This is a genomic window from Pirellulales bacterium (assembly GCA_035546535.1).
Lineage (GTDB): Bacteria > Planctomycetota > Planctomycetia > Pirellulales > JACPPG01 > JACPPG01.
Map to the genome: position 1 here is coordinate 1 of DASZWQ010000052.1, position 44,951 is coordinate 44,951.

Genomic DNA, 44,951 nt, shown 5'->3' on the forward strand with positions numbered 1-44,951 from the left:
ACGCGTCGCAGGCCCTTACGCATGCCCTGCCGGTGACTACCCAAAGGGAGTGTTTGAACGGTTTTCGAGCGATGAGAGCATTGCGTCCTCAAGGAGGTCGCGTGCCGCGCGTTTGCGCCGCTCGCGCGAGGACGCCCACTTGTTTTGACGCATGCGGGAGACAATACTTGGACTCGACGAAAGTCAACCTCGCTTGCACCCACCTTTAGCTCTTTAGTCGATCGCCATAAGGAAACGCTAAACAAAGCTTCCTGATTCTCCGCGGCGGTCCTTGCTCCCCGTTCTCCCCGTGCGCCGTTATTTGACCGCGCATGCCCCGCGTTTCCCATTGTCTTTGTCCCTCGCTTCTTGACGTACAACTTGGATTTCTACTGACAGAAATTGGAGTCGCAAATGCAGCGTTTGATTCAAACCGTGGCCCTGGCGGCGGGCATTGTCACTGCTTCGAGTAGCCCGAGTCTCGCGGCGCAATTCACATATTCGAGTTTGCCGGTGCCGACGCCTGAGACGCGCGCCGACGACATTACCGCGGCAAACACGGCGGAGAACTCGTTCCTCGCCACGTTGGGCTCTTCGGGAACCGAGACCTTCGACGAAATGACCGGCAATCAGATAGGGGCCACCGCGTCACAGGCACTGACGTTCGGATCCTCCGGCATAACGGGCGTCGCCACGTACTCGGGCGTGTTCGGCATTTTCTTTTTGGCGTACACCCCGAACAATGCGCTGGTCGAACAACCGGCCGCCGCGGGACAGCCGCCGTACCAAAATGACATCACGCTGAGCACGCCTGTCACCGCGTTCGGAGCGTACTTCATTCAAGCGGGTGACGGGGACGCGGATACGATCACCCTCCAGCTCGACAACACGATCACCGGCACGAGCAAGGACGTGGTCGTCGGAACGGCAGGACCGGGCGCGATATTCAACACGCTGTTCTATTTTGGCGTGACGGACACCGACCCGTTCAATCGAGTGACGCTGCTTCTCTCCAACGGGAACGACGGTGTCCTGCTTGACAATGTCACGGTGGGTAACGTGGCCGCGCCCGAGCCGGCCAGTCTGCTGTTGCTGGCGTTGGCAGCGCCCTGCCTGTGGCGGATGGCCCGGCGTGCCAGGGTTCGACAATAGGGATAGAATGGCGTGATTCTTCACGGACCGATTCGGCGACCCGCCTCCAGCGCGCGACGCGCATTGGCGGGCCGCCGCGTCAGCCATCCGTACACCGGAGATTCAACTGGGTAACGAACATGCGACGGCGCGCCATGACATTGGTGGAACTGCTCGTCGTGATCGCGATCATCGGGATGTTGATCGCGCTGTTGCTGCCGGCGGTGCAAATGGCGCGCGAGGCCGCGCGGCGCACGCAATGCGCCAACAATCTCAAGCAAATCGGCCTGGCGCTGGCGAACCACGAAGCGGCACTCAAACGATTGCCCGCCGGGCAGGTTTCGCAGCAATATCCTCCCGACCCGACGCATCCTTACACGTTCTATCGCTGGTCGGCGCTTGCGCAGCTATTGCCTTACATGGAACAGGCCAACGTGCGCGACTTGCTCGATACCTCGCTTCCCTTGTACATGCCGGGCGCGGGGTATCCTTTCGCCGCCGCGAATCTGAACGGTATCGGACAGATGCTACCGATGTTTCTCTGCCCGAGCGACATCGCCGAGCAGGTAAAGAGCCAGATGGGTCCGACCAACTACGCGATGTGCGCGGGCTCAGGCGCGGGCGGAGGGACGCCGTTTGCAACCGACGGCATTTTCTACGTCAACTCGACAACCACTTACGCCGACATCACCGACGGTACTTCGCACACGATCGCCGCCGCCGAGAGCTTGTTGGGCGCCGATACGCTGCGCGACAGCGCGGGCGCATACATCGGGGTATCGCCGGAACGCACGTACCGATTCGTGCTGGGATTCACAGCCACGCCCGACCTGACCGACACGAAGTGCGCCGCGGCGACACTCTTTAATTCGAGCGCCGGCAACGGCAACGACCCGCGCGGATTTGCCTGGTGCAGCGGCGAATACCGCTGCGCGTTGTACAACCATTACTACCCACCGAACTCGTCGACGTGCGATTGCATCACGTCGGTCACCGTCGACCCGACGCCGCCGCCGGCGAAACCGGTTCTCTATTCGGCCTACGGCTGGCGCGCGGCGCGCAGCCTGCATCCTGGCGGCGTGAACGTCTTGATGGCCGACGGTTCGATCCAGTTCAGCGCGGCGAACGTCGACCTGACGGTGTGGCGCGCCCTTTCAACCCGGGGGCAGGCGGAAGTCGTGGGCGGTCCATAAGCCGCGCCGGGTAACCCTCGCGTTTTTCACCCGAAGCAAACAGCACGATGTCGAGATCCATTGATTCTTGTGTACGGTTCGCACTGCTGCTAACAGTTGCGTGCGTCAGCCAGGCTGCGTCGAAAATCGAGGCGTCGGAACTCCTGATCGTGGACCGGCTCTCGAACGCGGTCGACCGTTACAGCAGCACGGGCCAGTTTCTGGGCACCCTGATCAGCGACAGTACGAACCTGAACCAGCCCGACGGCATCGCGCTGTCGCCCGATCACACGAAGTTGTTCGTGGCGAGTTCCCAGAACAATGAAGTGGTGGAGTACAACTACGACGCTGCGACGGGAACGGCCGGTGACCCGACTGTCTTCGCGACAGCTGCTCAGGGGCTCGCGTTTCCGAACTCGATGGTCTTCAGTCCGGACGGCACGAAGCTTTACGTCGCCAATCTCGGCGGAACGGGGGTTACGCAACTTAATCTGGACGGTACTTCCGCCGGACCGAATATCACGGGTGGCAGCAGCTCGGAGTTCAGTGGACTCGCTTTTACTTCCAGCGGCGAGCTTCTCGCCGGCGGCTTCGACGGGGGAACGGTCGCGATCTCGAACCCTGCGGTCAGTTCGTTCTCGGATCTGGTTACCCCGACCTCGTCCCTGCAGGGGCTGGCCGGCGTGCTCGTGAACGGCAACGACCTGTACGTGACGGGCCTGTTTTCGGGCACGTTCGAGAAATTCAACCTTGCCACGGGCAACGTCGACCCGACGTTTACGCAGGCGACCGGCCTCGGTTTTCCGCAAGGCGTGTTCCTGGCGCCCGACGGCAACAGCCTGCTCGTGGAGGTTCTGGGGTTTGCCAACGGCGCGGGCAACATCTCGGAATACAGCTTCAATGGTGCCTTCCTGGGAACCTTCGCGACCCCGGCAACCAGCGCGTCTCAAGGATTCATCGAAGCAACGACCATGATTGTCGTGCCGGGGCCGACGGGATCCGTGTTGACAGGCGACGTGAATCACGACGGCATCGTCAACAGCCAGGATCTCGCGCTGGTGTCCAGCCAATGGTTGCAATCGGGCCCATCGCTTCAAGGGGACGTCAACGGCGACGGCATCGTCAATTCGCAAGACCTGGCCTTGATCTCGTCGAATTGGCTCCATTCATCGAGCGCAAGCGCAACAGCCGTGCCCGAGCCGTCGACCCTTGTGCTGGGCCTGGCGGGATGCGCGCTGCTGATCGCTCGCTGCGCGTATCGCCGGCGTGGATAGAATCGCGCTGGCCACTCTCTTTCGATCCCAAGGTCAGGCCGATCGCGCGCCAGTCGTTCAGCAGCCCGACTGATGGCCCTCACTGTGCCACCTGTTTCTTGACGTCGTCGTATTCGATGAGGTGAAAATCCTCTTCGCGCGGCACATCGTGCAGCTTGTCGAGCATTTTGTAGAGCGTGACCAGCGCCTCGTCGCGCAGTTTCTCGCCGGAGCCGGGTGCTACATAAGTAGCCGTCTTGCCGCCGTAGCCGCCGGCGGCCGCGTCACGAATCGTGGGAAAGTACGCGTGATAGCCGTTGGTGTAGCCGACCAAGAGCGTGGTCGGGACGGGCGAGTGCTCCTTCAGATCGGTCTGGAACTGCACGAAGAACTCGCCCGGCATGCCGCACAGCGCGATCTCCTTGCCGATCAACAGCGTCGTCAGGATGGGCCGCACGCGCCCCTCTTGCAGCATGGGAGCCAGGTACCGATCGAACCGCGCGCCGTACATCTTGCTCAAGACGGCCGCCACGTCCGGATCCTTCACATCCCACCGCAAGCGCACGCTCACCGGATGCGCGTCAAACTTGATCGCATCTGGCTGAGTAGCCATGGGCTCAATCTCTTTTGCCGTTTCAACGACCGCGGCGGCCAACGTCTGGCCCATCTTTCGCATGAGCTCGACGCCACCGTCGCTGCGCGGCGTTTTGTCGACATACGGGTTGATGTTACCGCAGCCTCCTTGCAGGTACAGGCACGGCGCGCCGACCTGCGCTTCGACCCCGCGGCAGGCCTCGCCCACGAAGTCCGCGCTGTATTCCAGATTGTCCGGCCCCAGCACGACCGGGTGGCAGGCGTAGTGCAGAAGCACGGCCAACGGCTTGCCGTCCGCGCGATCGAGCCGTACGACGACGTACTCTTTGTCGACCGGCGAGGTCGGCTCGTGCTCGGCGTTGCGCCACTGCATGGCCACGCGTCCGTCGGGCAAGAAATGCCGGCGATTGTGCGCCAGATCCACCGTTCCGCGGCCGACGCCGATCGTGACCGGCACCAGGTTATCGGCCGCCTGGTCGATCGCGCGATCCAACGCGTCGATCACCGTGGGACCGTAGCTGTTTGGCTTGCCGTCGAGCGATTCGAGCGACGGCGCCGCGTGTGTATGACTCGCGGTGACGAACAGATCGCCGATCCGGTGCTTCGAGAGGGTCCGCTCGCGCAGCTCGGCCAATAGCAGATCCTCGGGCGTGCGTCCCAGGTCGAGTGTGACCAAGGCCACGCGCGTCGGCCCACAAGCCAGCACGACCACTCGGCCCATCAGCGGATCGAGCTTGCCGGTGGCCGGCTGCGGACGGTTCGCGTAGCCCCACATGGTTTGACCCGGCGGCGGCGTAATGTCGACCACGGCGACGCCGGCCTGTAGCGCCGGTTCATTGGCCGCCGCCAGATTGACATGGCAAAGCGCGAGCACGAAGAATAGGAGCACGCGACGTTGCATAGGACACCTCCGTGAGAGACCATCGAACGCGCCCTGGCGCGCAGTGGCGATCCGCAGAGAACAGTTTTAGAATTGCTGCTCCGAATTGCAACTACTACGGTTCCTGAAGCGGCGAATGCCGCAAACACAGCACGATAAGGAAAGACATCCATGGGCGATTGGCTCGAAGAAGGCAAGGCCGCACCCGATTTCACACTCGCGGCCGACGACGGCAAGAAAGTCAATCTCAAGGCGCTTCGCGGCCAGCCCGTCGTGCTCTATTTCTACCCGCGCGACGATACACCGGGCTGCACCAAGGAAGCGTGCGCATTTCGCGATCGCAAGAAGGAACTGACCAGGCTCGGCGCGCACGTGCTGGGCGTCAGCACCGACGACGTCACCAGCCACGAGAAGTTTCGCGACAAGTACGAGCTGAATTTTCCGCTGCTGGCCGACGTCGACCACAAAATCGCCGAGAAATACGGCGCCTGGCGCGAAAAGAATATGTACGGCAAGAAATCGATGGGCATCCAGCGCTCGACCTATCTGATCGATGCCGAGGGCAAGATTCAAAAGATCTGGAAAAAAGTCTCGGTCGACGGGCACGACGACCAGGTACTCGACGAGCTAAAGAAGCTGGCCGGCAAGTAGCTTAGCGGGAGGGTACCCATCGCGCGGTTACGCGTACGTCATTCCGTGCGATCGGCCGCCAAGAGTCTGACGCGATTGGGAATTCATTGGTCCCCGCCTTGATTCGTGAAGAACTCTGCACGGAATCGATCTGATTATCCGTACATCGCAGCGAAGAAATCGCGGGGCTCGCGTTTGGAGAGGTGTTTGATCTCGATTAGCCCCTCCCGCCGGGTATCATGGGGAGATGAAACGTTATGTCCCGCCTCGGCGCTGGCCGGTATTCTCGCTCAGCTCATTGCTCATCTGGATCACAATGATTGCCGTGGGCATCGGCAGTATTCCATTGCTCAAGCGGGCGGTGGTGATTCGACGCTACATGGAGATCCACTACTCCATAAGGAAGGGCGACGTGACCGAGGACTACGTGAAAGACGCCCTTGGCGACGAATATGTGGAGTATCGACGATTCGTGGACTCGCTGTCAGACTGAGGAGCGGCCAATCGCAAACTGACCCATCCCCCTTGTTCCAGCAAATTTGAATTTCCGCCCCCGCCGTGTTATCTCTAAGGGCGGGTTCCCACCCCGCGCCGCCCGACCCGCAGCCGAAAGCCCCGCAACCGGCGCGACCACCCGCCAACCCTTTTTCGTGCAGGCGCGATGTTTACGTTCGCCGACAGCACGGGCCGCCTCGGTCGCCGCGGGTTTCTCCGCGCCGGCGCCCTGTCGCTGGGCGGACTCTCGCTGCCGGGATTGCTAACGGCCGCTGCCGAATCGAAACGGCTGCTCTCGGGCCGGTCGGTCATTTTCCTCTTCTTGCACGGCGGGCCGAGCCAGTTCGAAACGTTCGACCCCAAGATGTCGGCCCCGGCGGAAATTCGCTCGACAACCGGCGAGATTCCCACCGCCATTCCCGGCATTACTTTTGGTCCGCACTTTCCGAAGCTGGCCGGCCTGGCAAATCGGCTCACGATCGTGCGCTCGTTTACGACCGGTAACGGCAACCACGACATCAAGCCGGTCGTCAGCCGCCACACCGAGGGAGCGAGCCTCGGCTCGCTGTACGCGCGCATCGCCGGCGCGACCGATCCTGCGACTGGTATGCCGCGGAACGCACTGTTGTTCCCGCGCGCCGTCGACCCCAGCACGGGCCCCGAGCAAACGCAGTTCGGCCGCTTCAACGCGACCGGGGCGCTCGGTTCGGGCTGTGCGCCGTTCGTACCGGGCGCTGGCGGCGACTTGCAGCAAGATATGCAGCTCAACCTGCCGATCGACCGGCTCGACGATCGCCGGGCTTTGCTGGGTGAGCTCGACCGCGTCCGCTGGCTATTGGATTCAACAGGCCAGTCGGGCACGCTCGACAAGTTGCGCGAGCAGGCGTTTACGAGTGTCACGAACGGTATTGCCCAGGCGTTCGACCTGTCGCGCGAAGATCCGCGCCTCGTCGAGCGCTACGACACGGCGCCCCTGGTGCGGCCCGATCAGATCGACCGCAAGTGGAAGAACTACGAGCACTACGTCGACAATGCGAAGTCGCTCGGCAAGCTGTTGCTGTTGGCGCGACGGCTGTGCGAGGCCGGCGCCGGCTTCGTCACGGTGACGACAAACTTCGTGTGGGACATGCACGCCGACGTCAACAATGCGCACTGCGCCGAAGGCATGCGCTATATGGGGCCACCGCTGGACCACGCCGTGTCGGCCTTGATCGAGGATCTGCACGCCCGTGGGCTGGACGAGCGCATTCTGCTGGTCTGCTGCGGCGAAATGGGGCGCACCCCGCGCGTGAATGCCCATGGTGGCCGCGATCACTGGGGCAATCTCGCCCCCTTGCTACTGGCCGGTGGCGGCCTGCGGATGGGACAAGTCATCGGCCAATCGACGCGCGACGGCGGCCAGCCCCAGAGCGAACCGATCGGCATCCCGCATCTGGTGGCGACGGTCTTGCAACGGCTGGTCGATCCGGCCGAGCTACGCCTGGTGCGCGGCATGCCGAACCCCGTCGTGCAGGCAGCCACGGCCGAGCCGATCCCGGGGCTGGCGTAGCAAAGTCACAGCACGAAGCTGTTTCGCACAACGTGTCGCGCAGGACGGACGCCGCTTGTAGACAATTCGGAGCGGCCCAGGGGTTCGGTTCACGGCTTTTTCAGCGGTTCCTTTCGTTCCAAGATCGGCGGGCAGTGCCGAGACATCTCGGCGTTCAGTGCGATGAACTCCTTTTGATCATCGGGCACATTCTCCTCATAGAAGATCGCTTCGACCGGACATTCGGGTACGCAAGCGTCGCAATCGATGCACTCTTGCGGATCGATGTATAGCATCTGTTCACCTTCCCGAAAGCACTCGCAGGGGCACACGACGACGCAATCGGTGTACTTGCAACCAAAACATGGCTGCGTAACGACATAAGCCATCGGTTCGCCTTTCAGCTAAAATAATGTGGGATTTGCCCTCCAATCAGTACATGCAAATTGGCGCGCAACAGCGGACAGCTTTTCGGCGGAATTTTCCCGTGGGAGGGTTTAGTGGTGCCCGACGACCCATTATCTGAAAGCCAGGAGTCGCCGTCTTGGCTGCTAAAGTGCGTGGCAAATGGAGACGAGCGCGCGACTACCGCGGTCTTTCAACGGTATGCAACACGCCTGACCGCTTTGGCACGAAGTCGGCTGTCAAAAAAACTATCAGCGCGAATTGACGCCGACGATATCGTTATGTCCGCCTATCGGAGCTTCTTCATAAGGGCACGGCAGGGTGCCTTTACTTTGGAGCGAGGCGGAGACCTCTGGCGGCTCCTTGTCGAAATTACATTGCACAAGCTGTATCGACAGCACACGTTTCATACCGCGCAACGACGCTCGGTACGCATGGAATCAGACGAGCCGGAGAAAGCAATTCGGGATGCGTCCGCGCCAATTCCGTCACCCGACGTTGCGTTAGCAACTGCGGAAGAGCTTGAGTTGATTATGGCCGCGTTGCCGCCCGAGGTTCGGAAGGTACTCGAACTGCGCCTGCAAGGACACGAACTTCTGGAAATTGCCAAAGCCCTCAAGCGATCCGAGCGCACGATCCGACGGTGGCTGGATCAGTGTCGACAAGCCATGCGGCGCAGATTCCCCTCTGTGTCTACGCGGAGTGCCACCCGCTCAGCCCCCATCGAGCGAAAGCCTGTGGCGCGAAGAACCAATAGGCGGCGACCGTCGACGACGATCAATGCGGTTCTTGCGTTCGACGACTTTACTTTGATGCGTCAAATTGGCGCGGGAGCGACAGGTAAGGTTTATCTGGCTCTGGACAAGCGAGCAAACGCGACTGTCGCGGTGAAGTTTTTGAAGAAGCGGTATCTGAACAATCCAGAGGTCGTTTCGCGGTTCGCCTACGAGGCGCATCTGTTGCAGCAGTTAGAGCACCCCGGTATCGTTCGCATATTCGGGCTCGGCAGGACGCCGAACGAGGGCTTATTCATCGCAATGAGCTTCGTGCCTGGCGGCGACCTTGGAGCCCGGTTGGTCGCGGGTCCGGTCCAGCAAGACGCGGCGGCACGTTGGGTTAGCGAAACCGCCGTTGCGCTCGAATACGCTCATCAGAGAAACATCATCCACTGTGATCTCAAGCCGAGAAACATTCTGCTCAGCAACGACGATCGCGTCGTTGTCACGGATTTTGGCTTGGCACGCACTTCAAACTCAGAGCTTTTTGGCGACGAGTATATAGCGGGAACACCCGCGTTCATGGCACCGGAACAGGTCGAACCCAGCTGGGGCCCTTTGGCAGCGAGGACCGACGTCTACGGATTGGGAGCAGTGCTCTATAGCCTTTTAACCGGTCGGCCGCCGCATGAAGGAGCAGCCGTAGAAGTATTGGCTGCGATTGCGTCCGGCCAAACGCCGACCTTCCCGGCCCACTCACGACCTGAACTGGTTGAAATCTGCCGGCGCTGCCTAGCAGCGGATCCTGCTGACCGTTATCCAACAGCGCTCAGCGTTGCAGAAGCACTTTCGGGAGTCGAACGCCACGATCCGGTGAACCCCCGCGGAGTTCTAAGCTGAATATCTTGAAAGTCGAATCTGGTTACCACGTCGCCGGGTGGTCCATTCGACAGCCGCCGTCGCCAACGCTGTCTCCCGCTCACTTATTTCGCGTCTGCCCGGCAATACGGCAGCACCAACAGGGCGTAGCCCGTCACCAGGTTCGGGTCACCTTCCATCCAGCGGGCGTTCTTGTTCACCCACGATCCGTCCGGCTGTTGCCGGCTGAGCAACGACTGGAGCAGCTCTTCGCGCCAGTTGTGCGACTTGCCACTCTCATCGACCAGGGTCGGTTGATTGATGGCCGCCAGCGCCTTGGCGAACATGTGGTAGTAGTAGTACAAGCCGGCGTCGGCCATGCCCGGGTTTTCGTCCAGCGTGTAGTACTTCTTGGCCCAGGCGACGGCCGCCTTCACGCGCGGATCGTCGGGCGTAACGCCGCAATAGATCATGCTCTTCAGCCCCGCGTAGGTCATCGAACCGTAGCTGCGCAGGCCACCGTTGTCGGTCTTGCCGGCCATGCTGACGCCGCCGGCGGCGGGCGTGTAATAGAACCCGCCATCCGGGTTCTTGGCCGGAAACTCGGTCGTGTTGTATTCGCTTTCCAGGTTCTGGCAACGCGACACGAAAACCAAGGCCCGCTTGAACGCCTCGTCGTTCGCATCTTCGCCGGCCGACTTCAAGGCATCGAGCAGGAAGCTGGTGTTCGAGAGGTCGGGCCGTTCGGCCTGGCCGTAGCCCGCGCCGCCGTAGGTGATATTTGCCGGCTGTACGTTTTCCGATTCATCCCACTGGCCGGCGGTAAGGAACTTCTCGGCGTTCTTCACGATCGCATTAAAGCGACCGTCTTTGTTGGCCGCGGCAAAGCACATCAGCCCCACGCACGTTTCGTAGTTGCGATGGCGCGATCCCGGGTTATAGATGCCACCGTCGGGCTGCACGAAACCTTGCAGGTACTTGAGCGCCTTGGCCACGACCGGATCCTGCGCGGTGCGACCGTTCTGCAGCACGCCCGTCGTCACCAGGGCCGTGACCGCGGGGCCGGCCGCCGAGCTGAACGAACCATCCTCGGCTTGCCCTTTGGTGCGCAAGAACTCAATCGCCCGGGCGACGGCCTGCTCATAGGCCTTTTCGTCGGCCGCGGCGGCTGGAATTGCTGTCGCACCGAATGTGACCACGGCCAAAGCAAACGCAGAGAACGACAAACAAAATCGCGACATGAGAAGAATCCTTGCAGGACGTTAATTTCGATGCACTATCGACGAGCTGCGCCGGGCGACCACCATACGCGGGCGTGTGCCGCCCCTCCTGACATTCTAGCGTTTTATGGCGGCGCTCATGGAGCGCGCCCATCGAGACGCTGACTGGGACGAAACCTTACGCACATGGCGTTCCGCGGGGCCGGGGAGCCTTAAATCTTTCCAAGCGGCCCTCTTCCGCACAGCCGCGATGGCGTCGGCCGCCAAAGTTTCGCCACCGGTGGCGAATTCTTCGCCGGGCGTCCCTTGGCGCGCCCTTACTTGGTAGCGGCCGACGATTCGTTGGCTGCGATTTCCGGGACGGGCCGCCCCAGCGCCCAGAAAACGCCGTTGACGAGCAGTTGCCGAAACTGCGGAAGCGCAAAATCCTCGGGTCCGCCCAGCGACGTGTAAAAGACCTTGCCCCCGCGCCGCGTGGTGTTGGTCCAGGCGACCGGTTCTTCGAGCTTTTCGCCGGCCACGCGCCCCATCATCAGCGGCGTCGCCGACTGGGCCAGCGGGCTCGTCTTGTAGAGCGACGACTGCGAAACGAACTCGCCCGCCGGCACGCCGCGCAGGATCGGGCTTTCCTTGGCCGTCGGCAGCGTCCAGATCGTCGGCCCCAGCTCGTTCGCATGGTGGCCCGTATAGTGACCCCCCAAAACCTCGGCGTCGAACTCGGGCCAGGCGGCGTAGCCGGCCGGCGGCTGGTTGTCGCGCAGCGAAAAAGCATGGCTCGCCGTGCGAATGCCGACGACGGGCTTGCCCTCAGCCACGAAATCGCGAATCAACTGCAATTGCTCGGTCTTCGGCGTGCGGCGGCGAACTCCGACCAACAGCGCATCGGCCGAGGCCAGGGCCTCGAGCCCGGGGAAATCGTTCTTGTCGCCGGCGCTCGCGTGAAGGATCGTCGTGCGGACGCCGCGCGGCGACAATTCGCGATCGGCAAACTCCGGCAGCGTGCGGGCCATGTCGTATTCGTCTTCACCGATCACGATCGCCAGGTGCGGCCGATGATCCTCGCGGAAGTTAAAGGCCACTCCCCCGAGAAAGTCGCGGCTCGTGATCGTCGGGCACCAGTATTTCTCGATGTGTTCGATCACCAGGTCCGTGGCACGAAAATGATCGAGCCCTACCGGCTCGGAAAGCGAGTCGTGCATCGAGTCGGTCAGGTCGCGCACCAGCACCACGTTCTGCCCCTGGGCACACATGCGGCGGATCGAGAACGGCCGCCCCAGCACGCACATGTTGGTATGCACGCCCAAAACGACCACGTTGTCGATGCCGCGCTCGCGCATCAGGTAAAAGGCTTCGTCGTTGTCGGTGATGGCGTCGCCGTCGACGATCTCGAGCGTGTCGATCTGTCGCCGCCAGGGGTTGCCGTGCGGGCATTGCGGCGTGCAGTCGCAACGATCCTTCGCGTTGTCGAACGGCAGCTTCGGCTCGTGCCCCGTGGCCAGCGGACACCAATCGGCCGGCAAGGGTTTCATCGCCACCTTCGGCGCCTGCTGCGCTAGCTTCCGGCCTGGCGTGTCGGCGTAGAACTTCATCGTGTCGCTCGGGCAATGGATGACGAGCATGCCCAGGCGGCGAGCGGCCTTCAGCACTTCGTTCATGCGCGGCGCCATCTCGGCCACGCGGGCCGTTGCCCCCTGGCACCAGTGTTGATTCCACATGTCGCACACGATCACGGCCGTGCGGTGCGGATCCCATTGGACCTGCCGCTCTTGAAGGGCAAATTCGCCACTGGCTTTGTCCTGGGTACGGACGCGCTCGTGCAAAGTCCACGTGCCGCTGGCCGACGGCGCGGCCGCCGTGGCGGGCGATAATAAACCGGCAAGAATCAGTGTCCCCAGACAAAACGCTCGATTCATCGGCATGCTCGGTTTTCCCGTAGAGCTGTGGACAACATGTCGCGAGGCGCAGGCCCGGGGATAATTCTGCGGTCACGGCGCCGTGCGAGCAAGGAAGCCTGCTAAACGCGTACCGGTCCGTGGGCCGCAGGCGGGACGCCGGCACCACAAAAGGGACCGGGGCCGAAACGTCAAAGCCAAATCGTTTGAGCAACCCTCCTATTATTGTGGAGCAGCCGTCTCGGCTGCCTATTACGGCTGCACGGGCGTGGCTTGAATGCCGGCGCACCGCATGTTCTTATAGGGGCAAGCGATTCCGGCCCTGGGCGTCCCTCAGGTTCGCCCCGGCGGTTGTGGCAGAGAATCGCGTGACGCGCACCGGCTGCGGGCCCTGGCTGAGGAGCCTATTGGCATGCGTTCGGCCGGGCGCCCCGCCGGAAATGTTTCCTTCCTGGCCGGGCTGCTGCTTTGAAAGCCGACTTCCAGCAGCAAACCCGCAACCTAACGTCGCCGCCCCGCGCTCCACACGCTTGAATCGAAAGGTAGATATGCTCGCAGCTCGCATCTGGCTTGGCATGTTGGTCGTCGCAGGTTCGCTTCTGACTGCCCAGGGCACGGCGGCTGACGCACCACCGCTCAAGCTTGCCAAGGGGGACCGCATCGTCATCGTCGGCAACACCTTGGCCGAGCGCATGCAGCAGTACGGCAATCTGGAAGGGTTGCTCTACAGCCGCTTTCCCGATCTGGACCTGGTGATCCGCGACCTGGGCTGGTCGGCCGACGAGCTGACGGTGAAGATGCGCTCGCAGGATTTCCAGGATCACGGTCACAACCTGACCGATCACAAGCCCTCGGTCCTCGTGGCTTGCTATGGGTTCAATGAATCGTTCGGCGGGAAGGCGGGCCTGGCGAAGTTCGAGCAGGACCTGGAGAAGTTCATCACCGAATCGACCACCACGAAGTACGACGGCGTCGCCCCGCCGCGGCTGGTGCTGGTCTCGCCCATCGCGCACGAAAACCTGCGCAAGCGCGTTCTGCCCGACGGCACCAGGAACAACGAGAACATCAAGCTGTACGCCGACGCCATGGCCCGACTGGCGGCGAAGCACAGCGTGATCTACGTCGACCTGTTCACGCCCACGCTCAGCCTGATGCAGGGCTCGAAGGAGCCGTGGACGATCAACGGCATCCACCTGAACGCTCACGGCGATGCCGAGGTGGCCAAATTGATCGACGCTTCCTTGTTTGGCGCGCGGCCGGCCACGAACAACATCGACATGGCCCGGCTGGATCGCGAAATCGACGAGAAGAACCTGCAATTCTGGCGCGATTACCGGGCAGTCAACGGCTTCTACATCTATGGCGGTCGCAAGAAGCCGTTCGGCGTCGTCAACTTTCCCCCCGAGTTCGCCAAGCTGCGAAAGATGATCGCCAACCGCGACGCGCGCATCTGGGCCGTGGCCAAGGGAGAGAACGTTCCGGAAACGATCGACGACAGCGGGACGGGCGAGTTCGCCAAGATCGAGACGAACTATACACAGCCGATTCATCTCACGAATCCCGACGAGGAAAAATCGCAATTCAAGCTGCCGGACGGCTACGAGGTGAACCTGTTCGCGTCGGAAATCGACTTCCCCGATTTGCAAAAGCCGGTGCAGTTCGAGTTCGATAGCCGCGGCCGGCTGTGGGTGGCCACGATGCCCAGCTACCCGATGTACCTGCCCGGCACGCCGGTCAACGACAAGCTGTTGATTTACGAGGACACCGACGGCGACGGAAAAGCCGACAAGCAGACGGTGTACGCCGACAACTTGTACATACCGACGGGTCTGGAACTCGGCGACGGCGGAGCGTACGTCGCGCAGCAGCCGAACCTGATGTTTCTCAAGGACACCGACGGCGACGATCATGCCGACACGCGCGAGATCGTGCTGCACGGCTTCGATACCGCCGATTCGCACCACGCCATCAACGCCTTCACGTGGGGGCCGGACGGCGCGCTGTACTCGATGGAAGGAACCTTCCATCAAACCGGTGTCGAAACACCCTACGGCCCACGGCGCGTGCAGAATGCCGCCGTGTTCCGTTACGAGCCGCTGACCGCGAAGCTCGATATTTTCATCTCCTACGGATTCGCCAACCCCTGGGGCGAAGTCTTCGATCACTGGGGACAGAACTTCGTGGCCGACGCGTCGGGCGGCGCCAACTATTTCGGCACGGCCTTCTCGGGCCAGGTCGACCATCCGCACAAGCACGGCGGCATGCAGCAGTTTCTGAAAATGCAGTGGCGCCCCACGTCGGGCTGCGAAATCGTGGCCAGCCGCCACTTTCCCGACGACGTGCAAGGCAATTACCTGCTGAACAACTGCATCGGTTTCCACGGCACGCTGAATTACAAGATGCGCGAAGAGGGATCGGGCTTCTTTGCCGAGCCGGTCGAGCCATTGCTGCAATCGAAGGATCAAAACTTCCGCCCGGTCGATCTGAAATTCGGCCCCGACGGCGCGCTGTACGTGATCGACTGGTTCAATCCGCTGATCGGCCATATGCAGCATTCGATCCGCGACCCGAATCGTGACAAAACGCACGGCCGCATCTGGCGGATCACGTACAAGAATCGTCCGCTGGCCAAACCGCCGCAGATCGCGGGAGCCACGATTCCGGCGCTCTTGGACCTGTTGAAGTCGTATGAAGACCGCACGCTGTACCGCGTGCGCCGCGAGCTGCGCACCCGCGACAGCGACCAGGTAATGGCCGAACTCGACAAATGGATCGCGGCGCTCGATCCCAAGGATCCGGAGTTGCAGCATCACTTGCTCGAGGCGCTGTGGGTCCATCAGCAGCATGATGTGATCGATCAAGCGCTTTTGAAGCGTGTCTTGCGTTCGCCGGAGCCAAAGGCCCGGGCTGCCGCCACGCGCGTGCTGTGCTACTGGCGCGACCGCGTGGACGAGCCGCTGGAGCTGTTGCGCGTACAGGCCAACGACGAGCATCCACGTGTCCGGCTCGAGGCGGTGCGTGCGGCCAGTTTCTTCCACGATCCCAAAGCGCAGGAAGTGGCGCTCGAAACGCTTGCCCATCCGCAGGACAGTTACCTGGAATACACGCTCAAGGAAACGCTCGACACGCTCGATCGTCGCGCGAAAGAGGCTGCGTCGTCCGGCAATACGCAGGCGGGACGGTGAGCGGGATGGGACGTTTACCTCGCCCACGCTCCGTGGTGTGCCTGATCGCGCTGTTTCTGGTTCCTGCCGCGGCGCGGGCGCAAGACGCCGGCGCCATGATCCGCTTGTTGAAAAGTGGCCGGCTGCCACCGGAACGGATCGGCGCCGTACTGAAGCTGGCGTGCGAGCGCGGCAACGAACAGGACCTGGCTTATATCTACGAGCAGGCCACGAAACCCGACGCCCTGCCTGCCGACCTGCGCCGGCAAGCGATCGAAGGGCTGGCCACCGCGGCACAAACGCGCAAGGTTCGGCCGCAAGTACCGCCCGACGGATTGCTCGCGCTCTTGGACGATCGCGATCCCACGACAGCCCGCGCGGCGGTGCACTTGGCCGCGGCGTGGCAGTTGCCGTCGCTCGCCCCGCCGTTGGCCGAACGCGTGCTGGCGACCAATACCAGCGATGAATCGCGCCGCCTGGCGCTCGAAGCTTTGCTGGCGATCGGCGGGGAGCCGGCCCAGGATGTCGTCAGAAAGTTGCTGGGCTCGAAAAACCCGCGGCTGCAAGCGTATGGCGTGGCGGCCCTTACTCGTGACGATTTGCCGGCAGCCGCCGCGTGTGCCGCGGCGGCTCTGCACGAGCCGACGGGGGGCGCCAACGTCGACGTCCTGCTGGACGCGTTTTTGGACCGGCAGGGGGGAAGCGAAAAGCTCGCCGCTGCGCTCGCCAATAGTTCAGTGCCGGTCGATAACGCCAAACTGGCGCTGCGGCACATGTACCTGGCGGGGCGAAGTGACGCACAACTAGCCGATATTCTCAGCAAGGCCGCGGGTCTCGACGTCGACCGGCCGCCTCCCACGCTAGAAGAATTGAAGGTCATGTCGGCCGAGGTATTGGCAAAAGGCGATCCCGTGCGCGGCGAGGCCGTTTTTCGCCGTGCCGACCTGGGCTGCATGAAATGCCATTCCGTGAGCGGCGCCGGCGGCGACGTCGGGCCCGATCTCAGTCCGGTCGGCGCGACTTCGCCGGTGGATTACGTGATCACGTCGATCCTGCACCCGGACCTGAGCATCAAGGAAAGCTTTCTCACGCGCAACTTCATCACCTCCGACGGCATGATCCATCAGGGGATCGTGGTGGATCGCGACGACAACCGCGTGATCATCAAGGACGCCACCGGCCGGAGAATTACGATCCCGGTGGCCGACATCGACGAGGAATCCGAAGGACGCTCGCTGATGCCCAAGGGTCTGGCCAGCTTTCTCACGCAGCCAGAGTTTTTCGACCTGGTGCGTTTCGTCGGCGAGTTGGGTAAGCCTGGCCCTTACGCCGTGCGCTCGCGGCCCACGATCCAGCGTTGGCGGTATCTGAAGGAAACACCCGCGGCGATCGCGGCACAAGTTCCCGATGACAAGACACTCGTTGCGCAAGTCGCCGCAGTGGCCGCCGATGCCTGGGCGCCTGCCTATGCACGCGTCGACGGCACGTTGCCTTTGGCGGAGTTCGCGGGCACAAACAAGGTGCTGCTATTAAGCGCCTCGATCGACGTCACCGAGCCCGGCCCGGTCGAAATCAAGCTCGATCACGGCGCGGGCGTCACGGTCTGGGTCGATGGGACGCTCGTGGCAGAGGATTCCCCGTCGGCCACTCTCGCGCGCGGGCAGCACACGTTGTATCTACGCGTGGATCGCGATAAGTACGGTCGCGATGAACTGCGAACAATCGTCGACAAACCCGCCGGCTCGACCGTGTCATACACCGTCGTCGGCGGTCCGTAAAAGTCCCTTTGCCGTCGACAGGTTGCACGTTCGCCTTGCGTGGCGCGACTCGATCGGCATGATGATGCTTTGAGCAGGGGCGGCACTTCAGGGCCGGAGAATCAACCATGGTCCCCGTGGGTAAGCTCGCGATCGTCATCGGGATTATGTTCGTGGCGGTAGCGAACTGCGTCGCCAACGAAGTGGCGGGGATTGGCGCCGCGCTGGCTAAGGATCGCGACGGGATTTACATCCGTGCGTTACTGCCCGACACGCCTGCATCGGCTTCGGGTGCGCTGCACGTCGGCGATCGAGTTCTCGCAGTGGCCGAAGCGACAAAAGCCGCGGTCGAAACGAAAGACCTGAAGCTGGAAGAATGCGTGAGCCTGATTCGCGGGGGCGCCGGCACCACCGTGCGTTTGACCGTCGTCACGGCCGGTAAGGACGAGTCGCAGGCGCGCGTCGTCAGCGTCGTTCGCGGCGACATCAAGGAACTTAGCCGCTGGGGCGATGGCCAGCGGATTGCCGCCGGCGCCGCTGCACCGGACGCGCCTTTCGTTCGATTGGATGATGGCAAGCCGGAACGAATCAACGATCGTCGCGGCCAGGTCGTCGTGATCACGTTCTGGGCAACGTGGTGCGGACCATGTCAGAAGCACATGGCACATTTGCAAGCCCTGGCGACGTCGAATCGGCAATGGAAGGATCGCGTGACGATCATCGCCGCGAGTGCCGACGACGATGAGAAAACCGCTCGCGACCACGCCGAGCAGGCGGGCTGGGATCAGACACGCAACGTGTGGGCCGCGCCCGAGGCGATCAAGGCGTGGCATGTCGCGTCGCTTCCCACGACGTACATCATCACGCCGCAGGGAAAGATTGCCGATCTCGACGAAGCGGCCGATCTGGCCGACGCCGTGAATCGCCTGCTTGCAGAATAATCGATCTGCCCTGCGAACGAATGCGCTATTGCGCCCCCGTCGTGCGCACCGCGGGCGTGGCCGGGCCGAAAGCGTAGTTCGGGTTTGTCGGATCGAAATCCTGGTCCGTCAACCCGCGATTCAACTCGATGTTGCGATAGTTGAACTCTTCAGCCAGCGGCGTGGGCTGTCCGGCGGCGGCTGGCCAGCCGTACGCTTCGAAGCGCACCGGCAGCTTCAGGTCGGCGTCGATGTAGAGCCGCGTCTTCTGATAATGCAACTGCGGCCGCTGTGTCGCGTGCGACACCTCGATGCACGTCGCCATCCGCTGGTCGACTTCCACTTGCGGATAGTACTTCACCACCGCGTCACCCAGCTGCAATTCCGACTGGTACATGGTCAGCCACCGCTCGAGGTGACTCTTGATGCCCACCTCGTTGAAGGCTTCGCCCGTGGAACCGACGAGTTCCGGACTGTTGGGGCGCAACTGCAGGGTCACGCCCGAGCGACCGCGTGGGGCGACCGTGTGCACAAGCACGTTGCCGTCGGCGCGCTTGGCGGTGTAAATCGCCTCTTGCCCCTTATGCGTCTTGGGACCAAGGAAGAAGGCATAAATGCTCAACGGATCGTGCCGCACCTTGAGGTGCAGATTTTCGTACTTGTCGGCCTGGCCGGTAGCCTGCACGCGATGACTCACCAGGCAGGTGTAGTCGGGCGTGTGCGCCAGGCGATCGAGCATGTCGCGCGTCACGGCCACCACGGTCGCCATCGGCTGGTCGGCCGGCGCTTTCTTGGCCGCGTCACCCAGCTCGGCCGGCGGTTGCGCAACCGGCTTGATGTCAGCGATATCGACTTCCGGCTCGCCGAAATCCGGCGGGAAATAGTAGTCGGGGTTGTTGTAGTCGAAATCGCGATCCGTGAAGTGCTGGTCGAACTGGAAATCAAGATACGTGTATTCCTCGATCAAGGGCGGCTGGGCCTTCGGATCGTCGGGCCAGGTGTACGCTTCGTAGCGCACCGGCACGTTCAATTCGTTGTCGATGAAGATCCGCGCCATGTGGAACGTAAATTCCGGCCGGCGATTCTGATGCGTTGCGCGAATGTACAGGCAGGGCCGCCCTTCGATCTTGGCGTCCTTGTAGATCTTCACTTCGCAATCGTCGAATTTCGAATCGTTCTCAGCGTGTTCGACCAGTCGCTTGATCAGGTTCAGGATGCCGACTTCGGTCAGTGGGTAACGATTGTCGCGCATGGCCCGGTCCGAATCGGGAAACAGCGATACGGTGCCCATCAGGCGAAATTCGTCGGAGTGGACGAACATCTTGCCGGCGTCGCGGCCCTCGACGAAAACGACCTCTTGCCAAGGACGGTCTTGCTTGTTGGTGAACGCGGCGTACACGCTGAACGGATGCTGTCGCATCTTGACCGACATGCCCTGGTAGTTGGTGAGCTTGCCCGCGACGCGTTCCCGCTTGACCAGGCGGCAGGAGTAGGAGTCGACTTTTTCGAGCGCCGCGATGCCCGCTTTACCCCAGCGAATGATGGGGGCCAGCGGGTGTTCTCCCGGCTGCGCCGTGAGGTCGCCCGGCGGCGGCCCGATGGGCGTGGCGCCAAAGGCATTCGCATGGATGGAGGCAACGAACAGCCCAATAAGCGCGATTTGCCTGAACATGACCGAGGGCAGCTCCTGGTGTGTGCCGAATCTTTCGAAGGCCGGTATCCGCGCGTTTCCGCGGGTGAGTAAGCCTAGGTCGCGAAATGTGCCGGGAATGCGGTCGAGTACGCCGGCAGCATGCCAACAATCGCGGTTTGCGTAGACGGCACTATAGTCCCAATTCCGCGAAACCTCCGATACCAGTATTTCGCCCTGAAACAGCGATGCTGTCATGCAAAAAACAGGGGCGATTCCCACGGTCGGGCGCACCAGGGGGCCGGGCGTCATCGAGGCCGCCGGTGCAGGAAACCGGCTTTAGCGGAGAGTTTCGCGCGGGGTGCTGTCGGCATGATCGACCCACAAGCCGGCGGCGGCCGTGGCGAGGGCCGCGCGGAATTCCGACGGTAGCGGGGTCTTGGTCAGCGTCGTCGCGTCGACCAGGACATAGATCGTCTCGGCCGTGGCGATGATCGCATCCTCGCCGGCAACGCGGAATTCCACGGCCAGGGAAAACGACGTGTTCCCCAAGTGCAGCGGCCGCACCGCGATCTCGAGCACCTGATCGAAGCGCGCCGACGACTTCCACTCTTTGGTTTGCTTCACCAGCTGATAGTCGAGCGGCCCGTTGACCAGCAGCTTTTCGAAGCCGAGGGCGCGCAAGAACTCGAGTGTGGCCAGATCGACGTAGTGGCCGTAATGAACGTTGAACACCACCTTCTGCGCGTCGCACTCGGCGTAGCGCACCCGCAGGTAGTAGCGAAAGGGCTGGGCCATCCTTCGTGAGTTCTCGCAGACGCTGTTTGGAAAGAGTGATGGGGTGCCACTGGTGGCTCGCCCACCGGTGCGGAATCCTCGATAAGCACTGGTAGACAAGCTTCTTGGTCTTAGTGACCCAAAAGCGCGTCGACGGCCGCGCCAACATCGGGACTGGCCATCAACGATTCTCCGACCAGGATCGCATCGATGCCGGCCGCCTGCAAACGCTCGACGTCCGCGCGGCTGCGAATGCCGCTTTCCGCGACCAGCACGCACTCATCGGGGATGCGCTCGCGCATACGCAGCGTGTGATCCAAATCCGTCTTGAAGGTGCGCAAGTCCCGATTGTTGATACCGATCAGCGTTGCCCCGGCGTCGAACACGCGCGGCAGGTTCTCCGGTTCGTACAGCTCCACGAGGGGCGACATGCCCAGCTGTACCGCCTCGTTGTGCAGCGACCGCAGGTGGCAATCGTCCAGGCATTCGGCGATCAACAGCACGGCATCGGCGCCGGCGGCCCGCGCTTCGAGCAGTTGATAACGATCGAGAATGAAATCTTTGCGCAGCACCGGCAGGCGAACCTGCTGTTTGATCGCCCGCAAGTAGTCAAGGCTTCCCTGAAAAAAGTGTTCGTCGGTCAGCACGCTCAGGCAACTCGCGCCATGGGCCGCATACGTCTGGGCGATGGCCAGCGGCTCAAAATCCTCGCGGATCACACCTTTCGAGGGACTGGCCTTTTTCACTTCGGCGATCAGGCGGATCGGCCCCGGCGCGGATAGCGCGCCAAAGAAATCGCGCGGCGCAGGCATTTCGGCAAGCCGCTTTTCAAGCTCGGCAGCCGGCACGGCCGCTTGCGCTGCGGCAATCTCGTGCCGTTTGCGGGCGACGATTTCGTCGAGGATCGTGCTCATGGTCAATCTTGAAAAATCGTCGCGCTGTCAGTGCTTGAAATGCCGCCGGCCTGTCAGAAGCATCGAGATTCCATGCCGATTGCAGGCGGCCGTCACTTCTTCGTCATTGCGAGACCCGCCCGGCTGTACCACGGCCTTTACGCCGGCGGCGGCGGCCAGGTCGATCGAATCGGGGAACGGAAAAAACGCGTCGGACCCCAATACCGAACCGGCCGCCTTCGGACCCGCTTTCTCGATCGCGATGCGTACGCTATCGACCCGGCTCATCTGCCCGGCGCCGGTGCCCAACAGCGTCTGGTCCTTGGCCAGCACAATGGCGTTGCTCTTCACATGCCGGACGATGGCCCAAGCAAATTCCAGGTCGGCCCGCACCGCGTCGCTGGGCGCCGCCGTCGTGGCCACGGTCCAACTTTCGATAGGGTCCGGTAGCACATCGGCCTCTTGTCGCAACAGACCACCGTCGACTTGCCGATATTCGAACCGTGGCCGCGCCGGTCCCCAAGCACCGACCGCCAAGAGGCGCACGTTCGCTTTCCACTTCGGCCGGGTGGTCAGTGCAACGAGCGCATCCGGCGCGAAATCTGGAGCCACTATGGCCTCAACGAAAAGTCCCGGTTCGCACAGCACTTCGGCCGTGGCTAGATCGACCATTCGATTGAACCCCAGGACAGAACCGAAGGCGCTCACCGGATCACCAGCCATCGCGCGCCCCGCGGCGACGCTCAATTGCTCGGCGGCCGCGGCGCCGCAGGGATTGTTGTGCTTGATGACCACAGCGGCCGGCCGGGCCAGCCCGCGCACGATCGCCAAGGCGCTATCCAGATCGAGCAGGTTGTTGTACGACAGCTCTTTACCATTGAGCTGCCGGGCACCAACCAGGTTCGGCGTCGATAAGCGCTCGGCGTAGAGCGCCGCCCGCTGGTGGGGATTCTCGCCGTAGCGCAACACTTCTTTGAGATCGACCGACAGGTCGAGTCGGGCGGGAAAATCCTCGGCCGGCTCCGGGCCGGTCGCGGCGAACCAGCGGGCAATGCCGGCGTCGTACCGCGCCGTGTGGGCGTAGGCTTCGGCCGCCAATTGCCGCCGCAGCCCGTAGCTGATGCCGCCTTTTGCGGAGAGCTCGGCAAGAATCCGCGAATACTGGTCGGGGCTGGTGGCGATCGTTACGAAGGCATGATTCTTGGCCGCCGCGCGCACCAAGGACGGCCCGCCGATATCGATCTGCTCGATCGTCTCCTCGTCGCTCGCGCCGCGCGCCACGGTTTGCTCGAAGGGATAAAGGTTGACGACCACCAGGTCGAACGATTCGATGCCATGGGCCGCGAGCGAGTGCTTGTCTTCGGGATTATCCCGCCGCCAGAGGATGCCGCCGAAAACCTTTGGATGAAGCGTCTTGACCCGACCGTCCATCATTTCCGGAAAGCCGGTGTAATCGGCGATATCGCGGACCGAGAGCCCCTGCTCGACGAGGAAGCGCCGCGTGCCGCCGGTGCTGTAAATCTCCACGCCGGCGGCGGCCAGGCCGTGGGCGAACTCGGCCAGCCCGGTCTTGTCGCTGACGCTAATGATGGCGCGGCCGACTTTGACCGCTTGATCCGTCGTTTGAGTCACGATCCGTCACCTCCGGAAGACGCAAGCCCGTGCGAAACGGCGCGGCGGTTGATCGCCGTTCTGGGGGCTCGCGGAACGAAGTAATCCGCGCTTGCTCGTAGAAGATACCGCGCAAGCCTCGCGGCCAACAGGAGCCCGATTCTGCGTGAGAGAGGCGATCGCTTCGCGGTCCTCAAACGGCCGGCACGGTGATGATTACGGCTGCGCTGCGGCGCCAAATGGATCATCGTCCGCGGCCGCATCAGCCGGGGCATCGGCCTCCATTTCACGATCGGCGGCAGCTCCAGGAGCAGCCGCGGCGGCTGCCGCCGGCGCCCGGCGTCCTCCGGCCGGAGTCGCTTCCGGATCGGGGGGCAATTCGTGCACGAGCGGTTTTACCTGGTCGATTTCGTGCAGGCATTGCAGCAATCCGGTATCGGTCGCCAGATACACGCGGTCGGTCTGGGTGTTTTCGACTTTGATCGGCAAGAGCTCGGTGGCCATGCGGCCCAGGTGCGCGCCGCTGCGACGATCCACGATCACCAACCGATCTTGCTCATCGGCCGTGTATAAACGTGTCCTACTGGCCGCGATGAACTTGGCAACGTCTGCACTGAACCATCGCTCGTTCCCGCTATCGGCGGCCAGACAATGCATGCCTGACAGCTCGGCAATCGCGTAGACGTTGCCGTCGAGCGGTACGGGCATCTGTCGTGCCGGATAACCGGTCGAGAACTGCCAGCGACGCTTGCCCGACTTTTCGTCAATCGCGTAGATGTAACCATCGGCCGACGCGGCGTAGACCAGCGGAGGCCAGTAACCAAGCCCAGCGGTGATCGGGCCGCGCGTCATGAAACGATAGTTGGCGTTCAGATCGTCCTTGTTGGCCGAGTACACTCCTCCGGCATGCGTTCCCCACACCAGGTAATCACCGGCCAGCACCGGCGATTCATCGATCGACCCCTTGGTGCGATAGGTGGTAGGGGTCAGCTTCGGCTTTTCCGGTTTGATTTCGTAGCTCTCGACCGCGCCGGCGAAGGTCGGGACGTAAACCCGCGTGTCGCTCACGGTCGGCGCCGCCGAAGGCGTTCCCTGCAATTTTCGGGTGAAGAGCAGGCTGCCGTCGCGCCGCGACAGCACGTACAAGGTCGAACCATTGCACACGCACACGTACGAGGCGCTCGCGCCGACGGGCGTGTTGGGAAAGGACCGTTGCCCGACCAACGTCGTCCACAGCGTGCGCCCGGTTTCGGCATCGAAGGCTTGCACCATCGATTCATCGGTCACGCTGATCAGCGCCCCTTGGTGCAGCGTGATTTCGTGAACTCGATTGCGGCTCGAATCCATCTTGATGCGCGTGGCCCAAGCTCGCGTCAGGCCGAAGCGACGGGCCTGTTGCTCGGTGATGAGCGTGGTACGCCCCCCTTGAGCCCAGGTCGTGCTTGCGCCGACGAGGCTCACGACACCACAAGCCGCCCAGAGGATACCGATTCGTGCGCTAGCGTGCATTTTGCGTCAGGTGCCTGGTGCCAGGGGGGTCGGTGAGCCGCGCCACGATCGACACGCGGCGCATCCTTTCATGATAATTGCCCAAGCGCAAACGTGGGGAGCAAAACAGCCACCGCAAGGCCTCAGGCGCCGATGGTCGTACGGGGTCGGACACCACCGGTGGCGGGTTGTGCCTCGGGCCCGACAATTCTAGGATGACACGGCCCGCTAGAGTCTTGCGCTATCGGGGCCAGCAGGACTCGCGTCCCCGCCCAAGACCTGCCAAGGCGGGTTGCCGCCGGTCCGTCGGCAGGTGCCCAGTCAGCCAGGTTTTGCCACCTGCGTGGGGGGCACCGCATCCGCCCCGCCCACCGCCTATCTCCATCCCGGCGCCGCCATGAACCATGCCGCCCTACGAAAGGTGTTGGGATATCTCAACCTGTCGTCGGGCACCTTTGACGCTCAATTCTACGCCAGCGTTAACGACGCGTTTGCCGCCGCCGCGGCCGACAGCAGGGCCGGGCAGCCGGCCTGGCGCACGCTACGCGAGCAGCTTGATGCCGAACTGACGGCGGTGGCGGGGCAGATCGCCGGATTTGAATCGACCGACCAGGCGGCGGCCCTGGTACGGTTGGTCTTCGATTCGATCCTGCCCGAGTACAAGAAGTTCCACAAGGATTTGTTGGCCCATCAGAACGAAGAAGCGCTGTACCAGCCCTTTTTCATCGCCAAGGCGTGCGCGCTGGCACTGGCGCAGGAGGGCCCCTGGACCGAGACGCCGCGCATCGTCCGCGGTGCCGTTGCGCGGTTGAACGATTTCATCGGCCATCGCCCTGTGGTGGTGTTGCGGACGGCGCAGAAGATCGAACCTTATCGGCATGAGTGGGTTTGCCCGATCCCGCTCTTTGTTGCCGGGGCTGGCGTCGCGGCCGGACGCTATCACGATATGATCGCGGCAACGCTCGATGTGCTCCGCGCCACGGATCGCGAGGTTCTCGACAGAGCCAGCTTCGATCCCCATCACCTGCAGGAACTGGCGCTCGATCCGCGCGCTTACGATTTCGATCATCCCGCCAACAAGCGGCCCAATTACCATTTCGGTCAGTGGGACCCGCACACGATCGACAACTCGGGACGCTACACGCGCTTCGTTTTACAGGCCGTGACCCTGGATGCATTGCTGGAACGTGTGGAAGAGGCGTCGGGTGACGAGGCTGCATTTCGTCTGCAGGAAGCGGCCGTGGTACTGGCCGGCACGATGCTGATGGCCGCCGGCGTCAGCGGCAGCGGGCCCGAGAGTCACGATTCCGACACGACCCTGGCGAACTTGTTGCCCCGGATCGCGGCGTATCGCGACGACTTCTATCGCCGCCGCCTGGCCGAAACGGACGGCCCCGCGGGGGACCGCTTGCGTAGCGAGGCGGCGACGCTACGGCAACCGTTCGCCGGCGCGCGGCACGACTTGAATTCCCGCCTCGCGCGGCTGCGCGGCGTGCAACTGCAGCATGTGCGCCTGGCACGCCTGTTCGCCACGATGGGCAACCTGGAAGCGACGACACGCCAGGCGCAGATCGTGCCGGTCGCCTCGGCGCGCATGTTGTCGAAAATCAGCGGCCAGATCACGATCGGCCACCTGGCGCTCGAGCGCGGCGACGTCGCTGAAGCTGCCCGCTTGCTGGCCGAGGTCGACGACCTGCTACGGCGGGCCATCGATTGCGGCGCGGTAGTCGATCCCTGGAACATCTTGGGCTTTCAGGGGCAATTCAGCCTGTTTCCGGCCATGGAAAACAGCGTGCGCGATCACCGGGTCGACGTGCTGGTACACCTGGTGACGCGCATCTTCAGCCTCGTCGTGCGCACCGCCGCCGATGCCGCGGCAGCGGGTCAGGACGTGCTCCTGGAACAGGTCCTCGCGCAGCTCAACGCCTTTGCCACCTGGTGGGACCGCTTCGGCACGCTGGAGGTTTCGGGCGTCGACTCGGTGTCGGGGCGCGAATCGGTCGATGCCGCCACGGCCATCGCCCGCGCGCTGGGCGCATGGCGCCAGGCCGGCGCCACCGGGGGCGATATCGCGTTCTGGCGCAAACACGTCGCCGAGTTCCAATCACCCCGTGCTTATGCCCTGGTAATCCGTACGTTGCTCGACAAGCGCGATTTTCTCGCGGCAACGGGATTGCTTGTGCAATGGCTATCCGAATCGGAAGGAATGCCGCTGGAAGAGGGGGAGTATTCCCTGCGTCAGTTGACGCTGCGCGGCCTGAAGCTGTTGCTGCCGACCGATGCAAGCGTGCCAGAGCCGTCCTGGCCGCTGGTGGGCCGGCTCTTCGATTATGTGGAGGCGAACGCCGGCGATTATTGGGACGTTCCGCAACTGGCCTTCGTCGTCAACAAAAACGGCGGTCATGGCGACAACGACGATGACGATGCGAACCTGTTTCAGGCGGCGTACGAGGACGTCACGTACCTCGATACAACCGACGACGGCACCGATAGCTCGCTCTTTGGCGGCAGCGAACCGGCCAGCGATTACGAACTCGATCTGGAAGCCGCGCGATTGCGGTCGCGGCTCGGCTTTTTGCGCACGCTGGCCCAGTTGCGTACGATGTGCGCTGTCGCCAGCGCTACGACGACCACCAATCCGCTGGCGGAGAACCTGGCCGCACAGTACGAACACGCGGCGCGTTGCGAAGAGGGGCTCGCGCAACTGCTCACGGCGCTCCACCAATATCGCATCGCCGAGCCCGCTGGTACGCACACGTCCCTGGTGGAATACGATCGCCGCCGCCGCGTGAAGGAGTCGCTGCTGGCCGAAGTCGCCGCGACGGCCGTCGAGGCGGCGGCCGCGGCGCGGTGGATTCGAGCCGCCGCATCCACCGACGGCGAGGGAGCCGCCGCGAATGCAACACCGTTGCCGCGCTTCGAGACCTTGGCGACGCCGCTCTTGCGCGCTTTGCTCGAAGGGAACGCCGACGCGGCCCGCGCTTCGTTTCCGGCTTTGCGCGCCGAGTTCGAGCAGCAGCCGATTCTGTACGTGCCCCTGTCGCGCGGCGGCGACCCGGAGCAATTCGTGCGCACGCAATCGCTCAGGCAGTTGCTGGTGGACCTGCTCACGATTCTGCCGCGCGCGGGACTGCTGGCCGAGACCTGCCAACTGATCACGGTCGCGATCGCCATGGAGCGCCATCGCCCCAAGGGGGACCGGGCCATCACGGAATTTGACCGGCTCTTCGAGACCGGATATCGGGCCCTGGTCACGGCAGTCGTCGAGGCGGCTACGAGCAACGAGCAGCCGGCGGCGGATGCCGAGTTGGTCGAAACCTTGCAATCGCTCACCGAGCCGTTGTTGCGATTGTGGCTCGAACACAGCCGGTCCGTGCGGCTTTCAGCGCTAGAAAAACTGGCCGAGCCCGAGCGCTTCAAGTCGCTGGTCGAATTCGTCGAGCGCTACGGGCATGACCTGTTTACGCAGAAATTCCTCAACCCGGGGAGCCTGCGGGCCATTTTGGATCAAGGCGCCGAGAATTATTTGCGGCTCCTCGAAGAAGAACCTGACACGGCCCAACCGCTGAAATTGATCGAGGATCTATCGGCCGACGAGCCGCCCCTGACTCGCGCCGCGGCCGCCGCGCAGTTGCAAACCATCGCCGAGGTCATCGTCGAGAATTACAACGAGTACAAAGATTACAACAGCACGACCACGCAATCCGACCACGGCGAGCTGTTGTACACGTTGATCGATTGCCTGCGTTTGAAGGCCAGCTACGAACGCGTTTGCTGGAACATCCGGCCCATCGTGCAAGCGCACGAGGTCCTGATGCGGCACGGACAGATCGATACCGCGGAATTATGGCGCCGTGCCCTGGCAGAGCGCACCGGCGAGGCGGCGGACGCCCTGCAGAAGCAGTTCGAAGCGCTCGGGCAGCGCTACCAGATGCGGCTGCCGAGCATCGCGGCCCGGCTGGCCGAACGGTTCGTGCGTCCGCTCGTGGTCGACGGGCTGCGGGCGCTCGTGGCGCCGGCCATCGAGGAGATCCGCGCAGGCGACCCCGGTGAAGCCTTCTTGCGCCTGGAAAGCGAAATCCGCGAACTGGCCGAGCAGCCCGCGGGCTCGGGCGTGGACGTTCCCGCGTGGCTGGCGGCGCTGGAAGAGGAAGCGGCGCGAGCCCAGGCCGAGAGCAGCGATCACGACGCCGCCGCCGATTTGCAGGCGCGCGTGCGCCCCGTGCGGCTGACGCTTGCCGACGTGCAGCGACAATTGGGTGAATGAAGCGGTGCCTGCGATGCCGCTTCTTGTTCAGTCGGCACGCCTTTGGAGTCGCCCGCTCATTCGCCTGAGGGCGAAAAGGCATGGCACGGCGCACTTTTATTTGCCGGCGTTTTTCTCGGCCTCGGCCTTTTCATCCTGCGCGGTCACCCGCGGAAAGATTTCCGTCCGCCCGAAGAGCGAGATGCCCACGTAGCCGCGGGCGTTCAATTGGCTGCTGTCGCCGTCCTCGAACCACAGCGTGCAGTTGTAGGTCTTGCCGCTGTCGCCGTCGTAGATCGTTCCGCCGGACCATTGCTTCTTGGCCGGGTCGTAGGTGAAGTCCTTGAGCATGTCGATGCCCACGACCGGGCGTTTGCGCAGCGACTCGTCGGGATTGTATTTATCGAGCGCGCCTTCCTTGTCGTAGGCGACGATCTTGCCGTGGTAGATACCGTTCTCGCGGCGCACCTCCAGCTTGCCGTTCTTCTTCGGGAACCACCATTTGCCGAGCAGGGCATCGCCCGGCGCCTTGTCGGCAGCTTGTAAGTTCGACACGGCCAAGAGCGCGGCGGCAAAGGCAAAGGCGACCGAAATGCGGCGATTCATGTCTGCACCCACGGATGGCGAGGTTTCGAGAAGCGATGCACCCAGGAGTTTATAGGGAATCCGGTTAAAGGCAAACTGCCGATCTTCGCTCAATCGCCCGCGATCGGTGTGGCCGCTTGCATCATCGCGCACTTGGTTGACATACATGGCCTGCCCAGGTATTCTCATGCCTAGCGAGACAAGGCATAGGCCAAGGAAACACCCGGATGGTCACCAACCCCGATCTGTTGCGCGGCGCGCTCGAGCCGGTAATCCTGGAGTTGATCTCGGCGGGCGCAAGCTACGGCTACGAGATTGCCAAGGCAGTGCAGGAATCGAGCGGTGGCGAGCTGTTGGCGCAGGAAGGAACGCTTTACCCGGCCCTGCATCGCCTGGAAAAGCGCGGCTACCTGCGCGCTACCTGGAAGGCGTCGCCCGAGGGGCGTCAGCGGAAGCACTACCGCGTGACGGGCGAGGGGCGGCGCTACCTCGAGAGTCTGCGTACCGAATGGGCCACGTTCAGCAAAACGGTCAACCGCATTCTAGGGATCGCGCATGTCGGAATTGTCACGGCATGACGATGACGAAGGGACCGGTGCAACAGGCGATTTCGCTGGCTCCCGGTCGCAAGACACATTCGACGCTCGCCTGGAGGCCGAGCTGGCCGATCACCTGGCGGCCGCCGCGGCGGAGTTGGTGCGCAAGGGAGAGCCGCCCGATCGAGCGGCGAGCGCGGCGCTCGCACGCTTCGGCGACGTGAGTCGCATCAAACGACAATGCTGGTGGATCCACCATGGGGAGGATTTCATGTTTCGAACGGTTGGCATCGCGCTTCTGAGCACTCTCGTAATCGGCGTCGCACTCCTCGCGGCCGGCGGTTGGCAGGCACAGCGCAATCTGGCGGCGCGCACCGCGGAGCTTTCCGACCAGCTCGCCTCGCTGACCGCCACGCAAGAAGCAATGCTGGCTCAGCAGCGGCCGCCGGAAATCACCGGGCATTGCTATCTGGGTGACAAGTCGAAGCCGGCGGCGAACGTCCTGGTGAAAATCTATCGCTTTCCCGATGTCGCAGGAAACTTAACAACGGGAGTGATCGTAGATGCCGTCGAGACTGATGCTGACGGACACTTCAAAACGGGCGCGCTTCAATATGGCGAGTACTCCGTGATCGCTCCGCTGCAGGTTCCGCAGGGCGAAAGCCAGGAGAGTCTCTACTACCGGGAAATTCAAAGCCGCCCCATGACTGTAGTGACGGGTTCAGGCGTGACGCATGTCACCTTGGACGTGCTGGCCTCCGCCCGAGTCGAACTTGTCACACAACCATTCCCGAAAACGATCACATGCGCAAAGGGGCAACAGCTCGACGTGACCACATTGGACAATATCACATTCGGAAGTTCAGTCACTGATCGTCCGGTTCGTCTGTTCCGCGACGGACTGGAGACACACCTTACACCCATTCTTGATTGGCCCGCCCCACTGGGGCCAACGGGGTTAGGCGGCACCCACGTCGAGCCATATTCGGAAACGCGGTGGCTGCCGCCACGCGAGTACGAAGTCCACAAGTGGCTGAATTTGACGGGCCCGTCTCCCGATGTCATGGCGCGCGAGGTAACCGAAGGGATCGAGCAACCGGCACCCGTCCCCAACAAAAGCACCTTTTATGCCACGCTCTCCATGAATGTTCCGAAGGTTCGAACTGCGGCGGGCGGATCGACGAAAGTTACCTTCGCATTGCCGGACGGATTCGCCGATGCGTTCAAGGACGCGTTGCCATTGGCAGCGCAGGGCTACGGGACAGCCAACGGCATAACGTATCCGGCTGGAAGCGTCGGCGCCGTCGCGCAAGCCATGAAGATCGACGTGAAGGTTGACCCGCCCACTCAAACTGCGCCTTGAGCGATCCCCCGGTTTTCGGAGCGTCGTTTCGCGCGATTTACGCCGAACGCACCTGTCCAAGAAGTTCACTCAACGAGCTGATCGACTCGCTGGCTCGAGGTTCTTGATCAGTGTGCGTTCCCGCGGCGCTGCTCTCGGCCCGCTCCACCAGCACCGCCTGCCAGCCAGCGGCGCGGGCCGCGCGAAAATCGTTCTCCAGATCGTCTCCCACGAGCAGCATCTCTGCGGGCTCGAAGCCGAGTTCGTCAGCGATTGCGGCGAAGAACTCGGGCCGGGGTTTGCGCCAGCCGACACGCGACGAGACGAACACGTGCCGGCAGTCGCTCAAGGGCGTCAGGGCCCGGCAAATGCCATCCAATCGATCGTCGAAATTCGAAGCGATGCCAATCGTGACGCCTGCCGCCGCTAGCGCTTGCCAGGCGCCCGAGGCATCGTCGAACAATTGCCAGTGCTGCGGATTAGCAAAATGCTCCCACAGATCGTCGAAGATGGCACCGGCCTGCGGCGCAGCGCCGAAGACATCGGCCACGATCCCGCGCCACCGCTCACGTTCGCGCTCTTGACTGGTGCGCCCGGCGTGCAACCGGCGATCGATCTCGTCCTGTTGGGCCATCGCCGCGCGAAACAAACCGTGCATTTCGGCTTCGGCGATCTCGATGCCGTGGCGGCGTCCCACACGCGCGTAAGCCGCGGCGACACTCGGCTCGGGCCGGATCAACGTGCCCACGGCGTCGAAGAGAACGGCACGCGGCAAATGATGAGTGCAAAATGATGAATGATGAATCGAAGCCAAGGAATACTCCGCACGATCGTTTCCCTTGTTCATCATTCTGCATTCATCATTCTGCGTTTGCCGTCACGGTAGCCGCGAGATCCAGCCCAGGTCGAGCGCGAAGACAAACGTCATCAGGCTGATGATGAAGAGGAACCCGGCGTAGTGGAAGGCGATCACGACCCGCTCGCTGACCGGCTTGCCGCGGATTCCCTCCAGGATCAAGAAGACCATATGCCCGCCGTCCAGGAGCGGGATCGGCAGAAAGTTCAGCACCGCCAGGTTGGCGCTGAGCATGCCGAGAAAGATCAACAGCGCCGAGACGCCCTTGCTGGCCGATTGATGGGCCACGCCGAAGATCGACAGCGGACCGCCCATGCCCTTGGGCGAGACCTGCGCGGTGCCGATCTTGCGCAGAAAGCGATAGACCTGCGCCACGGATTCCACGGCTTCGTTGCTGCCGAGCTTCAGCGCTTCGCTCATCGTGGCCGCGCGCACCTCGACGTACAGCGGCTCGAAATTGAAGCCGCGGTCGGGGTTCCACTCGTTCGACGCGGCGACGTCGACTTCGACCTCGCGCTTGTCGGCCAGCGTCAGCGTGACCTTGGTGTCGGCCAGCGTGTTCTGCAATTGTTCGACGAAGAAGGGCCACGATGCCTTGTCGGCCGCTTCGCCAAACTCGACCTTGAATTCGACGTCCTTGTCATCGAGCTTGACGTTCTGTGGGGGCAAGCGGGCCGCCACGACCTCGGCGCCTGCGGCGATGCCAGCCTTCTCCGCTGGACCACCCGGCTCGACGCTGGCCACGCGCGTCGTGACCCTGATGCCGACGCCCAGCGTGTTCAGCACCAACGGTTCGGCCGGAGTGAGCGGGTCTTCCACGGCATACGGTTCGCGCAGCGTCACCTTTTGCTCGCTTTGCTGGCCGTCGCGCCGCGTAACGATCGTGACTTCCTGGCCCGCACGCTTCAGCAACCGGTCGTTCAAGGTCTCGGGATCGCCGATGGGCTCGCCATCGATCGAGACCAGCAGGTCCCCTTTCTTCCAGCCAGCCTTGTCGGCGGGCGAGCCGGCCTGCACGGCCGCGATCGCGCCGATCTCCATCGCAATGCCCAGGCGCTTGAGTGGCCGACCCGGCAGTTCGATCGGCACCTGCTCCGAGTCGTTCTCGTTCAGCTTGCGGAGCACGGTAACGGTCGTGGGCCCGACGTTTTGCGCCAGCTCGCGCTGCACGTCGGCGTTGGTTGCGACGTTCTTGCCGGCAATCGCCGCGATGGTGTCGCCGGGCTTAAACGGGCTGTCCTTCCCACCCAAGGGCGCCACCGGCACGATCGGCGGCTTGGCCAACTGCGTGGTCGAGGCGCTAAAGATGCCGATCCGCGGCGCCAGGCCCGTCGGGTCGGGGTAGATCGTGAACTCCAAGGGCTCGCTCGCCCCCTCGCGCTCGACGACGAACTTCACCCCCTTGTCGAGATTGTCACCCAACGCCACGCGCTGCTGCAGGTTGCGAAAGCGCGGGTTCTCGATGTCGCCGATGCGAATGATCTTGTCGCCCGGGCGCAGGCCGGCGGTCCATGCCGGATCGCCCGGCCACAGCCGGCCCACGACGCACGGGTTTTCCTTGACACCCATCTTGTAAGCGATGACGGCCACGGCGAAGGCAAAGATCACGTTCATGATCACGCCCGCCGAGATGATCGCCATCCGCTGCGGAACCGTTTTGGCCAGGTAGCTGCGCGGATCGAAGATGCTCGTCTCGGCGCTGGCTTCCCCCTCGGGCAAGGTGTCACCCTCGGCGGCCTCGCGGGCGAGCTTGGCGCGTTCGAACTCCTCGGCGGCTTTGGTCGGATTGTCCTCCTGGCCGAGCATCTTTACGTATCCGCCCAGCGGCAGGATGCCGATGCCGTATTCGGTTTCACCCCAGCGAAACTTCGCCAGCTTGAGGCCGAAGACGTCGAAGCCGAGATAAAACTTCTCGCACTTCACGCCGCACGCCTTGGCGACCAGGAAGTGCCCCAGCTCGTGAACGAAAATCACCGCCCCCAGGCCGACCGCGACTTGCGCGATCAAGTTCCAGTTGTGCCAGTCGGTGAGCCAGCTTGCGGCAGCCAGAGGCGCCGCGTTTGCAAGTGCCTCGATCAAGTGCATACCCAACGTGCCATCTCCTTGCGCGCCCAGCCGTCGACTCGAATCAACTCATCAAGTGTAGGACTGGGATCAAAATCATGATGTTCCAAAACGCCGCGGCAGGCCGGCACGATTTCGGTAAAGGGGAGCTCGCCTCGCAAAAATCCTTCGACAGCCGCCTCGTTCGCCGCGTTCAACACGGCCCCCGTCGTTCCGCCTACGCGGGCCGCCTCGCGCCCCAGTTCCAAGGCCGGAAACCGCTCCAGGTCCGGCGGCTCGAATTCCAACCGCATGCAATCGGTCCAATTCATCCGCGCCGCCACCCCGTCGGTACGGTGCGGGTAAGTCAAGGCGTATTGAATCGGCAGCTTCATGTCTGGCGGGCTGAGCTGCGCCAGCACCGAACCGTCGACGTACTCGACAAACGAATGCACGATCGATTGCGGGTGCACCACCACGTCGATCCGCTCGACGTCGATGTCGAACAGCCAGCGGGCTTCGATGATCTCGAGCGCCTTGTTCATCATCGTGGCCGAGTCGACCGTGATCTTCGGCCCCATTGCCCAGGTGGGGTGCGCCAGGGCTTCGGCAACCGTGACGCTGGCCAGTTGCTCGCGTGAATACTTGCGAAAGGGACCGCCGCTGGCCGTGAGCACGATTCGCCGCACTTCGTGCCCTTGCCCGGCCTGCAAGGCCTGAAAAACCGCACTATGTTCGCTATCGACCGGCAGAATCCGGACGCCTCGCTGCGCGGCCAGTTCCATCACCAGCCGGCCGGCCATGACCAAAGTCTCTTTGTTCGCTAGCGCTACTGTCTTGCCGGCGTCGAGCGCGGCCCACGTGCTGCGCAAGCCTGCGCTCCCCACGATCGCGGCCAGCACCACGTCGACCTCGGGCCGGCGGGCGATGTCTTCCAAGGCGCTCGGCCCGGTGACGAGCTCGCAGCCGCCGGGCAAACCGCTCCAGTCCTGCCGGGCGGCCGCCGCCGGGTCACTGGCGATGGCCCAGCGCGCGCCAAATTCGACGGCTTGCTGGGCGAGCAGACCGGTGCGCCCGTGAGCCGACAAGGCCACGGCCCGCAGCTTCCCTTCCGAAGCCGCGATGACCGCCAGCGTGCTCTGCCCAATGCTGCCTGTGGACCCGAGCACGGCGATGTTTTTCACGCGGTCCGTCATGGGAAGAGTTGCCGGGCGTTTAGTGGTTCTACGCAGATCGCAGCCCGGATGGCCCGGTGCGTGTTGGAACTGTTCGTCACTTACGTCTGCAGCGCCATGACCGGCGACGAGCGACAGGCCTTTACCCATAGGAGGTTCTCAGCCAAGGCGACCGTTCCGGCGTACGCCGCTTGGGTGGTGTCCGCCTCGGGCGAGGAATCTCAGTCGTGCCCCCAAGCGCATTATGCCGATCGTGGCGATCACTCCGCCGACTGCCGATCACCCACCACGCGGCGGAGGATCGCAGGCGTTTCGTCCTGGAACGCGCTAATCGCCGTGCAGACTTGGGTTTGCTGCGACGCCGCCGTGCATTTTAGGAGCGTCTGGCGAGCCCCACAACCCTGATCGGCAGAGGCAACAGAGGGTAGTCGCCCGCAGCGTGGCGAACGATACTTCAGCCGATGCCCGCGGCGGACGCTCTCGTTGTATCTTCCGGGGACGGATTCTAGGATAGGTTTGGTATGTCTTTCGATCGGCTCATAGCCCTTCCCACCTCTCGCGGCTGGCCCCCGTGCCGCCAGGCTTTGCTTTGCCGGCCGTAAGTTTCGCCCATCACGGATAACGTCGCCAAGGATACCGCGCCATGGATTCTCGTCCCGAGTTGCCTCGGAAGCCGGTGGATAATAAGAAGTCGCCCAACATGGGCAATAACATCATCTGGTACCTGCTGGCCCTGGGTATCGGCACGGTTTTCTTGGTCGCTCTCTTGGCCAGCCAGCCGGATGTCGAGATCCGCTTTGGCGACTTGGACACGCTCATCGGCATGGGAAGCGATGCCAAGAACGAGCGCGAGGGGAAACCCCCGGCTACGATCGAGGTCAAGGACGAAGGAGGCGAGGGAAAGGGAGGCCGCCGGTTTTCCCATCTCAGCGACCTGACCGTTGGGGTCTCGGAAATCACGGGCAAGGTAACGATGCGCCCGCTCGATGCCCATGGCGTCCCGACGGGCGAGGAGCAAACCGGCGTCCGATTCTCGACGGCGCGATTGGGCCTGGAGCACGACCTTTTCGAGTCGCTCAAAGCCAACGGCTTTACCGACGTCCGGGCCGAACGCGCGCCGAGTGGACTGCGGGCCTATGCCCCCATCCTGATCGTGACGGCGCTGTTCGTGCTGGCCTTCTTCCTCATGATGCGTCGCCTGGGGGGCGCGGGCAGCCCGATGGCCTTTGGCCGCAGCCGCGGCAAGATGTATGCGCAGGAGGATATCGGCGTCACCTTCGACGACGTAGCCGGCATCGACGAAGCGGTGGAAGAGCTGCGCGAAGTGGTCGAGTTCCTTCGCACGCCTGAGAAATACCAGATGCTCGGCGGCCGCATCCCCAAGGGGATCCTGCTCGTCGGGCCTCCCGGCACCGGCAAGACGTTATTGGCCAAGGCCATTGCTGGCGAGGCGGGCGTGCCGTTCTTCAGCCTGTCGGGCTCGGACTTCGTCGAGATGTTCGTCGGCGTCGGCGCCGCGCGCGTCCGCGACATGTTCCAGCAGGCCGAAGCCAAGGCCCCCTGCATCATCTTCATCGACGAGCTCGACGCGCTCGGCAAAACGCGCGGCACGAGCATCGTGGGCGGGCACGACGAGCGCGAACAAACGTTGAATGCCCTGCTCGTGGAGATGGACGGCTTCGGCTCCAATAGCGGCGTGATCGTCATGGCCGCCACCAACCGGCCCGAGACGCTCGATCCGGCACTGTTGCGTCCGGGGCGCTTCGATCGGCACGTATTGGTCGATCGGCCCGACGTGCGCGGCCGCGAAAAGATTCTGGAAGTTCACGTGCAGAACGTGAAGCTCGACAATGCCGTGCAGCTGCAAGACGTGGCTCGCATCACGTCGGGCTTTGTCGGCGCTGATCTGGCCAACCTGGTTAACGAAGCGGCGCTGTTGGCCGCGCGCAAGGGAAAAAGCTCCGTCGGCATGGAAGAGTTCAACGAAGGGGTCGAGCGCGTCACCGCCGGCCTGGAAAAGAAACAGCGCATTATCCACCAGGATGAAAAGCAGCGCGTGGCTTACCACGAAAGCGGGCACGCCCTGGTCGCCTACAGCTTGCCCGATACGGACCCTGTACACAAAGTGTCGATCATTCCGCGCGGCATCGGCGCGCTTGGCTACATGATGCAGCGCCCCGAAGGGGACCGCTACCTGATGACGCAGGGCGAACTGGAGAGCCGGGTGCAGGTCCTGTTGGCGGGAACCATCGCCGAGGAATTGACGTTCCACGATGTTTCGACCGGGGCGCAAAACGACCTGGAACGGGCCAGCGAGATCGTGCGCAGCATGGTCATGGAATACGGCATGAGCCGCCTGGGGCGGGTGAATTATCGCGAAAGCGGCCGCTCGCCATTCTTGTCGGGCGGCGGCGATTTTCCGCGCGAGCGCAGCCATAGCGAGCACACCGCCCGCGAAATCGACCAGGAAGTGCGCCGCATCATCGACGAAATGATCGAAAAGGTGCGGGCGATCATCGCCGCCCGCCGCCCGGCGCTCGAAGCCATGGCCGCCCGGCTGATCGAGAAGGAAGTCATCGACGCGGACGAACTGAAGGTCATCATCGAAGAAAACTCGCCCAGCCCGATGCTGGTGCCGGGAACGGGCATTGCGCGAAAGCGGCCACTCCCGCCGCGCGATGAAGCAGCGCCTGAAGCCGACCAGGCCAGCGGCGCGTAGAAGACGTATAAGGCTTGGGTGCCACGAGGTGCCACGGGTGGCTCGCCCACCAGTGCCGAACTCAGAGTGAGCAGCCGTGCTATTCCTGACCGACCAGCACCAGGTTGTCCTGGTAGTAGGCGATGGCTTCGGTCGGATTGAGATTGAAGATCGCCCGCCCATCGGTTTGCCACTTGCCGTGGTCGAGCCGGAAGACGGCGGTGGCGGCGCGCAGGTTGCTGACGGCCTCGACCTCTTCCATGCCGCCCCCTTCGATGGCTTCGAAGGCGATCGTCACGGCCACGAAGGCGCACAGCTCGCCATTCTGGCGGTGCCGAGCGTAGGTCACCTCGTCATCGAACGAGCAATCCGTCCAGCGCAGGCCGCGCGGCTTGCCGCTCTTGCCGGCCAGCTCGAAGAACTTCGCCTCGAGCCGCTCGCGATGCAGGTGAAAATCGGAGCGGTAGCGCTCGTAGTTGGCCCGCGCCAACCGCGCTTTTAATTTGACCCACAGCAAGGCCACCGCGGCCGTGACCACTACACCGGCGGCCGCAATTCCGTACCAGGCACTCATGGCCATCCTCCCACGCACGCACGGGCGCGTTCGCGCGACACAGAGCACGACGCGACAAACTCGATTTTACGCCTGCTGGGGCTGTAAACGCAAGAAAGCGCCCGGCCAGGGGGATATTGCCGGCGAAAAGCGCCGTCTCACGCCGGGTGACACGCACCGCTACTGGCCAAAACCCACGGCGATTGCTTGCATCGCGCCGGCGCAAGCGGCATGCTAGGAGCGCCTTCCCGCGCCCCTTCTGCCGCACCGCAAAATCGAGGAGCTTTGCATCATGCGCCGCTTCCGTCTGGCGATCTTCGCGTCTCTATTGTTCGGTTCGACAGTGCCCCCGGTCGCGCGCGGCGCCGACGAGATCGATCCCTCGTCGCTCGCACAGTCCGTCACGATCTATCGCGACGAGTGGGGGGTGCCGCACATCGACGCACCGACCGACGAGGGCGTGGTGTTCGGTTTTGCGTTCGCACAGTGCGAGGACTATTTCTGGCAGGTCGAGGATTCGTACCTGCAATGCCTGGGGCGCTATGCCGAGGTCGTGGGCGACGCCGGCCTGGAAAGCGATCTGTTGAACCATTCGTTCGAAGTGGTCCGCCGCTCGCGCGAGGACTTTCCTTCGCTCGAGCCGAAACTGCGCAGCATCTGCGCGGCGTACGCGGCCGGCTTCAACCATTACCTGGCGACGCATCCGCAAGTCAAGCCGCGGCTGATCACGAAGCTCGAGCCGTGGAATCTGATCGCCTTCGAGCGCTTCACGCTCTTGAACTTCATCTACGGCAAAGCCCGCGTGCCGAAGAAGGCCACGCGCACCCTGCAGGACGAAATCCAAGCCGTCGTCGGCTCCAACGCCTGGGCCATCGGTCCGGCGAAAACCAAGGCCGGCACGACCATGCTCTTTGCCAATCCGCACCAGCCCTGGTTCGGCTACGGGCAATTCTACGAAGGCCATCTGCACAGCGGCGAGGGTTGGAGCTTCTCGGGCTCGACGTTTTTCGGCGGCCCCATTCCCACGATCGGCCACAACGACAACCTGGGCTGGTCGCACACGGTGAACAATCCGGACATCGTCGACGTCTATCGCGAGACGTTCGATTCGCCTGACCGTCTGAAGTATCGCTACGCCGACGGCTACAAGACGGCCGAGGAGTGGCAGGAGTCGATCGGCGTGCGCACCGGCGACAAAGTCGAGCCGCGCAAATGCACGTTCCGCAAAACGCATCACGGCCCGATCATGGCCAAGGACGACGACACGCATTACCTGGCCGTCCGGGTCGCCAAGATCATGGAAGGGAGCCGGCTGCGGCAAGCGCTCGACATGACGCGGGCTCGCAATTTCACCGACTGGCGCAAGGCGATGGCCGGCCTCAACCTGCAAATGTTCAACACGGTGTACGCCGATCACGACGGCAATATTTTCTACGTCTACAACGGCACGATTCCGCGCCGCGATCCCAGTTTCGACTGGACCAAACCGGTCGATGGCAGCAATCCCAAGACCGAATGGAATGGCCTGCACACGTTCGACGAGCTGCCGCAAGTGTGGAATCCGCCGTCGGGCTACGTACAGAACTGCAACGCGACGCCGTTTGCGGCCACCGACGACGGCAATCCGTTCCAGACCGATTTCCCGCCGTACATGGTCGAAGAGCAGAACGAAGACAAAAGGCGCTCGAAGGTGTCGCGCATGCTTTTGCGCAAGCTGCACGGCGCGACGTTCGACGATTGGCAGCGGCTGGCTTTCGACACGACGCTGTACTGGCCGCTGATCGAGATTCCGCGCTACCAGCGCGAGCTGGAATTGTTGAAGGCGTCGAATCCCGAGCTGGCAGCCAAGGCCGCGCCCTTGATCGCGCACCTGGCCGATTGGGACTTCCGCTCGTCAGTGACCTCGACGCAAACCACGCTGTGCGCCGCCTGGTATCAGGAGCTGTACGGCACCGGCTACCCGGCCGAGAATCTCAAGCCCGAATATCAGGAGAGCCAGGCCAAGCGGTTCGAGGCCTTGCTCACGGCAGCCGCCAAGATCAAGGCCCTCTACGGCGATTGGAAGGTGCCGTGGGGCGATATCAGCCGCATGCAGCGGCATGCCAACCAGGCCGAGGGGGCACTCGTGCCGTTCGATGACAAGCTGTCGAGCATCGCCTGTCCCGGCGCGCCCGGCCCCTTGGGCATCGTCTTCAACACCTATTACACCCCCATCACGCCGCAGCGCAAAAAGCAGTACGGCATCGTCGGGCATTCGTTCGTGGGCGTGTACGAGTTCAGCAAGAACGAGAAAGTGAAGGCGGCCACGATCCTGCAATTCGGCGAGAACGCCGATCCCAGCTCGCCTCACTTTTTCGACCAGGCCCAGCTCTACGTGCAGCAGAAGTTCAAGCCGGCCTGGTTCGACTGGGACGAAGTCGTGGCGCACGCGAAGGTGAAGTACCACCCGGGCGACAAGTGACGGAAGAGAATGCCGAATGAAAAGTGCCCCTGCTTAGCCGCCGGGCTTGCCCGGCGCGCAAAGTACTGACTGCCGGCTGCCGACTCGTGTCTTTCGACATTTGACGTTCGACATTCGTCATGTTCAGTCCATCGACTTGGGACGGTCGATCAACAGCGCGACTTCGAAGCGCGAGTGCGGCACGTCGCTACGTACGACCGACGCCGGGCGCATGCGCAGCTCGCTCGTCACCTTGCCCCAGCTCCACGACTTCACCTGGTAGATGTACAGATTCGGCTCGGGCGTCTGCGCCCGTTTGAAGCCGTATTGCGATTCGAGGAAGGCCACCAGGCGGCGCGTGTCGCCGGTCGTGCCGAAGAAGGTGATCCGCGCGACCCGTTGTTTCTGGTTGAAATAGTACGTCAGCGAACCGGCCACGTCGGCATCACTGGTGCCCGTGACCAGCGGAACGCGATAGCCTTGCACGTCGAGCTCGGCCAGATTGGCGGAGACACGCGGCCAATTCGACAGCACCCAAGCCGTGGTCACGTCGAAACGGAGCACTTCTTCCAGCGAATGGATGGGCGTGGCCGGCTTGGCGGCCTTGGGCGTAGCGGCATCACCCGCCGTAGCGGCTGCTGCGACCGGTTGCTCGGTTTCGCCGGGCACTGCCTCGGCTTTCGCCGCTTCGTCCTTGCCCTTGGCCGGCATCACGCGGGCCAAGAGCCCCGAGACCCCGTTACTCGTGGAAAGCACCCACGGCAGCACGGTGGTCATCAAGAACAGGGCGACAAACAACTTGCTTCTGCCGGCCATCCGTCCCTCCTCGCCGCACCCCCTGACGCAATCACGCGATATCGCGGCTCATCAAAAGGGTATCGGCCGGTTCATGCGGTGCGCCCCACGCATGGTTTGGGCCGTCGAATGACACGGAATCTGCGCAATCGGACGATAGCGTGACATGGGCAGGATAAGTAAACTAAATCGACCTCCTGAGCAGTATTCCAGTGTGGGCATTTAAAAGCGATGGAAGTGACCGACTTCACAATTAGACTGCTGCTTCTTTTCTTCCCGGGAATCATCTGTTTTCTGACGGTCGATGCATTAACGGTGCATCTTAAGAGACGCCCGCACGAGATCGCGCTTTTAGCATTCGTCTACGCTGTTTTCTCATACGTCATCTTTGCCTTGCTAAAGGCGCCCTTTGGGATAGAGTTCCCCGAAACGGGCGGGATCTTCATGCCCCCGCCACAATTGAACCTATTCAAAGCGCTTGGCGATAAAGCGGTTCCGATTAACGCCGTAGAGGTCGCTGTCGTTACTTCGATCGCATTTTTGCTGGGAATCGCGACCAGTTACTGCATCAACCAATTTTGGTTTCATGACATTGCTAGGGCTCTGAAGATTACGAAGAAGTTCGGGCCTCCGAACGTCTGGTCGTTCGCTTTTAACATTAACGAGGTGAAATGGGCGACTGTTCGGGATCTTGAGGCAAAGCTGATGTTCCAGGGATATATTCGTGCATTTTCTGACGTCGAGGACCAAGCCGAAGTTCTTTTGACCCAGGTATGCGTATACAATGAGGCCACGGGGAAGCTTTTGTACGAGGCTGACCACATGTACCTTGCACGACCGAAGGATAACATGACCGTGGAGTTCCCGTTGACGAAGCAGGAGCTTTCCGAGGGCTAAACGATGACAGATAAGTGCGACCGCAAAGTTTTGCCCTTGCCCGAGCCACGCTCAAGTAAGGGCGGCCAGAACCCTCCGAGTCCGCCCGCCAACCGCCCGCCAGCACCACGCGGCAGCGCGGAGCGCGCGCCGAGGTCCGGGGGTTCAGGACGAACAAAGTAGACCAAGTAAGTTGGAATGCCAGATGAGCGATCGATATCGAAAGCCTGTCGACGTGACCCACGTGAGGCCGAAAGCCGGCCAAGAAAAGGGCGCGAATCCGCCAAATACTACCGGCGCCCGTCCGGCCGCGCCTGGCGGAAGCGGCGGCGGGTCGACAAATCAGGGTCGCGGAGGCGGCGGTAAGAAGTAGCCAGTCTGGCCGCTTACGTCTTGGGGATCATCACCCGGTCGCCGTTCTTCATGGCCGACTGGTGGGCGCAGATGCCGGTCATGGTCCAGTTGGCGCTTGTGCCCGCGTCGGGCCGGGGCGGACGGTCTTCGACGATGGCGCTCAAGAACTCGTGCGCCATGTGCGGATGCGACCCGCCGTGGCCGCTCCCTTGTATGAACGACAAGTGCTGCGCCTCGTCGGCGTCGTACACCCCCTTGGTCGTGAAGCGGCGAATCCCCTCGGGCAGCAAATGGGCGAAGTCGGGCACCGTCACGCGCTCGGGCTTTTCGCCACGGTGCAGCACGCACGGCTCATGCTCGACGCGCGTCCATTCGAAGGCCACCTTATCGCCGTACACGTCGAAGCTCTCGATGTACTGCCGCGCGGTCTCGAACAGGCTGCGCGTCACTTCGCAGCACAGCGGCGAGTCGGCCAGGCGGATCGTGGCGGTCTCGACGGCGAACGGTGAACCGTATTTGGCCGTGAGCTTGTCGCTGATCCGCCCCGACCCGTGACACACGACGCTTTCGGCGCGCTTGTTCGGCAAGTGCAGGCAGGGGCTCACGCAGTGGGTGGCGTAGTGCATCGGCGGCAGCCCTTCCCAGTAGCCGGGCCAGCCGGCCATCTCCTGCTGGTGCGAGCCGCGCAGGAATTGAATCCGCCCCAGCTCGCCGCTCTCGTACAGTTGTTTGACAAACAGAAACTCGCGGCTGTAGACCACCGTCTCCATCATCATGTAATGCTTGCCGCTCTTGCGCTGGGCGTCGACGATGGCCAGGCATTCTTCGACCGTGGTCGCCATCGGCACGGTGCTGGCCACGTGCTTGCCGGCCTGCAAGCCGGCCAGGCTTTGCGGCGCGTGATCGGGAATCGGCGTGTTGATATGCACCGCGTCGACGTTCGGATCGGCGAGCACGTCTTCGTATTTCGTGTAGCGCTTGGCGATGCCAAAATGGTCGCCGATCTGGTTCAACTTCTCCGGCGAGCGCTGACAGATGGCGTACATCTCGGCGTGCGGATGGTTCTGGTAGATCGGGATGAACTCGGCCCCGAAACCGAGGCCGATGATCGCCACGCGAACTTTTTTGGGGCTGGCCATGAGATGCGTACTCCGCTGTGGACGGCTGCGAACGAGCGACCGTGGCTTGTCCGACTGTAAATCATTGCGGCGAAGCGGGGTGCCCCTGGTGGCTTGTCCACCAGGGCTCTGCCTGAACCGCGCTACAGAATTTTCCCGCTGAAAACGTGGCCAGATTACAATACCCCTCGTGACGACGCAAGAAACCGCCGCGACGCGGCAAGGCTGTTCAGTCTTGCACGTTGCCCAAAGAAGCAGGCGGGACGCCCGCACCACAAAAGATCGGGAGCGACCGTTGACTGTAGTGCGGCCGTCTTCGGTTGCACGGTCCTCCCGACTTC

The 44,951-nt window shown here is 62.9% G+C and carries 33 protein-coding genes; 16 read left to right on the forward strand and 17 right to left on the reverse strand.

All coding sequences use genetic code 11. The features are described 5' to 3' along the window. Nucleotides 1-393 precede the first annotated feature (393 nt). The 3 genes from VHD36_06855 (at nt 394) to VHD36_06865 (ending at nt 3,556) form a co-directional block, all read left to right on the forward strand. Nucleotides 394-1,131 carry a hypothetical protein gene (locus VHD36_06855; protein ID HVU87021.1) on the forward strand — a complete coding sequence of 246 codons (738 nt, stop codon included), beginning with the start codon at nt 394-396 and terminating at the stop codon, nt 1,129-1,131. A gap of 119 nt (nt 1,132-1,250) precedes the next feature. Then, nucleotides 1,251-2,303 (forward strand): DUF1559 domain-containing protein, encoded by a 1,053-nt coding sequence (locus VHD36_06860; protein ID HVU87022.1) that lies wholly within the window; start codon nt 1,251-1,253, stop codon nt 2,301-2,303. A gap of 149 nt (nt 2,304-2,452) precedes the next feature. After that, the gene (locus VHD36_06865; GenBank protein HVU87023.1) at nt 2,453-3,556 is read left to right on the forward strand and encodes a dockerin type I domain-containing protein; all 1,104 of its coding nucleotides are present in this window, start codon (nt 2,453-2,455) and stop codon (nt 3,554-3,556) included. A 79-nt stretch (nt 3,557-3,635) separates the two neighbouring features. On the opposite strand, the gene VHD36_06870 is transcribed toward VHD36_06865, so the two are convergent. Beyond that, nucleotides 3,636-5,030 carry a neutral/alkaline non-lysosomal ceramidase N-terminal domain-containing protein gene (locus VHD36_06870; GenBank protein HVU87024.1) on the reverse strand — a complete coding sequence of 465 codons (1,395 nt, stop codon included), beginning with the start codon at nt 5,028-5,030 and terminating at the stop codon, nt 3,636-3,638. A gap of 150 nt (nt 5,031-5,180) precedes the next feature. Between VHD36_06870 and bcp the strand changes: the two genes are divergently transcribed. The 3 genes from bcp (at nt 5,181) to VHD36_06885 (ending at nt 7,683) form a co-directional block, all read left to right on the forward strand. Next, entirely contained in the window at nt 5,181-5,660 is a 480-nt protein-coding gene (gene bcp, locus VHD36_06875; protein ID HVU87025.1) for a thioredoxin-dependent thiol peroxidase, read from the forward strand. A 226-nt stretch (nt 5,661-5,886) separates the two neighbouring features. After that, a complete protein-coding gene (locus VHD36_06880) occupies nt 5,887-6,132 on the forward strand; it encodes a hypothetical protein (GenBank protein ID HVU87026.1) in 246 nt (81 codons plus the stop codon). A gap of 168 nt (nt 6,133-6,300) precedes the next feature. Further along, on the forward strand, nt 6,301-7,683 hold the full coding sequence (locus VHD36_06885) for a DUF1501 domain-containing protein (GenBank protein ID HVU87027.1): 1,383 nt from the start codon (nt 6,301-6,303) through the stop codon (nt 7,681-7,683). An 89-nt stretch (nt 7,684-7,772) separates the two neighbouring features. Here VHD36_06885 and VHD36_06890 read toward each other — a convergent pair whose 3' ends face one another. Further along, a complete protein-coding gene (locus VHD36_06890; GenBank protein HVU87028.1) occupies nt 7,773-8,051 on the reverse strand; it encodes a ferredoxin family protein in 279 nt (92 codons plus the stop codon). A 114-nt stretch (nt 8,052-8,165) separates the two neighbouring features. On the opposite strand from VHD36_06890, the gene VHD36_06895 reads away from it, so the two are divergent. Next, the gene (locus VHD36_06895) at nt 8,166-9,683 is read left to right on the forward strand and encodes a protein kinase (protein HVU87029.1); all 1,518 of its coding nucleotides are present in this window, start codon (nt 8,166-8,168) and stop codon (nt 9,681-9,683) included. A gap of 83 nt (nt 9,684-9,766) precedes the next feature. On the opposite strand, the gene VHD36_06900 is transcribed toward VHD36_06895, so the two are convergent. Both VHD36_06900 and VHD36_06905 read right to left on the reverse strand, forming a co-directional pair. Next, on the reverse strand, nt 9,767-10,882 hold the full coding sequence (locus VHD36_06900; GenBank protein HVU87030.1) for a prenyltransferase/squalene oxidase repeat-containing protein: 1,116 nt from the start codon (nt 10,880-10,882) through the stop codon (nt 9,767-9,769). Nucleotides 10,883-11,178: 296 nt separating this feature from the next. Next, nucleotides 11,179-12,774: an isochorismatase family protein gene (locus VHD36_06905; protein HVU87031.1), complete on the reverse strand. Its 1,596-nt coding sequence runs from the start codon at nt 12,772-12,774 to the stop codon at nt 11,179-11,181. A 527-nt stretch (nt 12,775-13,301) separates the two neighbouring features. Between VHD36_06905 and VHD36_06910 the strand changes: the two genes are divergently transcribed. From VHD36_06910 to VHD36_06920, 3 genes are all read left to right on the forward strand, one after another. Then, entirely contained in the window at nt 13,302-15,938 is a 2,637-nt protein-coding gene (locus tag VHD36_06910; protein ID HVU87032.1) for a PVC-type heme-binding CxxCH protein, read from the forward strand. 5 nt (nt 15,939-15,943) lie between these two features. Next, nucleotides 15,944-17,695 carry a hypothetical protein gene (locus VHD36_06915; protein ID HVU87033.1) on the forward strand — a complete coding sequence of 584 codons (1,752 nt, stop codon included), beginning with the start codon at nt 15,944-15,946 and terminating at the stop codon, nt 17,693-17,695. A 107-nt stretch (nt 17,696-17,802) separates the two neighbouring features. Next, nucleotides 17,803-18,615, forward strand: a complete 813-nt coding sequence (locus tag VHD36_06920; protein ID HVU87034.1) for a redoxin domain-containing protein — start codon at nt 17,803-17,805, stop codon at nt 18,613-18,615. Nucleotides 18,616-18,640: 25 nt separating this feature from the next. Here VHD36_06920 and VHD36_06925 read toward each other — a convergent pair whose 3' ends face one another. From VHD36_06925 to VHD36_06945, 5 genes are all read right to left on the reverse strand, one after another. Beyond that, entirely contained in the window at nt 18,641-20,266 is a 1,626-nt protein-coding gene (locus VHD36_06925; GenBank protein HVU87035.1) for a DUF1571 domain-containing protein, read from the reverse strand. A 297-nt stretch (nt 20,267-20,563) separates the two neighbouring features. Continuing rightward, nucleotides 20,564-21,022: a thioesterase family protein gene (locus VHD36_06930; protein HVU87036.1), complete on the reverse strand. Its 459-nt coding sequence runs from the start codon at nt 21,020-21,022 to the stop codon at nt 20,564-20,566. A gap of 110 nt (nt 21,023-21,132) precedes the next feature. Then, nucleotides 21,133-21,915, reverse strand: coding sequence for an indole-3-glycerol phosphate synthase TrpC (trpC, locus tag VHD36_06935; protein HVU87037.1), 783 nt, complete (start codon nt 21,913-21,915; stop codon nt 21,133-21,135). 27 nt (nt 21,916-21,942) lie between these two features. Then, nucleotides 21,943-23,526 (reverse strand): bifunctional phosphoribosylaminoimidazolecarboxamide formyltransferase/IMP cyclohydrolase, encoded by a 1,584-nt coding sequence (gene purH, locus VHD36_06940; GenBank protein HVU87038.1) that lies wholly within the window; start codon nt 23,524-23,526, stop codon nt 21,943-21,945. Between the two features lie 195 nt (nt 23,527-23,721). Continuing rightward, nucleotides 23,722-24,966, reverse strand: a complete 1,245-nt coding sequence (locus tag VHD36_06945; protein HVU87039.1) for a PQQ-binding-like beta-propeller repeat protein — start codon at nt 24,964-24,966, stop codon at nt 23,722-23,724. A gap of 424 nt (nt 24,967-25,390) precedes the next feature. On the opposite strand from VHD36_06945, the gene VHD36_06950 reads away from it, so the two are divergent. Next, nucleotides 25,391-29,260, forward strand: a complete 3,870-nt coding sequence (locus VHD36_06950; protein ID HVU87040.1) for a hypothetical protein — start codon at nt 25,391-25,393, stop codon at nt 29,258-29,260. A 96-nt stretch (nt 29,261-29,356) separates the two neighbouring features. On the opposite strand, the gene VHD36_06955 is transcribed toward VHD36_06950, so the two are convergent. Then, nucleotides 29,357-29,992: a DUF2147 domain-containing protein gene (locus VHD36_06955; GenBank protein HVU87041.1), complete on the reverse strand. Its 636-nt coding sequence runs from the start codon at nt 29,990-29,992 to the stop codon at nt 29,357-29,359. A gap of 59 nt (nt 29,993-30,051) precedes the next feature. On the opposite strand from VHD36_06955, the gene VHD36_06960 reads away from it, so the two are divergent. Continuing rightward, nucleotides 30,052-30,402 (forward strand): helix-turn-helix transcriptional regulator, encoded by a 351-nt coding sequence (locus VHD36_06960; GenBank protein ID HVU87042.1) that lies wholly within the window; start codon nt 30,052-30,054, stop codon nt 30,400-30,402. On the opposite strand, the gene VHD36_06965 is transcribed toward VHD36_06960, so the two are convergent. After that, the gene (locus VHD36_06965; GenBank protein HVU87043.1) at nt 30,392-30,619 is read right to left on the reverse strand and encodes a hypothetical protein; all 228 of its coding nucleotides are present in this window, start codon (nt 30,617-30,619) and stop codon (nt 30,392-30,394) included. The genes VHD36_06960 and VHD36_06965 overlap by 11 nt on opposite strands. A 12-nt stretch (nt 30,620-30,631) precedes the next feature. On the opposite strand from VHD36_06965, the gene VHD36_06970 reads away from it, so the two are divergent. Next, complete coding sequence (locus VHD36_06970; protein HVU87044.1) at nt 30,632-31,723, forward strand: hypothetical protein; 1,092 nt, start codon at nt 30,632-30,634, stop codon at nt 31,721-31,723. 37 nt (nt 31,724-31,760) lie between these two features. Here VHD36_06970 and VHD36_06975 read toward each other — a convergent pair whose 3' ends face one another. From VHD36_06975 to dxr, 3 genes are read right to left on the reverse strand one after another with little or no spacing between them, the layout of a single operon-like run. Next, entirely contained in the window at nt 31,761-32,552 is a 792-nt protein-coding gene (locus VHD36_06975; protein ID HVU87045.1) for an HAD-IA family hydrolase, read from the reverse strand. Between the two features lie 27 nt (nt 32,553-32,579). Further along, entirely contained in the window at nt 32,580-34,643 is a 2,064-nt protein-coding gene (locus VHD36_06980; GenBank protein HVU87046.1) for a site-2 protease family protein, read from the reverse strand. Next, nucleotides 34,634-35,797, reverse strand: coding sequence for a 1-deoxy-D-xylulose-5-phosphate reductoisomerase (dxr, locus tag VHD36_06985; protein HVU87047.1), 1,164 nt, complete (start codon nt 35,795-35,797; stop codon nt 34,634-34,636). Before dxr ends, VHD36_06980 begins: the two co-directional genes overlap by 10 nt. A gap of 622 nt (nt 35,798-36,419) precedes the next feature. Between dxr and ftsH the strand changes: the two genes are divergently transcribed. After that, nucleotides 36,420-38,495: an ATP-dependent zinc metalloprotease FtsH gene (gene ftsH / locus VHD36_06990; GenBank protein ID HVU87048.1), complete on the forward strand. Its 2,076-nt coding sequence runs from the start codon at nt 36,420-36,422 to the stop codon at nt 38,493-38,495. A 79-nt stretch (nt 38,496-38,574) separates the two neighbouring features. On the opposite strand, the gene VHD36_06995 is transcribed toward ftsH, so the two are convergent. Further along, nucleotides 38,575-39,048 (reverse strand): hypothetical protein, encoded by a 474-nt coding sequence (locus tag VHD36_06995; protein ID HVU87049.1) that lies wholly within the window; start codon nt 39,046-39,048, stop codon nt 38,575-38,577. Between the two features lie 271 nt (nt 39,049-39,319). Here VHD36_06995 and VHD36_07000 point away from each other — a divergent pair, with 271 nt between their 5' ends. After that, nucleotides 39,320-41,488: a penicillin acylase family protein gene (locus VHD36_07000; GenBank protein ID HVU87050.1), complete on the forward strand. Its 2,169-nt coding sequence runs from the start codon at nt 39,320-39,322 to the stop codon at nt 41,486-41,488. A gap of 123 nt (nt 41,489-41,611) precedes the next feature. On the opposite strand, the gene VHD36_07005 is transcribed toward VHD36_07000, so the two are convergent. Beyond that, nucleotides 41,612-42,283: a DUF6690 family protein gene (locus VHD36_07005; protein ID HVU87051.1), complete on the reverse strand. Its 672-nt coding sequence runs from the start codon at nt 42,281-42,283 to the stop codon at nt 41,612-41,614. 210 nt (nt 42,284-42,493) lie between these two features. On the opposite strand from VHD36_07005, the gene VHD36_07010 reads away from it, so the two are divergent. Continuing rightward, nucleotides 42,494-43,159: a DUF6338 family protein gene (locus VHD36_07010; GenBank protein ID HVU87052.1), complete on the forward strand. Its 666-nt coding sequence runs from the start codon at nt 42,494-42,496 to the stop codon at nt 43,157-43,159. Between the two features lie 365 nt (nt 43,160-43,524). Here the strand turns inward: VHD36_07010 and VHD36_07015 are convergent, their stop codons facing one another. After that, entirely contained in the window at nt 43,525-44,631 is a 1,107-nt protein-coding gene (locus VHD36_07015; protein ID HVU87053.1) for a Gfo/Idh/MocA family oxidoreductase, read from the reverse strand. Nucleotides 44,632-44,951 lie beyond the last annotated feature (320 nt).

What these genes read in the sequence shown, in the direction of transcription:
- VHD36_06880 (HVU87026.1), top strand. Translation starts at nt 5,887, where the DNA reads ATGAAACGTTATGTCCCGCCTCGGCGCTGGCCGGTATTCTCGCTCAGC.
- VHD36_06995 (HVU87049.1), bottom strand. Translation starts at nt 39,048, where the DNA reads ATGAGTGCCTGGTACGGAATTGCGGCCGCCGGTGTAGTGGTCACGGCC.
- VHD36_06885 (HVU87027.1), top strand. Translation starts at nt 6,301, where the DNA reads ATGTTTACGTTCGCCGACAGCACGGGCCGCCTCGGTCGCCGCGGGTTT.
- VHD36_06910 (HVU87032.1), top strand. Translation starts at nt 13,302, where the DNA reads ATGCTCGCAGCTCGCATCTGGCTTGGCATGTTGGTCGTCGCAGGTTCG.
- VHD36_06960 (HVU87042.1), top strand. Translation starts at nt 30,052, where the DNA reads ATGGTCACCAACCCCGATCTGTTGCGCGGCGCGCTCGAGCCGGTAATC.
- VHD36_06890 (HVU87028.1), bottom strand. Translation starts at nt 8,051, where the DNA reads ATGGCTTATGTCGTTACGCAGCCATGTTTTGGTTGCAAGTACACCGAT.
- VHD36_06950 (HVU87040.1), top strand. Translation starts at nt 25,391, where the DNA reads ATGAACCATGCCGCCCTACGAAAGGTGTTGGGATATCTCAACCTGTCG.
- trpC (HVU87037.1), bottom strand. Translation starts at nt 21,915, where the DNA reads ATGAGCACGATCCTCGACGAAATCGTCGCCCGCAAACGGCACGAGATT.
- VHD36_06855 (HVU87021.1), top strand. Translation starts at nt 394, where the DNA reads ATGCAGCGTTTGATTCAAACCGTGGCCCTGGCGGCGGGCATTGTCACT.
- VHD36_06955 (HVU87041.1), bottom strand. Translation starts at nt 29,992, where the DNA reads ATGTATGTCAACCAAGTGCGCGATGATGCAAGCGGCCACACCGATCGC.
- ftsH (HVU87048.1), top strand. Translation starts at nt 36,420, where the DNA reads ATGGATTCTCGTCCCGAGTTGCCTCGGAAGCCGGTGGATAATAAGAAG.
- VHD36_06920 (HVU87034.1), top strand. Translation starts at nt 17,803, where the DNA reads ATGGTCCCCGTGGGTAAGCTCGCGATCGTCATCGGGATTATGTTCGTG.
- VHD36_06870 (HVU87024.1), bottom strand. Translation starts at nt 5,030, where the DNA reads ATGCAACGTCGCGTGCTCCTATTCTTCGTGCTCGCGCTTTGCCATGTC.
- VHD36_06980 (HVU87046.1), bottom strand. Translation starts at nt 34,643, where the DNA reads ATGCACTTGATCGAGGCACTTGCAAACGCGGCGCCTCTGGCTGCCGCA.
- VHD36_07005 (HVU87051.1), bottom strand. Translation starts at nt 42,283, where the DNA reads ATGGCCGGCAGAAGCAAGTTGTTTGTCGCCCTGTTCTTGATGACCACC.
- VHD36_06925 (HVU87035.1), bottom strand. Translation starts at nt 20,266, where the DNA reads ATGTTCAGGCAAATCGCGCTTATTGGGCTGTTCGTTGCCTCCATCCAT.
- VHD36_06975 (HVU87045.1), bottom strand. Translation starts at nt 32,552, where the DNA reads ATGATGAACAAGGGAAACGATCGTGCGGAGTATTCCTTGGCTTCGATT.
- VHD36_06930 (HVU87036.1), bottom strand. Translation starts at nt 21,022, where the DNA reads ATGGCCCAGCCCTTTCGCTACTACCTGCGGGTGCGCTACGCCGAGTGC.
- VHD36_06970 (HVU87044.1), top strand. Translation starts at nt 30,632, where the DNA reads ATGTTTCGAACGGTTGGCATCGCGCTTCTGAGCACTCTCGTAATCGGC.
- dxr (HVU87047.1), bottom strand. Translation starts at nt 35,797, where the DNA reads ATGACGGACCGCGTGAAAAACATCGCCGTGCTCGGGTCCACAGGCAGC.
- VHD36_06860 (HVU87022.1), top strand. Translation starts at nt 1,251, where the DNA reads ATGCGACGGCGCGCCATGACATTGGTGGAACTGCTCGTCGTGATCGCG.
- VHD36_07015 (HVU87053.1), bottom strand. Translation starts at nt 44,631, where the DNA reads ATGGCCAGCCCCAAAAAAGTTCGCGTGGCGATCATCGGCCTCGGTTTC.
- VHD36_06965 (HVU87043.1), bottom strand. Translation starts at nt 30,619, where the DNA reads ATGGTGGATCCACCAGCATTGTCGTTTGATGCGACTCACGTCGCCGAA.
- VHD36_06900 (HVU87030.1), bottom strand. Translation starts at nt 10,882, where the DNA reads ATGTCGCGATTTTGTTTGTCGTTCTCTGCGTTTGCTTTGGCCGTGGTC.
- VHD36_06915 (HVU87033.1), top strand. Translation starts at nt 15,944, where the DNA reads ATGGGACGTTTACCTCGCCCACGCTCCGTGGTGTGCCTGATCGCGCTG.
- VHD36_07000 (HVU87050.1), top strand. Translation starts at nt 39,320, where the DNA reads ATGCGCCGCTTCCGTCTGGCGATCTTCGCGTCTCTATTGTTCGGTTCG.
- VHD36_06905 (HVU87031.1), bottom strand. Translation starts at nt 12,774, where the DNA reads ATGAATCGAGCGTTTTGTCTGGGGACACTGATTCTTGCCGGTTTATTA.
- bcp (HVU87025.1), top strand. Translation starts at nt 5,181, where the DNA reads ATGGGCGATTGGCTCGAAGAAGGCAAGGCCGCACCCGATTTCACACTC.
- VHD36_07010 (HVU87052.1), top strand. Translation starts at nt 42,494, where the DNA reads ATGGAAGTGACCGACTTCACAATTAGACTGCTGCTTCTTTTCTTCCCG.